This is a genomic window from Bradyrhizobium sp. WYCCWR15520, assembly GCF_056174665.1.
On sequence record NZ_JBWBWM010000020.1, the window covers coordinates 111,347 to 166,676 of the forward strand.

58 protein-coding genes (2 of these 58 cut by a window edge) are annotated in these 55,330 nt (G+C 63.1%); 35 read left to right on the top strand and 23 right to left on the bottom strand.

The annotated features are described in order from the left end of the window. From rph to AC0QUY_RS23350, 5 genes are all read left to right on the top strand, one after another. Positions 1 to 451 carry the 3' portion of a ribonuclease PH gene (gene rph, locus AC0QUY_RS23330; protein ID WP_161851016.1) on the top strand. It extends 263 nt beyond the left edge of the window, so the window shows 451 of its 714 coding nt (coding positions 264-714); its start codon lies beyond the left edge, outside the window; its stop codon occupies positions 449 to 451. A gap of 68 nt (positions 452 to 519) precedes the next feature. Beyond that, the gene (gene rdgB, locus AC0QUY_RS23335) at positions 520 to 1,155 is read left to right on the top strand and encodes an RdgB/HAM1 family non-canonical purine NTP pyrophosphatase (protein ID WP_475388555.1); all 636 of its coding nucleotides are present in this window, start codon (positions 520 to 522) and stop codon (positions 1,153 to 1,155) included. After that, complete coding sequence (gene hemW / locus AC0QUY_RS23340; RefSeq protein WP_475388556.1) at positions 1,148 to 2,317, top strand: radical SAM family heme chaperone HemW; 1,170 nt, start codon at positions 1,148 to 1,150, stop codon at positions 2,315 to 2,317. The genes rdgB and hemW overlap by 8 nt, the downstream gene beginning before the upstream one ends. A gap of 235 nt (positions 2,318 to 2,552) precedes the next feature. Further along, complete coding sequence (locus tag AC0QUY_RS23345) at positions 2,553 to 3,662, top strand: aminotransferase class I/II-fold pyridoxal phosphate-dependent enzyme (protein ID WP_475388557.1); 1,110 nt, start codon at positions 2,553 to 2,555, stop codon at positions 3,660 to 3,662. Continuing rightward, positions 3,659 to 4,504, top strand: coding sequence for a hypothetical protein (locus AC0QUY_RS23350; RefSeq protein WP_475388558.1), 846 nt, complete (start codon positions 3,659 to 3,661; stop codon positions 4,502 to 4,504). The genes AC0QUY_RS23345 and AC0QUY_RS23350 overlap by 4 nt, the downstream gene beginning before the upstream one ends. 3 nt (positions 4,505 to 4,507) lie before the next feature. On the opposite strand, the gene AC0QUY_RS23355 is transcribed toward AC0QUY_RS23350, so the two are convergent. Then, the gene (locus AC0QUY_RS23355; protein WP_161851011.1) at positions 4,508 to 5,722 is read right to left on the bottom strand and encodes a penicillin-binding protein activator; all 1,215 of its coding nucleotides are present in this window, start codon (positions 5,720 to 5,722) and stop codon (positions 4,508 to 4,510) included. Positions 5,723 to 5,926: 204 nt separating this feature from the next. Between AC0QUY_RS23355 and rsmI the strand changes: the two genes are divergently transcribed. The 13 genes from rsmI (at position 5,927) to AC0QUY_RS23420 (ending at position 17,652) form a co-directional block, all read left to right on the top strand. Further along, positions 5,927 to 6,880 (top strand): 16S rRNA (cytidine(1402)-2'-O)-methyltransferase, encoded by a 954-nt coding sequence (rsmI, locus tag AC0QUY_RS23360; RefSeq protein ID WP_475388560.1) that lies wholly within the window; start codon positions 5,927 to 5,929, stop codon positions 6,878 to 6,880. Then, positions 6,867 to 7,277 carry a YraN family protein gene (locus tag AC0QUY_RS23365; RefSeq protein WP_161851009.1) on the top strand — a complete coding sequence of 137 codons (411 nt, stop codon included), beginning with the start codon at positions 6,867 to 6,869 and terminating at the stop codon, positions 7,275 to 7,277. The genes rsmI and AC0QUY_RS23365 overlap by 14 nt, the downstream gene beginning before the upstream one ends. Before the next feature lie 90 nt (positions 7,278 to 7,367). Continuing rightward, positions 7,368 to 8,315, top strand: coding sequence for a glutathione synthase (gene gshB, locus AC0QUY_RS23370; RefSeq protein ID WP_475388561.1), 948 nt, complete (start codon positions 7,368 to 7,370; stop codon positions 8,313 to 8,315). Between the two features lie 430 nt (positions 8,316 to 8,745). Further along, positions 8,746 to 9,456 carry a hypothetical protein gene (locus tag AC0QUY_RS23375; RefSeq protein ID WP_475388562.1) on the top strand — a complete coding sequence of 237 codons (711 nt, stop codon included), beginning with the start codon at positions 8,746 to 8,748 and terminating at the stop codon, positions 9,454 to 9,456. Positions 9,457 to 9,690: 234 nt separating this feature from the next. Continuing rightward, positions 9,691 to 10,674, top strand: coding sequence for an MBL fold metallo-hydrolase (locus AC0QUY_RS23380; protein WP_475388563.1), 984 nt, complete (start codon positions 9,691 to 9,693; stop codon positions 10,672 to 10,674). A 314-nt stretch (positions 10,675 to 10,988) separates the two neighbouring features. Next, positions 10,989 to 11,171, top strand: a complete 183-nt coding sequence (locus AC0QUY_RS23385) for a hypothetical protein (protein WP_475388565.1) — start codon at positions 10,989 to 10,991, stop codon at positions 11,169 to 11,171. 157 nt (positions 11,172 to 11,328) lie between these two features. Continuing rightward, positions 11,329 to 12,867: a YifB family Mg chelatase-like AAA ATPase gene (locus AC0QUY_RS23390; protein ID WP_475388566.1), complete on the top strand. Its 1,539-nt coding sequence runs from the start codon at positions 11,329 to 11,331 to the stop codon at positions 12,865 to 12,867. Positions 12,868 to 13,233: 366 nt separating this feature from the next. Next, the gene (locus AC0QUY_RS23395) at positions 13,234 to 13,431 is read left to right on the top strand and encodes a nitrate reductase (protein WP_161850998.1); all 198 of its coding nucleotides are present in this window, start codon (positions 13,234 to 13,236) and stop codon (positions 13,429 to 13,431) included. Positions 13,432 to 13,437: 6 nt separating this feature from the next. After that, complete coding sequence (locus tag AC0QUY_RS23400) at positions 13,438 to 13,719, top strand: 4Fe-4S dicluster domain-containing protein (protein WP_475388567.1); 282 nt, start codon at positions 13,438 to 13,440, stop codon at positions 13,717 to 13,719. Then, positions 13,716 to 13,979 carry a chaperone NapD gene (locus AC0QUY_RS23405; protein WP_475388568.1) on the top strand — a complete coding sequence of 88 codons (264 nt, stop codon included), beginning with the start codon at positions 13,716 to 13,718 and terminating at the stop codon, positions 13,977 to 13,979. Before AC0QUY_RS23400 ends, AC0QUY_RS23405 begins: the two co-directional genes overlap by 4 nt. 4 nt (positions 13,980 to 13,983) lie before the next feature. Further along, entirely contained in the window at positions 13,984 to 16,479 is a 2,496-nt protein-coding gene (napA, locus tag AC0QUY_RS23410; RefSeq protein WP_475388569.1) for a periplasmic nitrate reductase subunit alpha, read from the top strand. Further along, positions 16,452 to 16,949: a nitrate reductase cytochrome c-type subunit gene (locus tag AC0QUY_RS23415; RefSeq protein WP_161850994.1), complete on the top strand. Its 498-nt coding sequence runs from the start codon at positions 16,452 to 16,454 to the stop codon at positions 16,947 to 16,949. The genes napA and AC0QUY_RS23415 overlap by 28 nt, the downstream gene beginning before the upstream one ends. A gap of 7 nt (positions 16,950 to 16,956) precedes the next feature. Next, a complete protein-coding gene (locus AC0QUY_RS23420) occupies positions 16,957 to 17,652 on the top strand; it encodes a cytochrome c3 family protein (RefSeq protein ID WP_475388570.1) in 696 nt (231 codons plus the stop codon). 113 nt (positions 17,653 to 17,765) lie between these two features. On the opposite strand, the gene AC0QUY_RS23425 is transcribed toward AC0QUY_RS23420, so the two are convergent. Then, on the bottom strand, positions 17,766 to 18,116 hold the full coding sequence (locus AC0QUY_RS23425; RefSeq protein ID WP_475388571.1) for a hypothetical protein: 351 nt from the start codon (positions 18,114 to 18,116) through the stop codon (positions 17,766 to 17,768). 519 nt (positions 18,117 to 18,635) lie between these two features. Between AC0QUY_RS23425 and AC0QUY_RS23430 the strand changes: the two genes are divergently transcribed. Next, positions 18,636 to 19,103 carry a hypothetical protein gene (locus AC0QUY_RS23430; RefSeq protein WP_475388573.1) on the top strand — a complete coding sequence of 156 codons (468 nt, stop codon included), beginning with the start codon at positions 18,636 to 18,638 and terminating at the stop codon, positions 19,101 to 19,103. 203 nt (positions 19,104 to 19,306) lie between these two features. Beyond that, the gene (locus AC0QUY_RS23435) at positions 19,307 to 21,541 is read left to right on the top strand and encodes a PAS domain-containing hybrid sensor histidine kinase/response regulator (protein WP_475388574.1); all 2,235 of its coding nucleotides are present in this window, start codon (positions 19,307 to 19,309) and stop codon (positions 21,539 to 21,541) included. 126 nt (positions 21,542 to 21,667) lie between these two features. Here the strand turns inward: AC0QUY_RS23435 and coaA are convergent, their stop codons facing one another. The 7 genes from coaA to hisB form a co-directional block, all read right to left on the bottom strand. Then, complete coding sequence (gene coaA, locus AC0QUY_RS23440) at positions 21,668 to 22,624, bottom strand: type I pantothenate kinase (protein WP_475388575.1); 957 nt, start codon at positions 22,622 to 22,624, stop codon at positions 21,668 to 21,670. Positions 22,625 to 22,639: 15 nt separating this feature from the next. Beyond that, positions 22,640 to 22,963, bottom strand: a complete 324-nt coding sequence (locus tag AC0QUY_RS23445; protein ID WP_475388576.1) for a phosphoribosyl-ATP diphosphatase — start codon at positions 22,961 to 22,963, stop codon at positions 22,640 to 22,642. 83 nt (positions 22,964 to 23,046) lie between these two features. Then, positions 23,047 to 23,823: an imidazole glycerol phosphate synthase subunit HisF gene (gene hisF / locus AC0QUY_RS23450; RefSeq protein WP_475388578.1), complete on the bottom strand. Its 777-nt coding sequence runs from the start codon at positions 23,821 to 23,823 to the stop codon at positions 23,047 to 23,049. A gap of 10 nt (positions 23,824 to 23,833) precedes the next feature. Next, positions 23,834 to 24,583 carry a 1-(5-phosphoribosyl)-5-[(5-phosphoribosylamino)methylideneamino]imidazole-4-carboxamide isomerase gene (hisA, locus tag AC0QUY_RS23455; RefSeq protein ID WP_202639215.1) on the bottom strand — a complete coding sequence of 250 codons (750 nt, stop codon included), beginning with the start codon at positions 24,581 to 24,583 and terminating at the stop codon, positions 23,834 to 23,836. Beyond that, complete coding sequence (gene hisH / locus AC0QUY_RS23460; RefSeq protein WP_161850986.1) at positions 24,571 to 25,221, bottom strand: imidazole glycerol phosphate synthase subunit HisH; 651 nt, start codon at positions 25,219 to 25,221, stop codon at positions 24,571 to 24,573. Before hisH ends, hisA begins: the two co-directional genes overlap by 13 nt. After that, positions 25,218 to 25,751, bottom strand: coding sequence for a DUF2628 domain-containing protein (locus AC0QUY_RS23465; protein WP_475388579.1), 534 nt, complete (start codon positions 25,749 to 25,751; stop codon positions 25,218 to 25,220). The genes hisH and AC0QUY_RS23465 overlap by 4 nt, the downstream gene beginning before the upstream one ends. Positions 25,752 to 25,783: 32 nt before the next feature. Then, positions 25,784 to 26,377, bottom strand: coding sequence for an imidazoleglycerol-phosphate dehydratase HisB (hisB, locus tag AC0QUY_RS23470; RefSeq protein WP_161850984.1), 594 nt, complete (start codon positions 26,375 to 26,377; stop codon positions 25,784 to 25,786). A 191-nt stretch (positions 26,378 to 26,568) separates the two neighbouring features. On the opposite strand from hisB, the gene hslV reads away from it, so the two are divergent. From hslV to AC0QUY_RS23500, 6 genes are all read left to right on the top strand, one after another. Beyond that, entirely contained in the window at positions 26,569 to 27,120 is a 552-nt protein-coding gene (gene hslV, locus AC0QUY_RS23475; protein ID WP_475388581.1) for an ATP-dependent protease subunit HslV, read from the top strand. A gap of 9 nt (positions 27,121 to 27,129) precedes the next feature. Beyond that, a complete protein-coding gene (locus AC0QUY_RS23480) occupies positions 27,130 to 27,612 on the top strand; it encodes a GNAT family N-acetyltransferase (protein ID WP_475388583.1) in 483 nt (160 codons plus the stop codon). After that, the gene (locus AC0QUY_RS23485; protein WP_475388584.1) at positions 27,605 to 28,114 is read left to right on the top strand and encodes a GNAT family N-acetyltransferase; all 510 of its coding nucleotides are present in this window, start codon (positions 27,605 to 27,607) and stop codon (positions 28,112 to 28,114) included. Before AC0QUY_RS23480 ends, AC0QUY_RS23485 begins: the two co-directional genes overlap by 8 nt. Continuing rightward, on the top strand, positions 28,111 to 28,722 hold the full coding sequence (locus AC0QUY_RS23490) for a DUF2585 domain-containing protein (RefSeq protein ID WP_475388586.1): 612 nt from the start codon (positions 28,111 to 28,113) through the stop codon (positions 28,720 to 28,722). The genes AC0QUY_RS23485 and AC0QUY_RS23490 overlap by 4 nt, the downstream gene beginning before the upstream one ends. 52 nt (positions 28,723 to 28,774) lie before the next feature. Beyond that, complete coding sequence (gene hslU, locus AC0QUY_RS23495) at positions 28,775 to 30,076, top strand: ATP-dependent protease ATPase subunit HslU (protein WP_161850980.1); 1,302 nt, start codon at positions 28,775 to 28,777, stop codon at positions 30,074 to 30,076. Between the two features lie 242 nt (positions 30,077 to 30,318). Beyond that, on the top strand, positions 30,319 to 31,443 hold the full coding sequence (locus AC0QUY_RS23500; RefSeq protein WP_475388617.1) for a hypothetical protein: 1,125 nt from the start codon (positions 30,319 to 30,321) through the stop codon (positions 31,441 to 31,443). Here AC0QUY_RS23500 and AC0QUY_RS23505 read toward each other — a convergent pair. Genes AC0QUY_RS23505 through AC0QUY_RS23515 form a run of 3 tightly spaced genes read right to left on the bottom strand, consistent with a single transcriptional unit; the run spans position 31,440 to position 34,277 of the window. Beyond that, complete coding sequence (locus tag AC0QUY_RS23505) at positions 31,440 to 32,033, bottom strand: Smr/MutS family protein (RefSeq protein ID WP_475388587.1); 594 nt, start codon at positions 32,031 to 32,033, stop codon at positions 31,440 to 31,442. The genes AC0QUY_RS23500 and AC0QUY_RS23505 overlap by 4 nt on opposite strands. Continuing rightward, positions 32,030 to 33,598: a murein transglycosylase A gene (mltA, locus tag AC0QUY_RS23510; RefSeq protein WP_475388588.1), complete on the bottom strand. Its 1,569-nt coding sequence runs from the start codon at positions 33,596 to 33,598 to the stop codon at positions 32,030 to 32,032. The genes AC0QUY_RS23505 and mltA overlap by 4 nt, the downstream gene beginning before the upstream one ends. After that, positions 33,576 to 34,277, bottom strand: a complete 702-nt coding sequence (locus tag AC0QUY_RS23515) for a Tim44/TimA family putative adaptor protein (protein ID WP_161850977.1) — start codon at positions 34,275 to 34,277, stop codon at positions 33,576 to 33,578. Before AC0QUY_RS23515 ends, mltA begins: the two co-directional genes overlap by 23 nt. Positions 34,278 to 34,702: 425 nt before the next feature. On the opposite strand from AC0QUY_RS23515, the gene secB reads away from it, so the two are divergent. Further along, complete coding sequence (gene secB / locus AC0QUY_RS23520) at positions 34,703 to 35,191, top strand: protein-export chaperone SecB (RefSeq protein WP_057862246.1); 489 nt, start codon at positions 34,703 to 34,705, stop codon at positions 35,189 to 35,191. 111 nt (positions 35,192 to 35,302) lie between these two features. On the opposite strand, the gene dnaQ is transcribed toward secB, so the two are convergent. From dnaQ to AC0QUY_RS23540, 4 genes are read right to left on the bottom strand one after another with little or no spacing between them, the layout of a single operon-like run. After that, positions 35,303 to 36,004, bottom strand: coding sequence for a DNA polymerase III subunit epsilon (gene dnaQ / locus AC0QUY_RS23525; protein ID WP_475388589.1), 702 nt, complete (start codon positions 36,002 to 36,004; stop codon positions 35,303 to 35,305). 29 nt (positions 36,005 to 36,033) lie between these two features. After that, positions 36,034 to 36,633, bottom strand: a complete 600-nt coding sequence (gene coaE, locus AC0QUY_RS23530) for a dephospho-CoA kinase (RefSeq protein WP_161850975.1) — start codon at positions 36,631 to 36,633, stop codon at positions 36,034 to 36,036. A gap of 28 nt (positions 36,634 to 36,661) precedes the next feature. After that, entirely contained in the window at positions 36,662 to 37,270 is a 609-nt protein-coding gene (locus tag AC0QUY_RS23535) for a Maf family protein (RefSeq protein WP_161850974.1), read from the bottom strand. 10 nt (positions 37,271 to 37,280) lie between these two features. After that, complete coding sequence (locus tag AC0QUY_RS23540) at positions 37,281 to 38,120, bottom strand: pyruvate, water dikinase regulatory protein (RefSeq protein WP_161850973.1); 840 nt, start codon at positions 38,118 to 38,120, stop codon at positions 37,281 to 37,283. A gap of 453 nt (positions 38,121 to 38,573) precedes the next feature. On the opposite strand from AC0QUY_RS23540, the gene hemJ reads away from it, so the two are divergent. The 7 genes from hemJ to AC0QUY_RS23575 all read left to right on the top strand — a co-directional run bounded on the left by hemJ (position 38,574) and on the right by AC0QUY_RS23575 (position 46,943). Then, a complete protein-coding gene (hemJ, locus tag AC0QUY_RS23545) occupies positions 38,574 to 39,020 on the top strand; it encodes a protoporphyrinogen oxidase HemJ (protein WP_475388590.1) in 447 nt (148 codons plus the stop codon). Between the two features lie 257 nt (positions 39,021 to 39,277). Beyond that, on the top strand, positions 39,278 to 40,543 hold the full coding sequence (gene rho, locus AC0QUY_RS23550) for a transcription termination factor Rho (RefSeq protein WP_057834504.1): 1,266 nt from the start codon (positions 39,278 to 39,280) through the stop codon (positions 40,541 to 40,543). 299 nt (positions 40,544 to 40,842) lie between these two features. After that, entirely contained in the window at positions 40,843 to 42,180 is a 1,338-nt protein-coding gene (mnmE, locus tag AC0QUY_RS23555) for a tRNA uridine-5-carboxymethylaminomethyl(34) synthesis GTPase MnmE (RefSeq protein WP_475388591.1), read from the top strand. Positions 42,181 to 42,305: 125 nt separating this feature from the next. Continuing rightward, positions 42,306 to 44,189: a tRNA uridine-5-carboxymethylaminomethyl(34) synthesis enzyme MnmG gene (gene mnmG, locus AC0QUY_RS23560; protein WP_475388592.1), complete on the top strand. Its 1,884-nt coding sequence runs from the start codon at positions 42,306 to 42,308 to the stop codon at positions 44,187 to 44,189. Positions 44,190 to 44,323: 134 nt separating this feature from the next. Further along, a complete protein-coding gene (rsmG, locus tag AC0QUY_RS23565) occupies positions 44,324 to 45,022 on the top strand; it encodes a 16S rRNA (guanine(527)-N(7))-methyltransferase RsmG (protein ID WP_475388593.1) in 699 nt (232 codons plus the stop codon). Next, entirely contained in the window at positions 45,019 to 45,867 is an 849-nt protein-coding gene (locus tag AC0QUY_RS23570; RefSeq protein WP_475388594.1) for a ParA family protein, read from the top strand. Before rsmG ends, AC0QUY_RS23570 begins: the two co-directional genes overlap by 4 nt. Positions 45,868 to 46,058: 191 nt before the next feature. Then, the gene (locus tag AC0QUY_RS23575; protein WP_475388595.1) at positions 46,059 to 46,943 is read left to right on the top strand and encodes a ParB/RepB/Spo0J family partition protein; all 885 of its coding nucleotides are present in this window, start codon (positions 46,059 to 46,061) and stop codon (positions 46,941 to 46,943) included. A gap of 140 nt (positions 46,944 to 47,083) precedes the next feature. On the opposite strand, the gene AC0QUY_RS23580 is transcribed toward AC0QUY_RS23575, so the two are convergent. From AC0QUY_RS23580 to AC0QUY_RS23600, 5 genes are all read right to left on the bottom strand, one after another. Further along, positions 47,084 to 47,440 carry an ADP-ribosylation/crystallin J1 gene (locus AC0QUY_RS23580; protein ID WP_475388596.1) on the bottom strand — a complete coding sequence of 119 codons (357 nt, stop codon included), beginning with the start codon at positions 47,438 to 47,440 and terminating at the stop codon, positions 47,084 to 47,086. A gap of 1 nt (position 47,441) precedes the next feature. Next, positions 47,442 to 48,470 carry a DNA polymerase III subunit delta gene (gene holA, locus AC0QUY_RS23585; RefSeq protein WP_475388597.1) on the bottom strand — a complete coding sequence of 343 codons (1,029 nt, stop codon included), beginning with the start codon at positions 48,468 to 48,470 and terminating at the stop codon, positions 47,442 to 47,444. Positions 48,471 to 48,476: 6 nt separating this feature from the next. Further along, positions 48,477 to 49,028, bottom strand: coding sequence for an LPS assembly lipoprotein LptE (lptE, locus tag AC0QUY_RS23590; protein ID WP_475388599.1), 552 nt, complete (start codon positions 49,026 to 49,028; stop codon positions 48,477 to 48,479). After that, on the bottom strand, positions 49,015 to 51,639 hold the full coding sequence (gene leuS, locus AC0QUY_RS23595; protein ID WP_475388600.1) for a leucine--tRNA ligase: 2,625 nt from the start codon (positions 51,637 to 51,639) through the stop codon (positions 49,015 to 49,017). The genes lptE and leuS overlap by 14 nt, the downstream gene beginning before the upstream one ends. 130 nt (positions 51,640 to 51,769) lie before the next feature. Continuing rightward, on the bottom strand, positions 51,770 to 53,461 hold the full coding sequence (locus AC0QUY_RS23600; protein ID WP_475388602.1) for a sensor domain-containing diguanylate cyclase: 1,692 nt from the start codon (positions 53,459 to 53,461) through the stop codon (positions 51,770 to 51,772). A gap of 118 nt (positions 53,462 to 53,579) precedes the next feature. Between AC0QUY_RS23600 and AC0QUY_RS23605 the strand changes: the two genes are divergently transcribed. Then, a complete protein-coding gene (locus AC0QUY_RS23605; RefSeq protein WP_475388604.1) occupies positions 53,580 to 54,257 on the top strand; it encodes a YggS family pyridoxal phosphate-dependent enzyme in 678 nt (225 codons plus the stop codon). Between the two features lie 3 nt (positions 54,258 to 54,260). Here AC0QUY_RS23605 and AC0QUY_RS23610 read toward each other — a convergent pair whose 3' ends face one another. Both AC0QUY_RS23610 and AC0QUY_RS23615 read right to left on the bottom strand, forming a co-directional pair. After that, entirely contained in the window at positions 54,261 to 55,046 is a 786-nt protein-coding gene (locus AC0QUY_RS23610) for a 2-keto-4-pentenoate hydratase (RefSeq protein WP_475388605.1), read from the bottom strand. Between the two features lie 16 nt (positions 55,047 to 55,062). Beyond that, positions 55,063 to 55,330, bottom strand: the end of a protein-coding gene (locus tag AC0QUY_RS23615) for a L,D-transpeptidase family protein (RefSeq protein WP_475388607.1). Its footprint extends 302 nt past the window's final position; 268 of the gene's 570 nt are visible here — the last part of the coding sequence; the start codon falls outside the window, past its right edge; the stop codon is at positions 55,063 to 55,065.

Sequence of the window (55,330 nt, forward strand, 5' to 3'; positions counted from 1 at the left end):
GGAAATCCAGCGGCTGATCGGGCGCTCGCTGCGCGCAGCCGTCGACCTCGAAGCGCTCGGCGAGCGCCAGATCACGGTGGACTGCGACGTGATCCAGGCCGACGGCGGCACCCGCACCGCCTCGATCACCGGCGCCTGGGTGGCGCTGGCCGACTGCATCGGCTGGATGAAGAGCCGCAACATGCTGAAAGCGAACGTTTTGCGCGACAACGTCGCCGCGATCTCCTGCGGCATCTATCAGGGCACGCCGGTGCTCGACCTCGACTATGCCGAGGATTCCGAGGCCGAGACCGACGCCAATTTCGTCATGACGGGCGATGGCCGCATCATCGAGGTGCAGGGCACCGCCGAAAAGACGCCGTTCTCGCAGGACGAGTTCCTGGCGCTGATGGAACTGGCGCGCAACGGTGTCGCCCGTCTGGTGGACCTGCAGAAGCTGGCTGTCGCGTAATTCACAAGAGGTCGTCATAACACGTGGATGGCCGGGACAAGCCCGGCCATGACGGAATACAAATATCCATGGCTCAGCACCGTCGAATCACCGGCCGGCTCGTGATCGCGACCCACAATCCCGGCAAGCTCGCCGAGATGCGGGAATTGCTGGCGCCGCATGGCGTCGAGGCGGTTGCCGCGGGCGAGCTTGGCCTGGGCGAGCCCGAGGAAACCGGCAAGACGTTCCGCGCCAACGCCGCGATCAAGGCGATCGCGGCAGCGAACGCCGCGCAATTGCCGGCGTTTGCCGATGATTCCGGCCTGGTCGTCGATGCGCTCGATGGCGCCCCTGGAATCCACTCGGCGCGCTGGGCCGGCGAAGGCAAGGATTTCATGGCGGCGATGACCCGGATCGAGCGCCTGCTGCAGGAGCGCGGCGCGACCGCGCCGGACCAGCGCAAGGCTCACTTCGTATCGGCATTGTGCGTCGCCTGGCCCGACGGCCATCTCGAGGAGGTCGAGGCACGGGTCGATGGAACTCTGGCCTGGCCGCCGCGCGGCACCGCCGGTTTCGGCTATGATCCGGCATTCCTGCCCGACGGGCATGACAGGACCTTTGGCGAGATGACCTCGATCGAAAAGCACGGCCTGCCGCCGCTCGGCCTTGGCCTGTCGCACCGGGCGCGTGCCTTCGTCAAACTGGCGGAGATCTGCCTTGGCTAGTCGCGAGCGACCACGCCTCAAAGAGGCCTTCGGCGTCTACGTGCACTGGCCGTTCTGCCTGTCGAAATGCCCGTATTGCGATTTCAACAGCCATGTCCGCCATGCACCGATCGACGAGCAGCGCTTTGCGCGCGCCTTCGCACGCGAGATCGAGACCACGGCGGAGCGCGCACCTGACAAAACCGTCACCTCGATCTTTCTCGGCGGCGGCACACCGTCACTGATGCAGCCGCAGACCGTCGGCGCGATTCTCGATGCGATCGGCAAACACTGGCGCGTCGCCGGCAATGTCGAGGTCACGCTGGAGGCCAATCCCACCAGCGTCGAGGCGACACGGTTTCGCGGCTACCGTGCAGCCGGCGTCAACCGCGTCTCGCTCGGCGTACAGGCGCTCGACGATGCCTCGCTGAAAGCGTTGGGACGGCTCCATACCGCGCGCGAGGCGCTGGACGCCGTCGCGATCGCCCGCACCGCGTTCGATCGCTACTCGTTCGACCTGATCTACGCCCGTCCCGAGCAGACGCCGCAGATGTGGACGGATGAACTGAAGCTCGCGATTTCGGAAGCCGCCGAGCATCTCTCGCTCTACCAGCTCACCATCGAGGAAGGCACGCCGTTCTTCGGCCTGCATGCCGCGGGCAAACTGAAGACGCCGGACGAGGCGCTGGCGCGCGCGCTCTACGACGTCACGCAGGACGTCTGCGCCGCGCATGGACTGCCGGCCTACGAGATTTCCAATCACGCGCGCGAAGGCGCGGAGTGCCAGCACAATCTGGTCTATTGGCGCGGCGACGAATATGCCGGCATCGGACCGGGCGCGCATGGCCGCCTCGACATCGACGGCATCAGGCACGCAACCGCGACCGAGAAGCGGCCGGAGGCCTGGCTGATGCGCGTCGAGGCCAAGGGCCACGGCGTCGTCACCGACGATGACCTGAACAGCGAAGAACGCGCCGACGAATATCTGTTGATGGGATTGCGTCTCGCCGAAGGCATCGACCCCAAACGCTATGCGACCTTGTCCGGCCGCGCGCTCGATCCGGGCCGGATCGCCATCTTGCGCGAGGAAGGCGCGATCTCCGTCGACGCCGACGGCAGGCTGCGCGTGACGAAGGACGGTTTTCCGGTGCTCGACGCGGTGGTGGCGGACCTCGCAGCGTAGCGAACAACCGTAGCCCGGATGGAGCCAACGGGTCGCGCGAATGCGCGCCCGATGACAGGCTCCGCGCAATCCGGGGACAGTATGCTCACTTGCGAGAGCGTCCCGGGTTACGCTTCGCTCCACCCGGGCTACGCAAACATTCGCAAAGGTTTGATAAGCCAACACGCGGGATCTCGCGTAGCGTACGCCCATTTGTGTTAGATCAGTTTCGCCCGCCACTTTCTGAATGACGATCGTGAACGACCGGACCATTCCCCCGCCGATCCATGATCCCGAACTCGACCGCCGCGTCAAAGACGCCGGCGCGAGCAAGACCGTTTACGCGCTCGTCACGCCCGAGACGGAAGCCGCCAAGCATTTCATCCTTGGCAATGCGACCGCCGCACCGGATGCGGCGCGCCGCCACCATCTCGAACAATTCCGCGACGCCTGGACCGGCAAACAGTTCGCCTCGCATGAAGCCTTTCTCGAACGCTGGATGGCGTGGGCATCGCCTGTCATCGCGATCGACGCGGCCGGCTTCCCCTGGCGTTATCCGACCGGCGGCGGCAGCGAGGCGTTGTTTCATGTCATCACCGCCTATGGCAACCGCGCCCGCGTCGAGCGCTTCAATCCGGAGGTGCATGTCTTTGCCGGCGAGTATGAAGGCCACAAGGCCTATGCCGAAGCCTGCGGCGTCGCCGTCGTCGAGCATCCCCGTGCCGACTGGCAGGCGGTCGGCCGTGCGTTGCCCGCAACCGCGCTGTTCTGCCTCAGCCAGCCGTCCGCCATCGACGGCAATGTGTGGCGCGAGGCAAACGACTTCCTCGCCTTGCTCGCGACCGGGGCGAAAGAGCCCCGCGTGTTGCTCGACGTCACCTATGTCGGCTCCATCGCCGAGCAACCCGCTACGCGAATTGCAGCCAACAGCCCGTCCGTGCAGGCGCTCGCCTTCAGCCTGTCGAAGCCGTTCGGGGTCTATTACGACCGCATCGGCGGCGTGCTGTGCCGCAAGGCGATGCCGAGCCTGTTCGGCAATCAATGGTTCAAGAACCTGACCTCGCTGCAGCTCGGCCAGGTGCTGCTCGATCGCCACGACGTGTTCGATCTGCCGCGGCGTTACAAATCCGTTCAGCACGAGGCCGCGGCGCGCGTCGGCCGCCGCCTCGGCCTGTCGCTGTCCGCGTGCGACGTCAACGTGCTGGCGCAGGCGGACGGCAGCGCGGCCACCGACCGCGCCCTCGCCGCCTTCCTGCGCCGGCCGACCGGCGATCCCAACGCACCGCTCAGGCTGTGCCTGACGCCGACCATGGCCGAAATGATCGGCACGGCCGGACCGATCGCGATTCCCGGAGTCGCGCCATGAAGAACGCGATCATCCTGACGGACCGTGAGGAGATTCATCGCCACGTGCACGGGCTCTGGCGCAGCGCGCCAATCCGCGCCTCGCATGCCGAGCGCGGATTCATTCACGACATCATCGAGCAATTCGCCAATCTGCCGCGGCTGTTCTGCGAGACGACCGACGACCGGCTGGAGCGCGCGCATTTCTGTTCATGGTGGGGCGTCACGATGAACCGCGCTTACGACAATCCGGCGATCGAAGATCTCTATCGTTTGCACGAGATGTTCCACGCGGCTTTCATGCCTTATTTCCCCGGCATCGGCTTCGACGCCTTTCACCGCAAGATGGAAGATAACGAGCTGAAGGCCAGCGTCTGTTCGGAGATCCGCGTTTACTTCGAGCTGCCGCATTTGCGCGAGATCGCCTTTCCGCATCCGATCTATGCCGACCGCTTCCTGTCCGATCCCGCGATGCAGACGCTCTGGCGCGCGAACAAGCCGGTCGCGATCGAAACGCTGCAGGAAGCACGGCGCGACGTGATGTTTTCAAAACCCGAGCACGAGATGGACCTGACGGAGCGCTGGATCCGGCGCTTCGCGCTGCAGAACCGGCAATGGTCGACCTGCTGGTACGATCGCTACGGCGAGATAGAGCAGCATATGTTCGCGTTTCAGATTCGATCGCTGCAAGGCGACCGCTCGGGCGCCATTGCCGAGCATGCCGCATGGATCGAGGCGCAGGCGGCGCAGGATGCGGACGATCACATCCCCTATCGCCAGGAGGCCGCGCTGTTCGCCAACATCTACTGGAGCAACCGGCGGCGCTACGAAGCCGAATTCGCGAGCGCGACGAAAACTGGCTAAAAGTTACGCCCCAAAACTCTTCGGCGAGCCGGCGACCGGCGTGCTGCCGCCGCTGGCGACCTTCATCACCGCAAGGCCACGCTCATTGGTGCCGTCGGAGCGGAATCGGAACAGCCCGTCGGTGCCGGCAAAGCCGGACGGGTTGGTCAGCGTCTCTGAGGCGAAGCGCTGGCCGCCCTGCTGCTTCGACAATGCGGCGACGAGAGCGACTGCGTCATAGGCGAGCGTTGCGGTGCGCACAGGATCGCTGCCGTATTTGGCGCGGTAGCGGCCAGCGAAAGCGCGGAAACCCGACGGATCGGGCGCGGCATAGAGCCCGCCCTGCAGCGGAGGGCTCGCATAGACCCGCGGATTGTCCCAAAGCCCGGTGCCGAGCAACTGGATGTTGCGCAAATTCGCGCCCGCTGCGGTCAAGGCATCCGCCGACGCCACGACGGATTCGCCGTCATCGGCGATGAACAACGCGTCCGCCGAGCCCAACGACTGCGCCACGGTCCGCGCCGCGCCGGCGCGATCGGCGGCATATTTCTCGAAAGCGACGATGCGCCCCTTGCGGCCGACCGCCTGCTTGAACGCTGCTTCCACCACATTGCCATAGGCATTGTCCGGCAGCAGGGCTGCAAAGGATTTCTTCCCGATGCTGGCGGAATAGTCGACGATCCGGTTGACGTCTGATTCGGGCAGGAAGCTGAGCAGATAGACGCCGCGTCCGGCGACGCTCGAATCAGTCGAGAACGCGATCACGGAAACGCCCTTCGCGCGCGTCAGTTGCGCGGTCGCCGGCACCGAGGCCGCGAACAGCGGGCCCAGGATGATTTCCGCACCCTCGCCAAGCGCCTGCTGCGTCACCTGCTGGGCGCCTTGCGGGAGACCGCCGTCATCCTTGATCAGGAGCTGGATGTTCGGATTCTGGAATTCCGCCAGCGCCATTTCGGCCGCGTTCTTCATCGATTGCGCGGCAACGCCGGCATTGCCGGCGGCCGACAGCGGCAGGATCAGGCCGACCTTGACTTGTCCGGCGCCGATCGCGACCGGCTGTTGCTGCGGGCCTGGGGGTCCCTCGGGCGCGGACGGGCCGAACGGGTTGGAAATCGGACTGTTGCCGGCGCAGGCGCCGAGCAGCGGCGCGCCAAGTATAAGACCGAGTGCGGTCCGCCGGGTCGGTCCAAACGGACGAAAATCCGGGGATCCAGGCTTGCGATTGAGAGGGCCTACCATCTTGTCTCTTCTCTTGACCGACCGCCGTCGGTCAGGACCTCCGCCCCACAACGCGAAGGTAGATTCAGCATATTGTCTGCGAATAGTTAACTAAAACAAAAGGATTACACCCCGCGCGGCGCATGGCCGTTGCCGGAAACATCGACTTGCCCTGGCCCCACCGCGATGTGGCGCCGGGCTCGCGGGCGCTCTAGAATTGTCATTATGCGCGCAAAACCCAGTTCCAACTACGGCCCTGACACCGAACCGGGTTCGGCCAACAGAACATTTTTGATTGGCGGCCACATCCTGAATGCGCCGAAGCCGGTTTCCGGCCTCTATCTGGTGGCAACCCCGATCGGCAATCTCGGCGACATTACCTTGCGCGCACTAGAGACCCTGGCCGGCGTCGACATCATCGCCTGCGAGGACACCCGCATCACCCGCCGCCTGATCGAGCGCTATGCGATTTCGGCAGAGCTCAAGCCGTATCACGAGCACAACGCGGCGATGGCGCGGCCGAAGATCCTGGAGCGGCTGGCGCAGGGCGCTTCCATCGCGCTGGTATCGGATGCCGGCACGCCCCTGATTTCGGATCCCGGCTTCAAGCTGGTGCGCGAGGTCTCGGCCGCCGGCCACGCCGTCATCGCAGTACCCGGCGCATCCTCGGTGCTAACAGCGCTTTCGGTCGCAGCCCTGCCCACCGACCGGTTCTTCTTCGAGGGATTTTTGCCCGCCAAGCAGGTCTCGCGGCGGACCAGGCTCGCAGAGCTCGCCCGCGTCGACGCCACGCTGGTGATGTTCGAATCCGGCAATCGCGTGCAGGAGACGTTGGCCGACCTCTCGGAAATCATGGCGGGCCGCGACGCCGCGATCTGCCGCGAACTCACCAAACTGCACGAGGAGATTACGCGCGCGCCGATTGCAGAACTGGCGAAGGCCGCCGATACGCTGGAAACCCGTGGCGAGTTCGTGCTCATCGTCGGCCCGCCGCGCAAGGACGCCGACGTCATGACCCAGCATGACCTCGACGATCTCCTGCGCGCCTCGCTGGCGCGCGAAAGCGTCAAGGACAGCGTGGCGCATGCGGTCGAGCTTTCGGGACGGCCACGCCGCGAGGTCTATGCCCGCGCACTCGAACTCGCAAAAGAAGTCAGGGGTGACGATGGCGAAGACTGACGGTATTCCGCCCGACGCGGCCGCCAAGCTTGCCGCGCCCGAGCGCGTCGCTGCCTTCCGCACCGGACTATCAGCCGAAAGCCGCGCCGCGGCCTTTCTGATGGCCAAGGGCTACCGTATCCTCGCCAAGCGCTTCCGCACCCCCTATGGCGAGATCGACCTGGTGGCGAAGAAGCGCAATCTGGTCGCTTTCATCGAGGTCAAGGCACGAGCCACCCTCGACGACGCCGCCTATGCGGTCACCCCACGCCAGCAGGCGCGCATCATCAATGCCGCCCAGGCCTGGCTGATGGCGCATCCCGAGCATGCCGAATTCGAGCTACGATTTGACGCCGTCCTGATTGCGCCGCGCCGTCTGCCACGCCATCTGTTAGCGGCATTCGACGCCAGCACTTAAAACTCTTATCTTGGACGCGTTTTCTTGACGCGAACCGGTACCCACTTCGCTTGAAAACGCTATGACCCTCCAGAGACCCGGACCTTCCCTATGAAACTGAATGTCGCCGTCCAGATGGATCCCATCGCGCGTATCAACATCCGCGGCGATTCGACCTTTGCGCTGCTGCTGGAGGCGCAAAAGCGCGGCCACAGCCTCTCCTACTACACCCCCGACAAGCTTTCGCTGCGCGGCGAGGAGCTGGTGGCGCCGGTGCAACGGCTGACCGTCCGCGATGAGATCGGCGACCACTTTACGCTGGGCGAGCCCAAGCGCGAGTCGCTCGAGGCTTTCGACGTCATCCTGTTGCGGCAGGACCCGCCCTTCGACCTCGCCTACATCACCTCGACCCATTTCCTCGAGCGCATCCACCCGAAGACGCTGGTGGTGAACAATCCGGCCTCGGTGCGCAACGCGCCGGAAAAACTGTTCGTGATGAATTTTCCGCAGTTGATGCCGCCGACGCTGATCTCGCGCGACCTCGACGAGATCAACTCGTTCCGCGACCAGCACGGCGCCGTGGTCATGAAGCCGCTGCACGGTCATGGGGGAGCTGCCGTTTTCCGCGTGATGCCGCAGGACATGAATTTCGGCTCGCTGTTCGACATGTTCTCGGTGACCTTCCGCGAGCCCTGGGTGATCCAGCGCTTCCTTCCCGAGGTGAAGCACGGCGACAAGCGCATCATCCTGGTCGACGGCGAGTTTGCCGGCGCGGTCAACCGCGTCCCCGCGCCCGATGACCTCCGCTCCAACATGGTCCGCGGCGGCGCCGCGCAGGCGACCGAACTCTCGCCGCGCGAGCGGGAAATCTGCGACACGCTGGGACCGGCTTTGCGCGAACGCGGATTGCTGTTCGTCGGCATCGACGTGATCGACGGCAACCTCACCGAAATCAACGTGACGTCGCCGACCGGCATCCGCGCGATCCAACGGCTCAACGGCCCTGACGTCGCCGGCAAGATCTGGGACACCATCGAGAAGAAGCGCGCCGGGAAATAATTTTCAACTCGCGCCCTATCGACCAACCATTTTCGCCGCGCCCGTTTCGCGACCTGTCCCATCAGGAACTTGAACGGCCGGACGAAATGGCGTGCCGGCTGAATGGAACCGGCGGAGAGAGTCGTGGCGCCGCACTGCTGCGCCGTCGGCAACGGCCCGCGAGATTCCAGGACGTCTATCGCCATGTGATCCAGTACTCTATCATCATACGGCCATTCTTTGGACAAGACTGCACGGAGCGTCGGCGCATGGTCGACCGGCTACCTGCGGATGACATTGGGCGGAAAGGGAAACGCCAATGAACTCCACACCTACTCCGAAAGTAACCGATGCCCCAATCGCGGGCGCCGATGAACGGCTCGCGCATGCTCACGAACAGATCAAGCGCGCGGATGAACAGCTGACGCGGTTGACTGAGCAGCTTGCAAGAATGGAGCGCGATGACGCGCATCCGCCTTCGGCCCAACCCGCCGCGCAATCACCGCCTGCGCCATCACCGGAAAAAAGGCCGGCGCTCCGGACGCTCGTTGCCTTGCCCGTGGCAGCGTGCATTGTTGCCGCTGCCCTGGTTTGGCAATCGTCCTATGGCGGTGGGGACAAGCAGGTTGCCGCCCGTTCAGCGCCGCAGCTCGTTTCAACGCCCGCATTGCCGCCGGAAAATCCGCCGCTTGCCGCCGAGCCCGCTCCATCCACCGTTCAAGTGGCCGCGGCGGAGCCAGCAGCATCATCACAAGCATCGCCACCGCAAGCAGCACCGCCACAGGAAGCACCTCCGCAAGCACCAACCCTGGCTCAGGCCGCACCGCCGCAAGACGCCTCGCTGCCAACCACCGCGGCGCCTTCCGACCAGACACAGCTGCTGCAAACGATCGTGCGCAACCTCGCGAACCTGGAGCGAAACATCGAACAGCTCAAGGCGAACCAGCAACAAATCACCAGTGACAATTCAAAGGCCATTGGAGAGCTGAAGGCGAGCCAGGAAGAGATGAAACGCGCGCTCGCGAAGGTTTCCGAGCAAAGCCCGCCCAGGGCGTCACCGCCTGCGGCAAAGCCGGCCCCGACCTTCCGCAAGCCGGAGCGGTCGCCGCAAGCGAGATCGCGGCCTCGATACCCCAGGGAGTGGATCTACGACGATTGGTAGTCGTCGACGCGGTGATCATCCGAAAATCCCGTCCTGCAACGGCGGCGCGAAAATCCGGGATGCCATCGGGAAGAAGCGCGGCGTTGCATAACGCCGTGCCACCCGCATTTTCACATCCCTGTTGTGCCGTCTCCTCCCACTTGCCAATTACGGGAAGCGGGCGCAGCCTGTAGCGACGGATGAATCCGTCCGGGCACATGCTGCAATTCAATAAAGTCAGTGGGAGGAAGATGCATGACGACGAATCTTTCGCGACGGTCTTTGCTTGCGCTCAGCGCAGGACTCGGAATGGGTTTCGGCGCCTCAACCATGCTCGGCGGCAGTGCACTGGCCAAGGCGCCCAAGCTCGCCACGCAGACCCCCTACTGGCACCGCTTCAATCTCGGCGACGCCGAGGTCACCGTGGTCTCTGACGGCCCGCTGCCGCTCGGCGATCCCTCCGGTACGTTTACCGGCGTGCCGAAGGAAGAAGTGAAGAAGATGCTCTCCGACAACTTCCTCAACCCGGACAATGTCGTGCTGGAGCAGAACTCGCCGGTCGTGAACACCGGCGACAAGCTGATCCTGTTCGATACCGGCATGGGCACCTCGAAGGCGTTCGGGCCGACCACCGGCCAGCAACAGAAGAACCTCGCGGCGGCCGGCATCAAGGCCAGCGATATCGACGCCGTGGTGTGCTCGCACGCCCATATCGACCACATCGGAGGCCTTGTCGGCGCCGACGACAAGCCGCTGTTCCCGAATGCGCAGGTCTACATCGCCCAGAGCGATTTCGATTTCTGGACCGACGAAGGCAAGCTCGGCAGTCCCTTGAAGGATTTTATCCTCCACGCCCGCAAGAACCTGATGCCGGTGCGCGACCGCATCGTGTTCATCAAGGACAATCAAGAATTTCTGCCCGGCGTCACCGCGCTGTCAGCGCCCGGCCACACCGTCGGCCACACCATCTACATGGTGAGCTCAAAGGGCAAATCCTTCTGCTTCCTCGGCGACCTTTCCCATCACGCCGTGCTGCTGCTGGAGAAGCCGCGGATGGAGTTCTCCTACGATAGCGATCCGAAGCAGGCAGCGAACTCGCGGGTGAAGATGCTGGACATGCTCGCCGCCCAGAAGATCCCTGTCATGTCCTATCACTTCGCCTGGCCGGGCTTCGGCCACGTCGCTAAGAACGGCGACGGTTTTAGATATTATCCCGAGCCGATGAACATGCAGCTCTAAGACGCCCGATCCGGGGCTGGCCGATCACCAGCCCCGGATTGTCAAGCTACTGCCACAAGCGCACAGCTTCGTAGACCGAGTCGATCGAAAAAGACGCGCCTTAGGAACCATCGCGATCCGCCGAAATTGGTTTCCTCTTAAGCGAAGAAGCCGGCAGCGGAACTTCCGGCCTCGGCGGCAGGGACGCCAACAACGACCGGGGCAAGATGCCCGAGAGCAACATAAGCGTCAGGCCGCAGGGCCAATCGGCTTTCAAGCCGAACCAATGAGGCCCGCGTCTCGGCCGCTTGGCAGCCAGTTTGGAGGCCCGGCACATGACCAAAGACATGATAGCGATCAGCGCGGGAATGCTCGTCGTTGGCCTGGCCGTATGGAGCCTGCGCGACACCCCGCCCCATCCGAGCCCTGAGAAGACGCAGGCGGTGCGCATTCTCGCCGACGATCCGGCGCTGAAGCATGTTTCCGAGAGCAGCCCATACATGAGAACGGAGCGCTGAGGACGGCAGATGCCGGCCGGAATGTGTCCACGCCCCGAGGTTGTGCCGGTCTGACAGGCAGACGGCGCAGACAGGATCGTTTGCGTCTATGTTCCCCCAATGTTCTTGACTTGCCCTCCGGTTCCCCGCTACCTTCGATTGCGTCACGAGGGGCGAGATGGTCGCGCGGGTATCTACTGTAGCCTTTGAAGGGATCGAGGCCCGCGCGGTCGACGTGCAGGTGCAGGTCGCGCCCGGCCTACCGGCGTTTGCGATCGTCGGCCTGCCGGACAAGGCGGTGTCGGAAGCGCGGGAGCGGGTCCGCTCAGCGCTGATCGCCTCGGGTCTGGCGCTCCCTGCCCGCCGGATCACGGTCAACCTCGCACCGGCCGACGTGCCGAAGGAAGGCAGCCATTACGATCTGCCGATCGCGCTCGGCCTGATGGCTGCGATCGGCGCGATCCCGCCGGATGCGCTCAACGGCTTTACCGTGCTCGGCGAGCTCGGACTCGATGGATCGATCGCGTCGGTCGCAGGCGTGCTGCCGGCTGCGATCGGGGCGAACGCGCGCGAGGAAGGGCTGATCTGTCCCGCCGCGTGCGGCTCGGAAGCGGCCTGGGCGAGCCCGGATATCCAGATCATCGCGGCCAAATCGCTGATCCAGATCGCCAACCATTTTAAGGGCACGCAGGTGCTGTCGCGTCCGCAGCCGCGCGTGCATGAGCAGGAAGCAACCCATCTCGACCTGCGCGATATCAAAGGCCAGGAAAGTGCAAAGCGTGCGCTGGAGATTGCCGCAGCCGGCGGACATCATTTGCTGATGATCGGCTCGCCCGGCGCCGGCAAGTCGATGCTGGCGGCGCGACTGCCCTCGATCCTGCCGCCGCTGTCGCCGTCCGAACTGTTGGAAGTCTCGATGATCGCCTCCGTCGCCGGCGAAATCCGCGACGGCGCATTGACGGCGCGGCGGCCGTTCCGCGCACCGCATCATTCCGCCAGCATGGCCGCACTGACCGGCGGCGGCCTGCGCGCCAGGCCCGGCGAGATTTCGCTGGCGCATCAGGGCGTGCTGTTTCTCGACGAATTGCCGGAGTTCGATCCGCGCGTGCTCGATTCCTTGCGACAGCCGCTGGAGAACGGCGAGGTCTCGGTGTCCCGTGCCAATCACCGCGTCACCTATCCCGCGCGCTTCATGCTGGTCGCGGCGATGAACCCTTGCCGCTGCGGCCAGGCCTATGACCCCGGTTATTCCTGCAGACGCGCGCCCATCGAGCGCTGCACGTCTGATTACCAGATGCGCATCTCCGGCCCGCTGATGGACCGCATCGACCTACGTATCGAAGTGCCGGCGGTGACCGCCGCCGACCTGATCCTGCCGCCGCCATCCGAAGGCTCGGCCGAAGTCGCTGCCCGCGTCGCCGCCGCCCGGAACATCCAGCTCGCACGCTACGCAACGGCCGGCATGCCGCAGATCCGCACCAATGCCGAAGCGCCGGCCTCGCTATTGGAAACGATCGCACAGCCGGATGCGCAGGGCCAGAAACTGCTGCGCGACGCCGCCGACACCATGAAGCTCACCGCGCGCGGCTATCACCGCGTGCTCCGCGTCGCGCGCACGCTCGCCGATCTCGATGGCGCGGAGAAAATCGGACGGCTGCATCTGGCCGAAGCGCTGTCCTACCGCGCGCTGGCCGAGGATTTAAGGCGCGCGGCATAGTGCATGATCCTGATACGAAGGGCCGCGTTCGCGCAAAAGCGTGAAGCGGTTTTCCGCGGGACAAACCCGACGCGTTTGCTCGGAGATCATGCCCAAGCTCAGTTGAGTCGCAGCAGCTCTTCCGGCGCAACGCGCCGAAAGATCATCAAATAATCCAAGCGTTTGTTCTTCATTATTTGATCCAGATCAATGAAGGATTTCCCGCGCGCAGCTACCCTATCGCTGCGGTGACGCATCCTGCAGCGGCGCGGGAACTCGTCGCGCGCTCCGTCTGACGGCGATGGCAATTGGCAAAGTAGCCGGCATGGGCGGGGAACGCGCGGCCGGCTGAGTAATTACTCGATTCCAAAGGCGGCAGGTCGTTACATGCCCGATACGTCAACTCAACTTGATGCGCAGCCGAAGAAGGTACACGGGGCAAGTCGACGTGCGGAATTCCTGGTGTTCGCCATCATCGCCGCCTTCATCTGGCCGGTGGTCGCCGTTGGCGTGGTCGGTGGCTATGGCTTTCTGGTGTGGATGTCCCAGTTGATCCTGGGGCCGCCCGGTCCTCCGGGAGCATGAAACGCCATGCAAACCCAGGGCCCCTCGCGCCGCGCTCTGTTTCGCGGTCAATTCCTCACCAAACCGGTCGCCGTCATCGGTGACGCATGCCTCGCCGAAGCCGGCATCGTGTGCCGTTCCTGCGGCGATGTCTGTCCTGCTTCCGCGATCAGCTTCCGCCCTCGAACAGGATTGCCGCCTCAGGCCATCGTCAACGAAGCTGCCTGCACCGGATGCGGTGAATGCATCGCTGCCTGCCCAGGCGCCACGATCGTGCTGGGCGCCGCGCGTGGCGGAGACGCCGCATGACAGACGAAGTCACCATTCACATTTCGAGCGCGGTCGTATCCGTGCTGCCCAAACACCGGGACGAGGTATTGCAGGCGCTCGCTGCGCTGCCGGACGTCGAGATCCATCAGCGCGACGCCAGAAAGATCATCATCGTGATGGAGGCGGCCGAGAGCGGAATCCTCGGTGGCCGCCTTGCCGAAATCGCATGCTGGCAGGGAGTCTTGTCGGCCAACATGGTGTTCGAGCAGGTCGAAAGATCAGCCGATATCGGAGACTAGGATCATGTCACTCTCGCGACGCGAACTGTTGAAGGCGCAGGCCGCCGCCGTCGCCGCCGCGGCCGCCGGCATCACCGTTCCTGCGGCCGCGCAGCCAGTGGCGGGCGGCATCGGATCGCTGGAGATCAAATGGTCGAAGGCGCCGTGCCGCTTCTGCGGCACCGGCTGCGGGGTGATGGTCGGCGTCAAGGCCGGCAAGGTCGTCGCCACCCACGGCGATACGCTCGCCGAGGTCAATCGCGGGCTGAACTGCATCAAGGGATATTTCCTCTCCAAGATCATGTATGGCGGCGACCGCCTGACCACGCCGCTGTTGCGCAAGAAGGGCGGCGTCTTCGACAAGAACGGCGAGCTGACGCCGGTTTCGTGGGACGAGGCCTTCGACGTGATGGCCGCCCGCGCCAAGGCGGTGCTGAAGGAGAAGGGCCCGACGGCGCTCGGCATGTTCGGTTCGGGCCAATGGACAGTCTACGAAGGCTACGCCGCCACCAAGCTGATGCGGGCCGGCTTCCGCTCCAACAACCTCGATCCGAATGCGCGCCATTGCATGGCCTCCGCAGCGGTCGCCTTCATGCGCACCTTCGGCATGGATGAGCCGATGGGCTGCTATGACGATTTCGAAGCCGCCGACGCCTTCGTGCTGTGGGGCTCGAACATGGCCGAGATGCATCCGATCCTGTGGACGCGTCTCACCGACCGCCGGCTGAGCCAGCCGCATGTGAAAGTGGCGGTGCTCTCGACCTTCACCAACCGCAGCTCCGATCTCGCCGACATCCCGATCGTGTTCAAGCCCGGTACTGATCTGGCGATCCTGAACTACATCGCCAACCACATCATCACGACGGGGCGGGTCAACCAGGATTTCGTCAAGAACCACACCACGTTCGTCAAAGGCACGGTCGACATCGGATACGGCCTGCGCGCCGACCATCCGCTGGAAGTCAAGGCCAAGGGCGCAGCAAATGCAGGCGCGACGCAGCCGATCGATTTCGACGCCTACGCCGCCTTCGTGAAGGACTACACGCTCGAGAAAGTATCCGAGCTCACCGGCGTCGAGCGCGGCTTCCTGCAGGAGCTCGCCGAGCTCTATGCCGATCCCAAGCGCAAGGTGATGTCGCTGTGGACGATGGGCTTCAACCAGCATGTCCGCGGCGTCTGGGCGAACCAGCTTCTCTACAATCTGCACCTTTTGACAGGAAAGATCTCCGAGCCCGGCAATTCGCCGTTCTCGCTGACCGGGCAACCCTCCGCCTGCGGCACGGCGCGCGAGGTCGGCACTTTCGCGCACCGTCTGCCCGCCGACATGGTCGTCACCAACCCGGAGCACCGCAAGCACGCGGAAGAAATCTGGCGCATCCCGCACGGCATCATTCCGGAGAAGCCAGGCTACCACGCCGTCGAGCAGGACCGCATGCTCCATGACGGCAAGCTGAACTTCTACTGGGTTCAGGTGAACAACAACATGCAGGCCGCGCCGAACAATTCGCGCGAGACCTATCCCGGCTACCGCAATCCGGACAATTTCATCGTGGTCTCGGATGCCTACCCGACCGTCACCGCGATGGCCGCCGATCTCGTGCTGCCGGCGGCGATGTGGGTGGAGAAGGAGGGCGCGTACGGCAACGCCGAGCGCCGCACCCATGTGTGGCGGCAGCTCGTCAATGCGCCGGGCGAAGCGCGCTCCGATCTCTGGCAGATGATGGAATTCTCAAAACGCTTCACCACCGACGAGGTATGGCCGGCGCAGATCCTCGACGCCAATCCGAACTATCGTGGCAAGACATTGTTCGACGTTCTCTTCCGCAACGGCAATGTCGACAAGTTCCCGACGACCGAAATCCCCGCCGAGTACGAGAACCGCGAAGCGAAGGCGTTCGGCTTCTACGTGCAGAAGGGACTATTCGAGGAATACGCCCAGTTCGGCCGCGGGCACGGCCACGATGTCGCTGATTTCGACACCCTTCACGAGGTGCGGGGACTGCGATGGCCTGTTGTCAACGGCAAGGAGACCAAGTGGCGCTATCGCGAAGGCCTTGATCCCTATGTGAAGCCGGGCAAGGGCGTCGAGTTCTACGGCAACAAGGACGGCAAGGCGAGGATCATCGCGGTACCGTACGAGCCGCCGGCGGAATCTCCGGACAAGGAGTTCGATATCTGGCTCGTCACCGGCCGCGTGCTCGAACATTGGCACTCCGGCTCCATGACCATGCGGGTGCCGGAGCTCTACAAGGCGTATCCCGGCGCCAGGGTCTACATGCATGCCGAAGACGCCCGCGCCCGAGGCATCAATGAGGGCGCGGAAGTCCGGGTGATTTCCCGGCGCGGCGAAATCAGGAGCCGGATCGACACCAAGGGCCGCAACCGGATGCCGCGCGGCGTGGTCTTCGTACCCTGGTTCGACGCCAGCCAGCTCATCAACAAGGTGACGCTGGACGCCACCGATCCCATTTCCAAGCAGACGGACTTCAAGAAATGCGCGGTCAAGATCATCCCGGCCTGAAGAGACTTCGAACGCCGCTCGCAGGCGCGCTGCTTGGCGGCATGCTGGTGTTCGTCTGCGGCGCGATCTACGCGCAGAATGCGCCGCAGGTCGTGCCGCGCGTCACCGGCGCCGCTTCGCCCATGGGCGACGTGCCGGCGCCTGCCCTGGCGCGGCCCGTCATCGATGACAAGCGGTTGATGCGCAACTATCCGGAGCAGCCGCCGATCATTCCGCACTCGATCGACAATTATCAGCTCACGCTCAAGACCAATCGCTGCCTCGACTGTCACCGGCGGCAATTCACCGAAGGCTCGGGTGCGCCGATGATCAGCGTCACCCACTTCATGGACCGCAACGGGCAGGTGCTCGCCGATGTCACCCCGCGGCGCTACTTCTGCACCGCCTGCCATGTCCAGCAAACGGACGCACAGCCGCTGGTCCCGAGCACGTTCAAGGACATGCTGCTCGTCGAACCCGAGAAAAAGTGAGTGGGCGATGAAGCGGCTCAAGGAACTGCTGATCTGGTTCTGGCGCATAGCCAGCCGGCCCAGCACGCATCTCAGCCTAGGATTTCTCGCCCTCGGCGGCTTCGTCTGCGGCGTGCTGTTCTGGGGCGCCTTCAATACTGCGCTCGAAGTCACCAACACCGAGAAGTTCTGCACTTCCTGCCATGAAATGCGCAGCAACGTGTTCGAGGAGCTGCAGCACACGCCGCACTTCTCGAACCGTTCGGGCGTCCGCGCCAGTTGCCCCGACTGTCACGTTCCGCACGACTGGACCGACAAGATCGCCCGCAAGATGCAGGCTTCCAAGGAGGTCTGGGGCAAGATCTTCGGCGTGATCGACACCAGGCAGAAGTTTCTGGATCACCGGCTCGAGCTCGCCAAGCACGAATGGGCGCGGCTGAAAGCCAATGATTCCCTGGAATGCCGCAACTGCCACTCCGCGGTCGCGATGGATTTCACCAAGCAGACGCGGCGGGCCGCGGAGATCCATGGCAAATTTCTCATCACCGGCGAGAAGACCTGTATCGACTGCCACAAGGGCATCGCGCACGAATTGCCTGATATGACCGGCATCGAGCCGGGCTGGCGGGCGCCGCCGGAGTTGAGGGAGCGCCAGAGTTTTCGTCAGGATCCGCGCTCCGAACTGGCACGCTACCTGGCGGGCGCCGCAGCCGAGCGGCCCTAGAGCATGATCCGGAAAAGTGTGTAGCGGTTTTCCGAAAAGATCATGCTCAAACAAAAAGATAAAGCGGGATGACGATTCGCAGAAAAGTCATCACGCTTTAGCGCGGGATGCGGTTATGGCGCGTCGCAGAACACGTCGATCTTCTGTTTCACGTTATCGGAAGGATACTGCTGCTTGTCACTGCCGCCGCAGCTGATGAGAACGAAGAATCCCTTGTTGCATCCCCAGCGCTCCATGTCTTCGGCCCCGAACAACTCACCTGGCCCGACGCTGCACTCCGTCTTGCCCTCGCACATGCGCTTCACATGCGATAGGAATTTCGGCCCAATGGTCAGATCGGGTGGAGCCTTGGCGCAGGCCATCCTCGCCTCGAGCACTTGCTTCATCTTCTTGGCGGACGCGGAATCTGCGGTGGAGATTGCCGCGCTGACAATCATGACGACGAGCCCCAACAATTTTCGCATGACGCAACCCTTCCTCGGTCAGTCCAACACGCACCGTTGGCAAACTTGCTTGCGTCGTGTCCGTGAACCGCAAGCTGATTTGCCTCGCGTACAAGGGCAATTTTATGCAGCAAGTGCGGCAAACTGATACGCACTCACTTGTCATCACCCGCGAAAGCGGGTGACCCAGTATCCCAGAGATGCCAGTGATTGAATCGAGAAGCCGCAGCGTACTGGCGACGAGCTCACGTAATTCTTCCCGAGCGAAGCGACGAAGCAATCCATCGATCCGCGGGCGGAGAGCTGGATTGCTTCGCTGCGCTCGCAATGACGCTGAAAGGCCGCAGCGTACCGGATGCCCTGCCGATGCGGAAACGACGGCCATCCATGAGGCGGCCGTGCATCCCCTCCTCCCACTCGCGATCAGGATGCTGCCGCCGATGAAAACAACCGGCATCAACTTGGCGGTAACTAATTTCTTTCACACTCTGCCAACCATAAGCCCCATGTCGTGGGCTCATGGCGAGCGAGTAGCGTGTCATGTTGCGTTTGAAAGTCCTGGTCTCCGTGGTTCCGCTGGCGATTGTCGCCCTGTTCGCGCGGAGCGAGTTTGTGGGCGGTTCGCGGCCCTGCATCGAAATCGCGGGCACTTCCGTCCAGATCGCCCCCCTCTCCTGGGAGGCGCACCACCACGTCAGCTTCACCAACGATCCGTCCCGCGCGACGGTTCGGGTCCAGATCTCCGACAGCCCGGAAGCGGCCGACTTCACCGTGATCGACGACATCGATACGGCCGAGGCAGGTGCCTGCGAGAGCAATACGCCGCCGCGACTGGTCGCGATTTCCCGAAAACCCTCCGGCTCCGATCCCGTGATCTATCTCTCCCGGGACGGGCCGGCCGATTACCGCATTTTCGTGTCCTCGAAGAGCTTTTCGCTGCTCGATGCCGCTGCCCTGATCGTCGGCGCCCGCGGCGAGCGCCACCGCATCCAGGCGGCGTCGCTCTAGGTTTGGAGCACGGTCTTCTCGGAAAACCGGTTTCCACTCTTCCTGACCATGCTCGGTTAACGTTTCATTCACCCTGTTCTCATCGCGGCCGTTACGCGTTGAGCACCTCAAGCACTTTGCAACGTCGGCGACGCATCGTCTGTCTAAGGCATACGGCGCAGCGGGCCGGTTCAGTTCAAGCAGCAAGCTCAGGGTCATTGGCGATGGGGCTGACATTCCGGATCAAACTTCGCTTTCGCCGTTTCGGCCGCCGCCATCCCTGGCTCACCTTCGCGCTTCGGTCGTTGATGATCTTCTCGATCGTGTTCGGCGTCGCCTATGGCTTCATCGCCGGAAGCAAGACGGAAAATTCCGGCTATGACCCGCACGCTTTTGCGATCGGCGTCGCCTTCCTGTTCGCTCTCGCCTGCGTCGCGCTCGCGGCCTTGAGCTTCCGGCTGCGGCTGCTACGCAAGAGAATGCGCAAGATCGCGCTTCATAATGAAGCGCTCGCCGACCGGAATTGGGAACTGCAGGAAGCCGAGCAGCGCGCCCGTCGCCTGTTCGAGGCACAGGGTGACCTGATTGTGCTGCGCGATGCGGAAGGCCGCATCACCTACGCCAACGACGCCTATTGCGAGCTCGCGCAGATGCCGCGCGACGCGCTGATCGGCAGCCGCTTCGCACTTCGCGTTCTCGAACAGGGCGACACCGCGTTGGAGCCGAACGGCACCCGCGTTCACGACCAACAAATCGAGGGCCCGCTCGGCCCGCGCTGGATCGCATGGCGCGAGGGTCTGGTCCGCAACGACGCCGGAGAGCGCGCGGAAATGCAGAGCGTCGGCCGCGACGTCACCGACCGCACCGAGAGCGAACGTGCGCTGACCGATGCCCGCGACCAGGCCGATGCCGCGAGCCGCGCCAAGTCGCGTTTCCTTGCCATGGCAAGCCACGAGATCCGCACGCCGCTCAACGGCATCATCGGCATGAGCGGCCTGTTGATGGATACGCCGCTGACCCCGGAACAGACGACCTATGTCAAGGCGGTGAAGACCTCCGGCGACGCGCTGCTGTCGCTGATCGAAGAGCTGCTGGACTATTCCAAGATCGAGGCCGGCAAGATCGATCTCGACCATCGTCCGTTCGCGCTGTCGGGCCTGATCGAGGACATCACCGAATTGCTGGCGCCGCGCGCGGAGGCCAAGAAAATCGAGATGGCCGCCTATGTTGACGAGCGGCTGCCGAGCGTGGTGGTCGGCGACGCGGCGCGGCTGCGTCAGGTGCTGCTCAATCTCGCCGGCAATGCCATCAAGTTCACCTCGACCGGCGGCGTCGCCCTGATCGTCGAACCCGGCATCTGGCCCAATGAAATCAGTTTCCTGGTGCGCGACACCGGCATCGGCATCGAGCCCGAGGCGCGCGAGCGGATCTTCCGCGAGTTCGAACAGGCCGACGACAAGATCGCCCGCAGCTATGGCGGCACTGGCCTTGGTCTCAGCATCTCCGACCGCATCGTCAAGCGCATGGGCGGCCGCATCGCGCTGGAAAGCCAGCCGGGCGCCGGTTCGACATTCGAAGTCTCGATTCCTCTTGTCGCTGCGGCTGGCGAACAAACCTCATTCGCCGCGCCGGATCTCTCCGGCCAGTCGATCATGCTGGTATCGCCGCAGAACATCGAGGCCTCGCTGGCCGCGCGGCGGCTACAGCGCTGGGGCGGTCAGACCTGCATGGTGTCGGATACCGATGTCGCGGAGGCCCTGTTGCCCGAGCGCGCCTGGCACGCCGTGCTGATCGACCACGCGCTGGGGTTGGCCGATATGCAGCGACTTAGCGAAGCTGCACGCCTTCACGCCACGCAGCGCATCGTGATGTTCACGCCGGCGACACGGCACGAATTGCAACCGTCCACGATCTCCGCCTTCACCGGCTATCTGGTCAAGCCACTGCGCGCCGCCTCGCTCGCCGCACGGCTGATGGCAGCACCGGAAGTGACCTCGCCGAGCCTGGAGCCGACCATCGATCCGATCGATCAGCCGGCCGCCTCCTCGGCCAAGGGCCTGTCGATCCTCGTTGCCGAGGACAATCAGATCAACGCGCTATTGATCCGCTCACTGCTCGGCCGGCTCGGCCATCACGCCATGATCACCACCAATGGTGCCGAGGCGCTGGAGTCCTGGCTGGCGGCGAAATCGGCGGGCACCCCCTATGATCTCGTGCTGATGGACATCCAGATGCCGCAGCTCGACGGCATCGAGACCACCAAGCGGATTCGCACGCTTGAGGCCGGCGAGCCGGCAAGCCGGACACCGATTCTCGCGCTCACCGCCAACACGCTGGTGGAAGACCGCTACGCCTGCTTCGAGGCCGGCATGGATGGATTCCTGATCAAGCCGCTCGACCGCGAAAAGCTCGCCGAGGCGCTCCTTGGCCTGATCACGTCCCGTCACATCGCGGCGTGAGGTGATAGCGAAGGATTTGTAGGGTGGGCAAAGCGACGCGTGCCCACCGTTTCAATTAGCGATCAGGAAAGATGGTGGGCACGGCGCAAACGCGCCTTTGCCCAACCTACGAAACCGGCGCGTAGGTCACAGCCGCCGCAGCGAGACCGTCTCGACCAGATGATCGGCGCGCTTTTTCAGGATCAGCGTCGCGCGCGGACGGGTCGGCAAAATATTGTCCTCGAGATTGGCGAGGTTGGTGCGCTCCCAGATCGCGATCGCGGTCGCAGTCGCCTCCTCGTCCGAGAGCACGGCGTAGCGATGGAAGTACGATTTGGGATCGGTGAACGCGGTGTCCCTGAGCGCGAGGAAGCGCCGCACATACCATTCGCGCAGCACCGGCTCCTCGGCGTCGATATAGACCGAGAAATCGAAGAAGTCGGACACCACGGGCACCGCCTTGCCGTCGCGCGGCAGCCGGCCGGTCTGCAGCACGTTGACGCCCTCGACGATCAGGATGTCCGGCGTATCAACCTCGATCCACTGGTTCGGAACGATGTCATAGACCAGATGCGAATAGACCGGTGCGCGCACCGGCCGGCGGCCGGACTTGATATCGCTGAGGAACGACAGCAGCATCGGCAGATCATAGCTCTCGGGAAAGCCCTTTTTCTGCATCAGGCCCTGCCGCTCGAGCGCGGCATTGGGAAACAGGAAACCGTCGGTCGTCACCAGGTCGACCTTGGGCCGCGGCGACCAGCGTGCCAGGAGCGCCTGCAGCACGCGCGCGGTGGTCGACTTGCCGACCGCGACCGAGCCTGCGACGCCGATGATGTAGGGCACCTTGCGATCACGGATGTCGAGGAACTGACGCTGCGCCCGATAGAGCCGATCGGTGGCGTCGACATAGATCGACAACAGGCGCGACAGCGGCAGGTAGATGTCCTCGACCTCCTGCATGTCGAGGCGGTCGTGCATCGAACGCAGCCGCTCGAACTCGCCCGGCTCCAGCGTCATCGGCGTGTCGTCGCGCAGCCGCGCCCACTGCTCGCGCGTGAAGATGCGGTAAGGGTTGTACTGCTGGTCGGGAGCCCGAATATCCATCAGCTGTCCTCTCGGTCAGTCGCGCTTGCGCGACGCCTTCTCCTCAAGCCCGGACATCGACGTCCGCTGCGCCAGCGCGGCTTCGACCTCCTCGAACGTCACGCCGCGCGCCTTCAAAAGCACCAACAGGTGAAATACGAGATCGGCGCTTTCGGCGATCAGGTGGCCGCGATCGTTCTCGATCGCCGCGATCACGGTCTCAACCGCCTCCTCGCCCAGCTTCTTGGCGCAGTGCTCCGCACCCTTGTCGAGCAATTTGCGGGTGTAGGACGCCTCTCCTCCCGATGCGGCCCGTGCATCGATGGTGGCGGCCAGATCGTGGATCGTGAAACGCGACATCAACCGAACTCAACACTCGCGCCCGGCCGAAGGCCGCGGCACCGTCCCGAACAGGGACTTAGCACTTTTGTGACAGGGAGTCGTCAGGGATCGAGCCGCATCGGCAGGCCAGCGCGGACCATGTGCTCCTTGGCTTGGCGTATGGTAAATTCGCCGAAGTGGAATATCGAGGCGGCCAGCACCGCGGTGGCGTGGCCCTCGCGGATGCCGTCGACGAGATGGTCGAGATTGCCGACGCCGCCGGAGGCGATGACCGGTACGGGGACACTGTCGGCGATGGCCTGCGTCAGCGGCAGGTCGAACCCCTGCCGCGTGCCGTCCCGGTCCATTGAGGTCAGAAGGATTTCGCCAGCGCCGAGCGACACCACTTCCTGCGCGTATTCGATGGCATCGATCCCGGTGGAGTTGCGGCCGCCATGGGTGAATATCTCCCAGCGGTCCGAACCGCCGGCGCGCTTGACCCGCTTGGCGTCGATCGCGACCACGATGCACTGTTCACCGAATTTTTCGGCCGCCTGCTTGACGAATTCGCGGTTGGAGACGGCGGCCGAGTTGATCGAGACCTTGTCGGCGCCGGAGCGCAAGAGCGTCTTGATATCCTCGATGGTCCGCACCCCGCCGCCGACCGTCAGCGGCATGAAGCAGGCCTCCGCCGTGCGCCGCACGACGTCCAGCATGGTGCCGCGGTTTTCGTGGGTGGCGGTGATGTCGAGGAAGCACAATTCGTCGGCGCCTGCGGCGTCATATGCAATCGCCGCTTCGACAGGATCGCCGGCATCGCGCAGGTCGACGAAATTGACGCCCTTGACCACGCGACCGTCCTTGACGTCGAGACAGGGAATGACGCGGACCTTGAACATGGCGAACCTCCTAGGCCGCGGCGCGCGCGTTGCGGATCAGCGTCAGGGCTGCAGCAGGATCGAGCCGTCCGTCATAAAGCGCGCGGCCCGCAATGGCGCCGGCGAGCTTTTTGGCGCGTGGCTCCAAGAGCGCCTTGACGTCCTCAATGGATGCAAAACCGCCGGAGGCGATGACGGGGATCGAGATGCGCTCGGCCAGCGCGATCGTGGCATCGAGGTTGAGGCCCTTCAACAGCCCGTCGCGGGCGATGTCGGTGAAGATGATCGCGGCGACGCCAGCGTCCTCAAACCGTTGCGCGATTTCGAGCGCGGTCACTTGCGAGGTTTCGGCCCAGCCTTCGACCGCGACCTTGCCGTCACGTGCGTCGAGTCCCACGGCGACGCGGCCCGGGAATTTTTTCGCGGCGCTCTTCACCAGTTCCGGATCGCGCACCGCGGCCGTGCCGATGATGACGCGCGCGATACCCTTGTCGAGCCAGGCTTCCACGGTCTTGAGATCGCGAATGCCGCCGCCGAGCTGCACCGGCATGGTAACCGCCTTCAGCATCGCCTCGACGGCGAGCGCATTCATCGGCTTGCCGGCAAAGGCGCCGTCGAGATCGACGACATGGAGATATTCGAATCCCTGTTCGGCGAAGGAACGCGCCTGTGCTGCGGGATCGAGGTTGAACACGGTGGCGCGCGCCATGTCGCCCTGCTCGAGGCGCACGCACTGGCCGTTTTTCAGGTCGACGGCGGGAAAGAGAATCACGGCTTCCACTTCAGGAAATTCGAGATCAGGGCCAATCCAAATCGCTGGCTCTTCTCGGGGTGAAACTGCGTGCCGATGGCGGTGTCCTTGCCGACCATCGCCGTCACCGGCCCGCCATAGTCGGCGCGCGCCAGCACGTCCGCCTCGTTCGAAGCGTTGAGATGGAACGAATGCACAAAATAGGCATGGCGGCCCTTCGGCCCGAGCGGCAGGCGTTCCAGCACCGGATGCTCGCGGACCATGTCGAGCGTATTCCAGCCCATGTGCGGGATTTTCAGGTTTTCCTCGCGCGGCGAAATCTTCTCGACGTCACCCGCGATCCAGTTGAAGCCGTCGGTCGTGACATGCTCCTTGCCGCGGGTTGCCATCAACTGCATGCCGACGCAGATGCCGAAGAACGGCCGCGCCTTGACGCGCACCGCTTCCGTCATCGCTTCCAGCATGCCGTCCACGGCGTCGAGGCCGCGGCGGCAATCGGCAAAGGCGCCGACACCGGGCAGCACAATACGGTCGGCGCGAAACACCGCGTCCGGATCGCGCGTCACCATGACCTTCTGCGGCTCTTCCATGCTCCGCGCGGCGCGTTCAAACGCCTTTGCCGCCGAGTGAAGATTGCCCGAGCCGTAATCGACGATCGCAACGGTCATCGCGGCCCTCCCGGCTCCGGGAACAGGCCGATGATCCCGCCCTGCGGCAGTGGCGGCGGCGGTTTGGAGAACGACTGGCCGGGGACGTTGCGGGTCGGCGGCGGTGCGCCACGATCGACCGCGTATTGGTCATTGGTGAAGCCCCGCTGCTTCGCAGCCCAGCGCTCGAAGAAGCGGCGCTCGGCCGCTTCCTGGTCGTCGGCGACCACGATGTCTAGCTGGCGCCATTTGCGCCGAGATAGTGTCCAGCGCCGCAAGCTGGCCGCTTCGAGCCCCATCAGAATGGCTAACAGGACGTCAACGATGAAGATCGTACCGCGGGTGGCGCCAAGCGCCGCCATTCCGAACTGGATCGCAATAACCAGAACGATCCAGCCGATCAATGCCAGCCAAAGGCGATGCCAAAGCAGCCAGATCACGCTCGCGACTGCAGCCCAGAAATGGAAGCCGTCACGAACGAAGACGAATTTATCGGCCGCCGCCAGGTCGGCGCCGTCACCCACGGGGGCATGCACTGTATAAACCCGCATCGTAGCTCTCCGCCGCGAGACGCGAACGATAATCAGCCGCCGAGCTGACCCTTGGTGGAAGGCACTTCGCCTGCGTTGCGCGGATCGATCGCGACTGCGGCACGGAGCGCCCTTGCCAGACCCTTGAAACAGGATTCGGCGATATGATGGCTATTCTCGCCATATAAGGTCTCGACGTGCAAAGTCACGCCGGCGTTGATGGTGAAGGCGTTGAACCATTCGCGCACCAGCTCGGTGTCGAACTGGCCGACCTTGTCGCGCGGAAAATCGACCTTGAACACCAAGACCGGCCGGCCCGAAATGTCGATCACGACGCGCGACAGCGTCTCGTCCATCGGCATGTGGACCGAGGCATAGCGGGTGATGCCGGCCATGGTGCCGAGCGCCTGCTTCACGGCCTGCCCAAGTGCGATGCCGACGTCCTCGGTGGTGTGGTGGTGGTCGACGTGGAGGTCGCCATCGGCCTTGACGGTGATGTCGATGCGGGAATGCCGGGCCAGGAGATCGAGCATATGATCGAAAAAGCCGATCCCGGTCGAAACCTTGGACACGCCTGATCCGTCGAGGTTCACCGCGACCTCGATGTCGGTTTCCTTGGTCTTGCGCTTGATGGACGCTGTGCGCATGAAAACTGCTTCCCTTGGGCCGCTCGGGGCCGAAAACGCGGCCCTTTTAACAGGCGGATGTCACCTTCGCTACTGCGGGATGACGCTCGGCGGGCCGAAGTTCGGCCTATGGTGACCGGAATCCCGGCCCAAATGCCGTGATTGTAACCCTCCCCGCCAGCCCCTAAATCTGACGAGAACGAGGACAATCCATGCAAGCATCAGAGAACAACCTGCCGATCTGGCACGGCACGACGATTTTGACGGTCCGCAAGGGCGGCAAGGTGGTAATCGGCGGCGACGGCCAGGTCTCGATCGGCCAGACCGTCATCAAGGCCAACGCCAAAAAGGTCCGCAAAATCGGCAAGGGCGACGTGATCGGCGGCTTTGCCGGGGCCACCGCCGATGCCTTCACCCTGTTCGAGCGGCTGGAAAGCAAGCTGGAGCAGTATCCGGGGCAATTGACCCGCGCGGCGGTCGAACTTGCCAAGGACTGGCGGACCGACCGCTATCTGCGCCGGCTGGAGGCCATGATGATCGTTGCCGACAGGGACGTCTCGCTGGTCCTGACCGGCACCGGCGACGTGCTGGAGCCGGAAGCGGGCGTGATGGCGATCGGCTCCGGCGGCAATTACGCACTGGCCGCCGCCCGCGCCCTGGTCGAAACCGACAAGGATGCCGAGACCATCGTGCGTCGCGCGCTCGATATCGCGGCCGACATCTGCGTCTATACCAACCGGAACGTCACGATCGAAACGCTGTAGGACGCGCCCATGGCATCGGAATATGCCTTCCGCCCGATGACGGCGGCTGACCTCCCGCTGATCCAGCGCTGGCTGGCGCAACCGCATGTCGCCGAATGGTGGCATGATCCTGAGGCGTTTGAGTTCGTCAGCGGCGATCTCGACCATCCCGACGTAGCCCAGTTCATTGTGACGCTGGACGATCGTCCTCTCGGTTATCTGCAATGCTACCAGATCGGCGAATGGCACGACGGCCTTGGACCGCAGCCCACCGGCACAAGGGGAATCGACCAGTTTATCGGCGAAGCCGATAAGCTTGCGCTCGGCCATGGATCGGCTTTCATCCGCTCTTTCATTGAACGGCTGATGAGGAAAGGCGTACCGCGGATCGTGATTGATCCGAGCCCGACCAATTCGCGTGCGATCAGGGCCTATGAGAAGGCCGGCTGCCGTCGCGTGCGCGAAGTAGACACGCCCGATGGCCCGGCGCTGCTGATGGTGCGCGATGCGTGATACAAGGCAGGCGATGCCGGATGATCCCTATCAGTTTCGTTCGATGACATCGGCCGATCTGCCGCTGGTCCGGCGCTGGCTGGCAGAGCCGCACGTGGTGCAATGGTGGGGCGATCCGGCCGAGCAATATGACCTGGTCAGTGGCGACTTGAACGAACCCGCGATGGACCAGTTCATCGTTTCGGCAGGCAGCAGCGATTTCGCCTATCTGCAATGCTACGACCTGACCGCGTGGAATTCAGGGTTTGGCGAACATCCGCGCGGCACCCGCGGCATCGACCAGTTCATCGGCGAGCCTGATATGATCGAACGCGGCCATGGTTCGGCGTTCATTCGCGCCTTCGTCGACGAGCGCCTGCGGAATGGTGCGCCGCGCATTGTCACCGATCCCGATCCGGCGAATACCCGGGCCGTTCGTGCCTATGAGAAGGCGGGGTTTGAAAAAGCTGGTATGGTCGACACACCTGATGGGCCCGCTCTACTGATGGTGCGCAACGCATGACCTCTACCAGCAGCATCGAAAAAGCTTCGGCTACCCGCGCACTTTCGGCCTGGCATTGGTTCGCAATCGCCGCCGGCATTATCGCACTTCAGGCCGCCATCCTGTACGGGATGGGCCGGCTGCCGATCTGCGCCTGCGGCTATGTCAAACTCTGGCACGGCGTGGTGCTGAGCTCAGAGAATTCGCAGCACATCGCCGACTGGTACACGCTGTCGCACGTCCTGCACGGTTTCCTGTTCTACGGCGCCGCCTTCGTCGCGTTCCCGCGCCTTGCCTGGCAGGGCCGCCTGATCCTCGCGATGCTGGTCGAGGGCGGCTGGGAACTGGTCGAGAATTCCGACTGGATCATCAACCGCTACCGCGCCGGCACGATCTCGCTGGATTATTTCGGCGACACCATCGTCAATTCGGTCGCCGATATGCTTGCGATGATCGGCGGCTTCCTGATGGCGAAAAGGCTTCCGGTGGCCATCACCGTGGCGATGGCGCTGCTGTTCGAGCTCGTGTTGGCGCTGCACATTCGCGACAATCTGACGCTCAACATCATCATGCTGATTCATCCCTTCGAGGCGATTAAGCTATGGCAAGGTGGGCCGCCGATCATCTGATCTGCCTCACCTGCGGCTTGTTCTCGCAACATTGGACGCCTACCTAGGACACATGACCGACTTTTCTCCCCGTGAAATCGTCTCCGAACTCGACCGCTTCATTGTCGGTCAGGCCGACGCCAAGCGCGCCGTCTCGATCGCGTTGCGCAACCGCTGGCGGCGGCTGCAGCTCACCGGCAACTTGCGCGAAGAGGTGCTGCCGAAGAACATCCTGATGATCGGGCCGACCGGCGTAGGCAAGACCGAGATCGCGCGGCGGCTGGCGAAGCTTGCCAACGCTCCCTTCATTAAGGTCGAAGCCACCAAGTTCACCGAAGTCGGTTATGTCGGCCGCGATGTCGAGCAGATCATCCGCGATCTCGTCGAGGTCGCAATCGTCCAGATGCGCGAGCGCAAGCGCAAGGACGTACAGGCCCGCGCGCAGCAGGCCGCCGAAGAGCGCGTGCTGGATGCACTGGTCGGACCGGCGTCGAGCCCGGCGACGCGCGATTCCTTCCGCAGGAAGCTGCGCGCCGGCGAGCTCAACGACAAGGAAATCGAGATCGAGACGCAGTCGTCCGGCGGCATGCCGATGTTCGAAATCCCGGGCATGCCCGGCGCGCAGATGGGCGCGATTTCGATCGGCGACATTTTTGGCAAACTCGGCGGACGAACCAAGACCCGCCGCCTGACGGTCGAAAACTCGCACGAAATCCTCGTCAACGAGGAATCCGACAAGCTGCTGGACAGCGATCAGCTGGTACTGGAAGCGATCAGCGCGGTCGAAAACAACGGGATCGTGTTCCTGGACGAGATCGACAAGATCTGCGTGCGCGATGGCCGTACTGGCGGCGACGTTTCGCGCGAAGGCGTGCAGCGCGACCTGCTGCCGCTGATCGAAGGCACCACGGTCACGACCAAGCACGGCGCAGTGAAGACCGACCACGTCCTGTTCATCGCGTCCGGCGCGTTCCATATTGCAAAGCCCTCGGACCTGTTGCCGGAATTGCAGGGGCGCCTGCCGATCCGCGTCGAGCTGGAAGCGCTGACGCGCGACGACATGCGCCGGATCCTGACCGAGCCGGAGGCGTCGCTGATCAAGCAATATGTCGCGCTGATGCAGACCGAAGGCGTCACCCTCGACATCACCGGCGACGCCGTCGACGCGCTGGCAGACATTGCGGTTGCCGTCAATTCGACAGTCGAGAACATCGGCGCGCGGCGGCTGCAGACGGTGATGGAGCGCGTGCTCGACGAGATTTCCTTTGCCGCGCCGGACCGTCATGGTGAGACCATCAAGGTCGACGCCGATTACGTGCAGAAGCACATCGGCGACCTCGCCAAGAACGCTGATTTGAGCCGGTTTATTTTGTAGTAACTTCGTAGCCCGGATGCAGCCAACGGGTCGCGCGAACGCGCGCCCGATGACAGGCTCCGCGAAATCCGGGATCGGTGAATCCGCTGGCGGCAAGGCCCCGGATTGCGCTGCGCTCCATCCGGGCTACGCGCCCAAATCTCCATTGTGCGTTTTCGCTGGGGCCGCTATCCCGTCTGTTACGCCGGCCTGTGGTTATGGGTCCCGGCTCGCGCTATCGCTTGACCGGGACGACGATGAATCTGGATTTGCGGGTGTGGGAAAACCCCTGGCGGTTGATGCTGGCCGTCAATGCCGCCGTGCTGATCGGGGTCTTCTGGCACAAGATCACGCTGCCGCCCTATGTTCCCTATATCCATCTATTGGTCGATTACCATTTCGGCTTCACCAAGCGCGCGCTGATCGGCGCGGTCATCTCGTTGTTTGCGGCCAAGGTGCCGGTGTGGCTGGTGTTCGCGCTGGGCGGCGCGGCGTGGCTGATCACGGCAGGACTGTTCGTGCAGCTATTCCGGCGAACGTTCGGCTTCGACGAGAAGCATTTGCCGCTGTTCGTGTTCATGGCGGGCTCGCCGTTCTTCCTGAAGAACTTCATGCACACGCTCGGGCATTTCGATATTTATGGATGCCTGTTCGCGATCTGCCTGCTGCTGTTTCCGGCGCGGTCGCTGGCCTATGTGCTGCTCGCGGCGGTGTTCTCGGCGACGCTCGTTCTGATCCACCACATCCATCTCCTGATGTATGTCCCGACGATCGCCGCCATTGTGGTGTTGCTTCATTATCTCGTGCAGGGCGTGAGCCGGCAGAATGCCACCGTTGGCCTCGCATCGCTCGCTGCCATAGGCCTGCTCTTCATCGCCGCGCAATTCTACGGCACGATGGCGGTGCCGGAGGCGGAATTCGTCTCCTATCTGCAAAGCCGGATGGCGAACCCATCGCAAACCAAATTGCTGAGCTTTAGCTATATCTGGTATCAGCCGCTGTCGAAGGAGGTCTTTGATACCTGGCAGCGGCTGCCGCACAACCTTCTTGGCATTCCGGTATTTGCGCTCCTGATCTGGCTGCACACGCCGCTCTGGCGATATTTCTTAAATCTGATCGCGACGTTATCAATGGAAGCACATCGCCGCATCGTCGCTGCTGCAATCGTTGTCGTCAGTCTCGGCTATCTCGTCATGTTCGCGATGATATTCGATTATTCCAGGTGGATTTCGAATTGGACCGTTTGCATGTTCCTGATCCTGTATGCGGTGAAAGCGCTGCCGGCTTCAAAGGACACGCCGCCGATATCAGCGGACGATCGTAAGACCGTGGTGTTCGGCTGGATCGTTACGCTGATCCCTCGCGTCGGAATCGTGCGTCCGTTTTAAACTCGCGCCCGTCGCACCCGAACGTACAAGGCGCCCTCGCCGCCATGGCCGATATGGGCTTCCTCGAAGCCGACCACCAGCGAGCGGAATTCCGGCAGGCCGAGCCATTGCGGCACCTGGCGGCGCAACACGCCGCGTTCGGATTCCGCGCCCATCTTGCCCTTGCCGGTTATGATCAGGACGAACGTCAGCCCGTCATGATGGGCGCGTTGCAGGAAGCCGAACAGCGCGCGATGCGCCCGCGTCTGCGTCATGCCGTGCAGGTCGAGCCTTGCATCGATCTCCTTGCGGCCACGTGACAGGTGCGATCGTTCGCGGCGGCCGATCGGCGCCAGCGGCGGTGGCTCCGGCCTTGAAGGCAGAACGATTCGCGCCGGCGCGGCATGCTTTGGCCTAGCGGCCAGTTTGGGCGCGATCTTGGTATTGGCTTCGGTTGAAGCAACCGACGGCTTCGCGACGCGGTGGCGCTTGCGCAGCGGCTTGACCTGCTTGGCGACGCTCTCCCACAGCGCGCGCTCCTCGTCGCTCAGGCCGCGCTTGCGTCGTGGTGGCTCCAATTCGGGTATCAAGCTGGAAGAACGGCGTTTCATCGACGGTGGCGATATCGGCGCAGGTGACGCGGCTGCGGTGAAACTGCTTCAACTTTCGGTCGCGGCTCGGGAAGCGGGACCGGTGTTGCCACTGCGGCCTGGACGGCCGGCGCTTGCGAAGTCCCGGCTGCGGGCGGTGCCGCCGCCGGGGCCGCAGGCTTGGCGTTAGTCGCGGCGGTAACGTCCGGCGGCTTCGCAGGATTCTTCAACGGATCGGTTTGCGGGAACAGCCTTGCGATCTGCTCCGATGGCCGCGCGTCGGGCAGCGGCATCTTGCGGCCGCGCGCGCCGGGATCGAGGCTCTTCGGCACCAGCATCACGAAGCGCGCATTGTGACGGAGGCGGCCGGCAACCTTGCCGGCATCGAGACCGGCGCCAAAATAAAGGTCGGCGCGCGCGGGACCGACGATGGCGGAGCCGGTGTCCTGAGCGATCATCAGCCGGCGGAACGGCGTCTTCGACAGCTCCGATTCGATCGGCAACTCGCCTTCGATGAAGAACGGCGTGCCATAGACATGCAGCGCCTTGTCGACCGCAATCGACCGGCCCGGCGTCAGCGGCACGCCCTGTGCGCCGACCGCCTCGTCCTTGTCGGAAAGCTGCACCTCGCGGAAAAAGACGTAGGACTTGTTCTGGCGCCGCAGCTCGTCGGCCTCGTTGGGATTCTGCTCCATCCACTCCCGGATCTTCTGCATCGACATCTGATCCTTGGGGATGATGTTGCGCTCGATCAGGATGCGGCCGACCGCCGTATAGGGAAAGCCATTATGGGCATCGTAATTGATACGAAGGGTGGAGCCGTCGTCGAGGCTGACCCGCGCCGAACCCTGGATCTGCGAGAACAGCAGGTCGGTCTGTTCCTTCAGAAAACAAATTTCGAGGCCGCGGCCGGCAATCGCACCGTCCTCGATCTCGGCGCGATCGTAGTAAGGCACGAGCTTGCGGCGACCGATCTTGCGGAACACCTGGCCCTTGTTGGGCAGACCGACCGAGCCCTGCGTGGTGCCGCGGACGAACAGGTTCGACGGCCGGCGGTATACCGGCACTTTGTAGACCTCGTTCTCGGTCCGCGAGCCGTCGACGATGGGTTCGTAATAACCGGTGACAAAACCCTCGCCTTCGCCAAGCCGCGAAATGCGCACGGGAAGAAAGTGCTCCTCGAAGAACGCCCGCGCCCTCGCGCCATCAGATAGTTCGAGACCTTTGGCGGTACGGCAGGGATCGCGCAGCGAGGTGCCGAGCGCCTTCGGATCGGCAGGCGGTTTTTGTTGCGCCGCTATCGGCCTGCAGCTGACCCTAAATGCCTTGTAAGCGGCAAGATGATCATCCGCGCTCCAGCCCGCGATCTCGGACCAGGCGACGGGCGCATACTGGCCGCCGCTGATCTGAAACGGCAGTTCAAGCTCCGGATATGGCAGATGCCGGACGGGCGGCGGCGAAGGCTTTTGCGAACGCGCATGACGCGCGGTTGCGGCATCCACCGGAGCAAGCGACCACGCCAAAGCGACCACGCCAAACGCGAGCCTCGCAAGGCTCGGCGACTTAGCCCGCGCTTCCGGTGCCAACCAGCTTCCAGTTCGGATCGCGAGAGCTCGTGTCGCGGGCGAATGTCCAGACATCGGTGATATCGGCGACCTTATCGGGGTTGCCATCGACGATGGCGCCGGTCTTGTCGCGAGTGACCGAGATCATCTGCGACACGAAGCGAACGGTCAGCTGCGCCGCGCGGTCGCGGGCTTCTGCGCTCACCAGCTCGGCCTTGTCGATCGAAACAAACCGCGTTTCGGTCTTCTGCTCGTGCTTCTCGCGATCCTTGATCACGGCATCGAAGCTCTCATAGACCTCGCTGGACAGGAGATCCTTCAACGCGCGGCGGTCGCCATTGGCGAAGGCCAGCACGATCATCTCGTAGGCGCTGCGGGCGCCGGAGAGGAAGTGCTTGGGATCGAACGAGGAGTCCTGGGCGGCGATACCGTCAAGACCTGCGGCGAGCGGCGTGCCCGGCTCGGCAATGTCCTTCCAGCGATCGGCCGGCGTTACATCGGCGTTCGGCGGCATGGGCGCCTGGTCAATGACGGTGCCCGGCATCGGAACCACGTTATTATTGTCCTGCGTCCGTTGCGCGACAGTGGGCGCGGCGCGGTCATAGGGCCGCTCGCTCCCGGTGCGCTGGCCGAGGACACTGCGCAGGCGCAGGAAGATAAAGACCGCCAGCGCCAGGAAAATGATGGTGTAGATATCCACGTCGTATTCGCTTTCTGGTTCTAGCGCCGGCAACGGGCCCGGCGGTCGAGCGTTCCCTGATGAGAGATTCTCTTATGAGGTTTCCCTGGGAACGGGAGATTACATCATCGATTGAGACTGCTGCATGTAGGCATGAAACTATGCCCGGCCAATGGCGCGTTTTGGCGCGGGGTAATTGTAGCGCGTTTTGGCCGCGAGGGGAAACCCGATCGTGTCCGGAAATCACGCATATTCAATAATTTAGGATGCGTATTGAGCCTCCGGCGAGGCGGTATTAGGCATATCCGCCACATTTGGCGGCCGGGCCGCTCCGCCGCCGGGCCGTCGTCCTTGTGGAACGAGCCGGGGCTATGATAGCCACTCGCCCGGAAAACACATTCAAACGAACCCGGGCCGCGCTCGCGAGCGCTTCAGGAGAGATTTTCATGACCAATGGCAACGGCGCGCCTTCCGAGCAGGCCCCTCCCCAGCTCAATGTGCTGGCCCAATACACCAAAGACCTGTCGTTCGAGAATCCGAACGCGCCCTCTTCGCTCGCGCCGCAACAGCAGCAGCCGGCGATCAACATCCAGATCAACGTTGCGGCGAACAATCTCGCGCAAAATGAGTTCGAAGTGACGCTTTCGATCGAGGGCAAGGCTGAAAATGGCGGCAAGGTGATGTTCAGCTTCGAACTCGCCTATGCGGGCGTGTTCCGCATCGTCAACGTGCCGCAGGAACAGCTTCATCCGCTGGTCATGATCGAATGCCCGCGGCTGCTGTTCCCGTTCGCGCGCGAGATTATCGCGACTGCCGTGCGCGACGGCGGCTTCCCGCCCTTGATGCTTGATCCCGTCGATTTCGTCGGTCTGTACCGCCAGAACATGGAGCGGCAGGCTGCGGCGCAAGCCGCTTCCGGCGCGAAGCCGAGCTAAAGCAAGCGAACACAGGTCTCAGATACAAAATCTCGAAAACAACCCCATGCACAGTAGAATGGGGCCCGGCTCGCGGCCCTCGGGCCGCTTGCATCCGGGGTGCGTCCTGCCTTAGCCGGCGGCCGGCAGAAAATCGTTCCAGATTGGCTTGTCGCCCAATGTGGCGATGAAAGCGCGATGAGCCTCGCGGTCGGCGTCGGTGATTCGCGGCGTCAGCGGCACCTCGCGCTGCCGGCGCGGCGTTTCGCCAAATCCGTTGCTGACAGTGACGCGGGTTTCCGACGCCAGGATCAGTTGCGACTGCCGCGCCCCGATCAGGTCGATATAGACCTCGGCCAGAAGTTCAGCGTCCAGCAACGCGCCGTGCTTGGTGCGGCGTGAATTGTCGATCGAATAGCGCGAGCAGAGATCGTCCAGCCGGTTCGATACGCCCGGATGCTTGCGTCGCGCCAGCAGCAGCGTATCGACCAGTCGTTCTCGCAGGATCGGCTGCCGCTTGATGCGGTCGAGCTCGGCATTAATGAAGCTGACGTCGAACGAGGCGTTGTGAATCACCAGCGGCGCGTCGCCGATGAAATCCAGGAACTCCTCGACCACTTCGTGGAATAGCGGCTTGCTGGCGAGGAACTCGGTGGACAGGCCGTGCACGTTAAATGCTTCGGCCGGCATGTCGCGCTCGGGATTGATGTAGCGGTGAAACGTCTGCCCGGTCGGCATGCGGTTGAAGATTTCGATGCAGCCGATCTCGACCAGCCGGTCGCCGCGCAGCGGGTCGAGGCCTGTGGTTTCGGTATCGAGAACAATTTCGCGCATGGATTTTGGGACCGCAGCTCTACGGCGAATCAAGTTCGCCGTTGCGGCATCTTAACGACCGCGGCCAGAATGTCGCGGATGGCGGCCCGCACCGGCTCCAGTCCATGCGAGGTATCCACCACGAAATCCGCCCGCTTGCGCTTTTCGGCGTCGGGCAATTGCCGCGCCAGAATGGCGTCGAGTGCCTCATTGGTCATGGTGCCGCGCGCCAGGATTCGTTCGCGCTGGGTCGCCGCATCGGTGCTGACCACGACCACGGCATCGACGCGTTTCTCGCCGCCGGTTTCGAACAAGAGCGGGATATCCATCACCACGACCGGCGCGCCGGAGCGTTCGGCCTCGTCGAGGAATTTCTGGCGGGACGCGCCGAGCATCGGGTGAACGATTCCCTCGAGCTGCTTGATGGCGGCGGGGTCCTGCACCACCTTGGCGGACAATTTGGCGCGATCGACCTTGCCGCCGACCGTCGTGCCGGGAAATGCCGCTTCGATCGCCGGCGCCGCCTCGCCCTCATAGATTTTGTGAACGGCGGCGTCGGCGTCGTAAACCGGCACGCCCGCCTCGACGAACAGCTTCGCGGTGGTGGATTTTCCCATCCCGATCGAGCCGGTCAGTCCGAGAATACGCATTCAGCTCGCCGTTTCCAAAAAGGTGGTCCTAGACATTGAGCAGGCCCTCGCCGCGCAGGAATGCCAGCAACGGCAGCAGCGGCAGGCCGAGAATGGTGAAATGATCGCCCTCGATCCGCTCGAACAGATGCACGCCCAGCCCTTCGAGCTGATAGGCGCCGACGCTGGTCGTGACCGCCTCACCCGCTTGATCTAGATAATTTTCGATCTCGCTTTCGCTCAAACGCCGCATCGTCATTTTGGCAACGCTGACATCGCAAAATCCTATCTTGCCGTCGCGGGCAACCGCAACGGCAGAGTGCAGTTCATGCGTGTGGCCGGCAAGCAGGCGCAATTGATCCGCCGCCTGTGCGCGCCCCGCCGGCTTGCTGAACAGCCGGCTTCCCAAAGCCAGGGTCTGATCGGCGCCGACGACATGGCGGCCGGGATTCTTTGATGACACGAACTGCGCCTTTTCGCGCGCCAGCAGACCCGCAATCTCGCCAGGCGATGAAAGGCCGGAATTGGTCTGCAGCGCGCGCTCGTCGATATCGGCGGGAACGGCCTTGAAGGGAATGCCGGCGTTGGCGAGCAGAGTTTGCCGTGCGCGGCTCTGCGAAGCGAGAATCAGCAGATCTTTTTCGCGCCAGATGGTCATCGTATCAGCTTCATTCCGGCAGCCGCTGCCGCTGTCGGTCGGTGAACAGCTTTAGCACTGCGGCGGCAGTCTCCTCGATCGAGCGTCGCGTGACATCCAGCTGCGCCCAACTAAATCTGGCACTCAGCTTACGCGCGTAGGCGACTTCGTCGGCCACAGACTGACGATCGATGTAATCATCGTTGGGCGTATCCGCACCCATGCTCAGCAATCGGTTTTGCCTCACCTGGATCAACCGCTCGGGCGTGGCGTGCAGACTGACGACCAGTGGCTTTTTCAATGTCTCCAGCTGGTGCGGCAGCGGAATGCCCGGCACCAGTGGCACATTCGCAGTACGGACACCGCGGTTAGCAAGATAGATCGAGGTCGGCGTCTTCGAGGTGCGGGATACGCCGACCAAAACGACATCGGCTTCCTCCAGGCCTTCGACGTGCTGTCCGTCGTCATGCATCATGGTGTAGTTCAAGGCATCGATGCGCTTGAAATATTCCGCGTTCAGAACGTGCTGGGCACCCACCCTGCCCGTCGTTGCCGCGCCGAGATAAGCCTCGAACAATTGCATCACCGGCCCAATGATAGAGAGGCTCGGGATATTGATGTCCCTGCACTTGGCCTCCAGCCGGCCGACCAGATCCTTTTCCAGCAGCGTAAAGAGCACGATGCCCGGCGCCTCCTCGATCTCGTCGAGCACGCGGTCGAGCTGCTTCTGACTGCGCACCAGGGGATAGACATGTTCGACCGCGGTCACGTTGGCGTATTGCGCAGCCACCGCGCGCGCCACCGTAATGAGCGTCTCGCCGGTCGAGTCGGAGACCAGATGAAGATGAAAATAATTGCCGGTCGTGGGCACCAGAACCCCTGTGTAATCCTGTGAATCCTGTGGAGCTTAACCGCGTTATCAGACCCCGCGTCGCCGCCTCAGGGATAACCCTTACCTTTCTTCACAGGGCCACACGAGAGGACAAGTCCGCCAGCTCATCGCCATGATAGTGGGAAGGTGTGGATTTGTCTCTTCATAAGCTGGCCACGAAACGGCACAAGCAATTGATGTGCGTGGCGTTATCAGGATGATGCAATGTCCGGCCGAAATTGGGGACGGTTGTGAACAAGCCTCGCAAACATGCGGGATCGTTTTGCGTGAGTCATAATCACCGTCACTTAGACTCAAACCTAAGATTCTAAAATTATTAGTTTAGAGAAGCGGAGCTTTGCGGATATGTCTTGCGTCCCACGTTGGCAGCGCTTCTTCGCAACGCCGGGATGATCGGAACGTTCCAGAGACGAACAAGGCCTGGCGACTGCAATGTACGAGTTCACCATCCTCACGGCATATCCCTGGATCAAGGCGCTGCATGTGATTGCCGTCATCTCGTGGATGGCCGGCATGCTCTATCTGCCGCGGCTGTTCGTCTATCATTGCGAGGCCGAGGTCGGATCGAAGCAGTCCGAGACCTTCAAGGTGATGGAAAGGCGATTGCTGAAGGCGATCATCAATCCCGCGATGATCATCACCTGGCTGGCCGGGCTCTATCTGGCCTGGAGCGGGGATTGGTACACATCCGGCTGGTTTCACGCCAAACTGACGCTGGTGCTCATCCTGTCGGGCGTCCACGGGTTTTTTGTCCGCTGGGTTAAGGATTTCGCCGCCGACCGGAATACCAGAAGCCAGAAATTCTATCGTATTATCAATGAGGTACCGACCGTCCTGATGATCTTCGTCGTCATCCTGGTTATCGTGAAGCCGTTCTAGGACGCGTTTTCGCTGATACGGCCGTTTCTCATCTGCTTGCGAAGCGGCGGCCGATTTTCTATATTATCGAAATCCCACCCCACGCAGGCGGATGTGGCTGCGTTCCGGCTCCTTCATTGGACCGGCCGCCGCATCAGGTTTGAAGCCTCACCGGCGCTTTCCTTGCTTAGACCTGCGGACCTTCCATTTTTCGTGTCCGCTTTTTTCTAAAGCCACCTCGCACCCCTTCTCAAAAGACACTCCACAGGACCACCCCAATGCGGGAAATGAAACTCCAAGACCTCAAATCGAAAACGCCGGCCGAGCTTGTAACGTTCGCCGAAGAGAGCGGGGTCGAAAATGCCAGCACCATGCGCAAGCAGGAGCTGATGTTCGCCATTCTCAAGCAGCTCGCGATTCAGGAAATCGACATTATCGGCGAAGGCGTCGTCGAGGTTCTCTCCGACGGCTTCGGCTTTCTGCGTTCGCCCGACGCCAACTACCTGCCCGGCCCCGACGACATCTACGTTTCGCCGTCGCAGATCCGCCGCTTCGGTCTTCGCACCGGCGACACCATCGAAGGCCACATCCGCAGCCCGAAGGAAGGCGAACGCTATTTCGCGCTGCTCAAGGTCAACACGCTCAATTTCGAAGATCCGGAAAAGTCCAAGCACAAGGTCAATTTCGACAATCTGACGCCGCTGTTTCCGGACCAGCGCTTCCGCCTCGAACTCGAAGACCCCACGCGAAAAGACCTTTCTGCAAGGGTGATCGACATCGTCGCGCCCATCGGCAAGGGCCAGCGCGCGCTGATCGTGGCGCCGCCGCGCACCGGCAAGACGGTGCTGATGCAGAACATCGCACACTCCATCACCGCCAATCATCCTGAGTGCTATCTGATCGTGCTCCTGATCGACGAGCGTCCGGAAGAAGTCACGGACATGCAGCGCTCGGTGAAAGGCGAGGTGGTGTCGTCGACCTTCGACGAACCCGCCGTACGTCACGTCCAAGTCGCCGAGATGGTGATCGAGAAAGCCAAGCGTCTCGTCGAGCATGGCCGCGACGTCGTGATCCTCTTGGACTCGATCACGCGTCTGGGCCGAGCCTACAACACCGTGGTGCCGTCATCTGGCAAGGTGCTGACCGGCGGTGTCGACGCCAATGCGCTGCAACGGCCGAAACGATTCTTCGGCGCCGCGCGCAACATCGAGGAGGGCGGTTCGCTGACGATCATCGCGACCGCACTGGTCGATACCGGCAGCCGCATGGACGAAGTCATCTTCGAAGAATTCAAGGGCACCGGTAACTCCGAACTGATCCTCGACCGCAAGGTCTCGGACAAGCGGACCTTCCCGGCGATCGACATTTCGCGCTCCGGCACCCGCAAGGAAGAGCTGATCACCGATCCGCAGCTCCTGAAGAAGATGTACGTGCTGCGCCGGATCCTCAATCCGATGGGCACGATGGACGCGATCGACTTCCTGCTCGACAAGCTCCGCAACACCAAGAACAACTCGGAGTTCTTCGATTCCATGAATACCTGAGCCGTCAAACCGGGCTTGGGGGAGGGCGCCTCGCACCAGTGGGGCGCCCTTTTTCATGCTGCGCGTGCCGCTGCGGTGCGAATGCAGCATGCGAAAACTGGTCTTAGCGATTGGTTAACCATATAAGGTATTGAATTTTATTCCTATTTATTGCTGTGGGATGTTCGGGGAGGGCGCCTCTCCGGATTTTGCAGCATTTTTTGCGGAGTCTTTTCACGGCAGAGCAGCGGCATGGCCTGCGCGGTCAGGCCTCGAACTGAATCGCGTTGCCTTTTCAAAACCTCCCGCGCAAATAGGCCATGCATCCGCGAGACCAGACGATTTTTGCGCTGTCATCGGGCCGGCCACCGAGTGCGATCGCGTTGGTGCGCGTCTCGGGTTCGCAGGCCGGAAAGGTCGTGACGGCCCTGGCCGGCAAATTGCCGCCACCGCGAATGGCCACCCGCGCCCTGCTTCGGGGTGTCGGCCAGCGGCCGATCGACGACGCCGTGGTACTTTGGTTTCCAGGTCCGGCCAGTGCGACCGGCGAAGACGTTGCCGAATTTCACGTCCACGGCGGACGCGCGGTGCTGGCGGCTTTGTTCGCGGCGCTGTCCGCGTTCGAGGATGTTCGCATCGCCGAGCCCGGAGAATTTACGCGGCGCGCGTTCGAGAACGGCAAGCTTGATCTCACCGAAGCCGAAGGCCTCGACGATCTCATTCACGCCGATACCGATCGGCAGCGGCGCCAGGCATTGCGTCAATTGAAGGGGCTGCTTGGCGACCGGGCGCGCGATTGGCGCGCGCGGATCATCGAGGCGTCTGCCTTGGTCGAGGCCGGGATCGATTTCTCGGATGAGGGCGATGTGCCGGCAGAGTTGATCGCGCCGGCCCTGGCAAAGGTCGAAGCGCTGCTGGCCGAGATCGAGGAAGTGCTGGCGGGGCAGGGGCGGAGTGAGCGGCTTCGCGATGGCCTCGTCGTCGCGATCGCCGGCCCGCCGAACGTCGGTAAGTCGACGCTGATGAATCAGCTCGCGCGCCGTGAGGTCGCGATCGTCTCTCCGCATGCCGGCACTACCCGCGACATCATCGAGGTGCAGCTCGACCTCGACGGCTATCCGGTAACCGTGATCGACACTGCCGGCATTCGCGAGACCGACGACCCGGTGGAGCAGGAGGGCGTTCGTCGCGCCCGAGCTCGTGCGGCAGACGCGGATCTCGTGCTGTGGCTTTCCGACTCTCCGCAAGCGGCGATCGATCACGACGGGAGCGCACCGATCTGGAAGGTGCGAAACAAAATCGATCTCGCGGAGGCGGGTCGGCCATTGGCCGAGGCCGGGAAACCGAGCCAGCCAAGTTTCCAGATTTCGGCGAGCCGCGGCGACGGCCTACCGGAGCTGATTAATGCCCTGGTCGAGTTCGCCCAAAGCTACTTTGGCGGCAGCGAGGCTGGCGTGATCGGCCGTACCCGACAGCGGAAGTTATTGGAAGATGTGGTCGCCGCGTTGCGCCGCTGTCTCGCCGTGGTCGGGAAGGGTGAAGAACTTGCGGCGGAAGAACTGCGCTCAGCCTCCCATTCGTTGGGCAGACTATTAGGCCGCGTGGACGTCGAGGACATCCTGGACGTCATCTTCCGGGAGTTCTGTGTAGGTAAGTAAGACTTCCTTATCCATAAATGTTTCACGTGAAACAGAGGGGCGGGCCAGCCGCTGGTGTTTCACGTGAAACAAAGATTCCTCAAAACCACTTCCGGGTTTTCCAACTCCGCGATAGAAGTCCCGGCATGATTTCCGAAGCAGACTCCTTCGACGTCATCGTCATCGGTGGCGGCCATGCCGGCTGCGAGGCCGCGAGCGCGGCTGCGCGGATGGGCGCGAAGACGGCTTTGGTGACCCATCGGTTTGCGACCATCGGAGCGATGTCCTGCAATCCCGCTATCGGCGGGCTCGGCAAGGGCCATCTGGTCCGTGAAGTCGACGCGCTGGATGGTCTGATGGGTCGCGTGGCCGATGCCGGAGGCATCCAGTTTCGGATGTTGAACCGCCGCAAGGGTCCGGCGGTCCGCGGACCGCGCGCCCAGGCGGACCGCAAGCTTTACGCCGCCGCCATGCAGACCGCGGTCCGGGAGACGGCGAACCTCAGCGTGATTGAAGGCGAGGCGGATGAGCTGATCGTTTCGAATGGCCAGGTGAGGGGCGTACGGCTGGGGTACGGGCGTGAGCTTGCGGCCGCTGCGGTCGTTATCACGACAGGCACCTTCCTCCGGGGGCTCATCCATCTCGGCGAAAAGAACTGGCCCGCCGGCCGTGTCGGGGAGGCGCCGGCGATGGGGCTTTCGGCGTCCTTTGAGCGTGTCGGGTTTACACTGGGGCGGTTGAAGACCGGCACCCCGCCGCGGCTCGATGGCAAGACCATCGACTGGTCCGCGGTGGAGATGCAGCCCGGCGACGACCCGCCGGAGCCGTTCTCGGTCATGACCGACCGGATCACGACGCCGCAGATCCAGTGCGGGATCACGCGGACGACCCCGGCGACCCATGAGGTAATCCGCGTCAACGTACATCGCTCGCCAATGTATTCCGGCCAGATCAAGAGCAGCGGCCCGCGTTATTGTCCGTCGATCGAGGACAAGATCGTCCGCTTTGGCGATCGCGACGGGCACCAGATCTTTTTGGAGCCGGAAGGGCTCGACGACTCCACCGTCTATCCCAACGGCATCTCGACCTCGCTGCCGGAAGAGGTGCAGCTCGCAATCCTCGCGACCATTCCCGGCCTCGAGAGGGTGAAGATGGTCCGGCCGGGCTACGCCATCGAATACGACCATGTCGATCCGCGGGAGCTTGAGCCGACCCTGCAGACCAAGCGTCTGCCCGGTCTCTTCTTGGCTGGGCAGATCAACGGCACGACAGGATACGAAGAGGCGGCGGCTCAGGGGATCGTAGCCGGTCTGAACGCTGCGTTGATGGCGGGCGGCACTGATCCGATCGTGTTCGATCGCGCTGACGGGTATCTCGGGGTGATGATCGATGACCTCGTGACCCGCGGGATCACTGAGCCGTACCGGATGTTCACCTCGCGGGCCGAGTACCGTCTGACGCTTCGAGCCGACAACGCCGATCAGCGTCTGACGGACAAGGGTATCGCTCTGGGCTGCGTAGGGCAGGCGCGTTCGCAACGGCATCGCGAGAAGATGGCTGCGTTGGAGGCCGCCAAGGCGTTGGCCAAGTCGCTGGCCATCACTCCCAACGAAGCGGCCAAGCACGGCCTTGCGCTCAACCGCGACGGCCATCGCCGATCGGCATTCGAGCTGCTGGCCTATCCGGAAGTCGAGTGGACGACCCTGCGCGGTATCTGGCCCGAGCTCTCCGCTATCGATCCGTCGATCGCCGTGCATCTCGAGATCGACGCCAAATACGATGTCTATCTCAAGCGCCAGACCGCCGACGTCGATGCCTTCCGACGCGACGAAGGTTTGATCCTGACCGGGATCGACTATGCCGATGTGCCCGGACTTTCGAATGAGGCCCGGTCAAAGCTTCAGGCGGCCCAGCCACGGACCGTGGGGCAGGCGGGTCGGCTTGATGGTTTGACGCCGGCGGCGCTTGGAATTCTGGCGGCCTATCTACGGCGCGAGGCGCGGCGGAAGAGCGCGAAGGCGACAGCTTAAGAATCTGTTTCACGTGAAACGTTGATGTAGGATGGGTGGAGCGAAGCGATACCCAATCGCTGCTGATGCCCGACAGATGGGTATCGCTTTCGCTCCACCCATCCTACGATCCAAACCCACCTGAGACCCGTTCAATGGCGAAAGCCGCTGCCGAGATCCCCTCGCCGATCCTGGCCTCCGACAAAGCAGCCGCACTGGCCCTCACGCCCGTTTCAAGTGAAACGGAGGCCCGGCTCGAACGCTACGTCGCCCTCCTTCTTGAGTGGCAGATCAAAACGAATCTCGTGGCGCCCTCCACGCTTCCGCATCTCTGGACACGGCACATTTCCGACTCGCTGCAACTCCTCGACCTGGCACCATCAAAAAAAATCTGGGTCGATTTCGGCAGCGGCGGCGGATTTCCCGGCGTGGTGCTCGCCTGTGCATTGGTGGAAACGCCAGGCGCAAATGTGCATCTGGTCGAGAGGAACGCCAAAAAGGCCGCCTTCCTGCGCGAGGCAATTCGCGTAACTTCCGCGTCTGCAATCGTGCATTTGGCGGGAATCGGGGATATTGTGGATAGAATTGGAAGTCGCGTTGATTGCGTCACTGCGCGGGCGCTGGCTCCATTACATCAACTTGTCGGCTTCGCGGAGCCGTTTGTGAGCGATGGCGCGAAAGCGCTGTTTCTCAAAGGCCAAGATGTAGAGGCTGAATTGACCGAAGCCACTAAATATTGGAATATTCAACCGCGACTCCATTCCAGCCGCACGGGCGGGCACGGCTGGATCGTCGAACTCGATCGGATCGAGCGGCGCAACCCCTCCGCGATCACACATGGCGATCGGGCATGAGCGAATTAGATCAGTTATATCAAGAAGATAGAGACCAAACTCCACCGCCCCATCCACGCATCCTGTCGCTCGCGAATCAGAAGGGCGGCGTCGGCAAGACCACCACGGCGATCAATCTGGGCACCGCGCTCGCGGCAATTGGCGAGCGCGTCCTGATCGTCGATCTCGATCCGCAGGGCAACGCCTCTACCGGTCTCGGCATCGATCGGCGCAACCGCAACTGCTCGACCTATGACGTGCTGATCGGCGAAGCGCCGCTGCGCGATGCGGTCGTTGCCACCGCGGTGCCGAGGCTGCACATCGCGTCCTCGACCATGGATCTGTCGGGCCTCGAGCTCGAACTCGGCACGACGCCCGGCCGCGCGTTCCGCCTGCGCGATGCGATCGCAGCGCTGAACAAGAACGCCGCGCCCGACACCGATTACACCTATGTGCTGATCGATTGCCCGCCCTCGCTCAATCTCCTCACCGTCAATGCGATGGCGGCGTCGGATGCGATCCTGGTGCCGCTGCAATGCGAGTTCTTCGCGCTCGAAGGTCTGTCGCAACTGCTGCAGACGGTGGAGCAGGTGCGCTCGACCCTCAATCCGAACCTGTCGATCCACGGCATCGTGCTGACCATGTTCGACTCCCGCAACAACCTGTCGAACCAGGTGGTCGCCGACGTCAGGCAGTTCATGGGCGGGAAGGTCTACGACACCATGATCCCGCGCAACGTGCGCATCTCCGAGGCGCCGTCCTACGGCAAGCCGGTGCTGGTCTACGATCTCAAATGCGTCGGCAGCGAAGCCTATCTAAAGCTTGCGACGGAAGTGATCCAGCGCGAGCGCGAGCTGAGGCATTAGAGGGAAATGTCGGATGGGTTGAGCGCAGCGATACCCATCAAGTCGCGTGGTAAAGATGATGGGTTTCGCTACGCTCAACCCATCCTACGCGCTGCCGCGAGAGTCGGTGGGCACGCTTTGCTTTTGCCCACCCAACGATCACCGAATTCAGTTCCGGAGTAGCTTAAGTGAATCCTAGGGAGTTGGCGGCGATGGCCGACGAAACGCGTTCGCGACTGGGTCGTGGTCTCGCAAGTCTGATCGGGGACGTCGGCGGTGAGGCCGCGCATGTCGAACGCCCGCGCAACCAGCGCAAGGTGCCGATCGAATTTTTGAAACCGAATCCGCGTAACCCGCGCCGGACCTTTTCCGATGCCGAGCTCGGCGAGCTTGCGGCCTCCGTCAAGCAGCACGGCGTGATTCAGCCCATCGTGGTGCGGCCGGTGAAAGGCACGCAGGACCGCTACGAGATCATCGCCGGCGAACGACGCTGGCGCGCGGCGCAACTCGCCAGCCTGCACGAAGTGCCGATCGTCCCCATCGAAGTCAGCGACAGCGACGCACTCGAGATCATGATCATCGAGAACGTGCAGCGCGAAGACCTCAATGCGATGGAAGAGGCGCAGGGCTATCACGCGCTGGCCGACGAATTCAAACGCAGCCAGGAAGACATCGCCAAGGAAGTCGGCAAGAGCCGCAGCCACGTCGCCAACATGATGCGGCTGACGAAATTGCCGGCGGAGGTGCAGGCCCTTATTGCGAACGGCGAATTGTCGGCCGGTCACGCCCGCGCGCTGATCGGCGTGCCCGATCCGCTGGCCGCAGCCAAGCGCATCGTCGCGGAAGGTCTCAACGTCCGCCAGACCGAAGCGCTGGCGCATGAAGAGGGTGTGCCGGAGCGCAAGCCGCAGAAGGCGAGGGGCGGCGGCAGCAAGACAAAAGATCCCGACACGATCGCGCTGGAGAAGCGCGTCAGCGATGCGCTCGGCCTCACCGTGACCGTCAACCACCGCGACCCCGGCGGCAGCGTCCAGATCAGCTATCGCAATCTCGAACAGTTGGATGAGGTGATGCGACGGCTGGAGAAGGGGAATTGATAAGTCTCTCCGCGTCATTGCCTGCGACAAACGCGAAGCGTTTGCGCAAGGGAGCGATAGCGACGAAGCAATCCATTCCTCCACTTGTGGCGCGATGGATTGCTTCGCTTCGCTCGCAATGACGGTCGGAGAGCGCGGCGTCAGCGAAACTCGGCGACGACTTCGATCTCACCCACGATGGCCGCATTGAAAGCGGCCATTTCCTCGGCAGGAATCCAGTACTCCAAATGAGCCAAGCCACCAGCCTTTTGGACACTGTAGTTTTCCAGGAAACTCCGTCTGACTTGAAAACGAGTGACATAGCCAGAGCCGCTGGCCGGCACGTTCCAGTCACGGGCAATCTTCACCGCGTATTCTTCTGAGAGCACCGGATAGAAGATGGGCTGATCGGGAAGTCGCGGCGGAAACGCGCGCATTCCGCTGTTGCGAATCAATTCCAGCTCCTTCGGTCCAACCGGACGCCAAAGGGTTACGGCGTCCTCCGCCCCATCCGACATCTCACCCCCGTCGTTTCGCATTGGCCGCAATCGATAGCAGTGTGCGCAGCCCGATGGCTGACGCCAGCGAGGCCTGTTTGCGCATGTCGAGCGCCGCGGTCCCAAGCTGATCGATGATGCCGGCGAGCCGGGCGGGGCTGAAATTACGCAGCGCGATTTCGACGGCGCCCTTGCGCGAAAAGTGCAGGCGCGGATAGCCGCTTTCGAGCAAGGTCGAGACCGGCGTTCCTTCCGCGACCGCGAGCGCCGATTTGTGCAGCCAGGCCGCCTGGCGCTGCGCGGCGGAAATGATCACGCCGGGATAGGTGCCGGCGACCATGGCCTTGGCAAATTCGCCTTCGACCAGGTCCGGCTTGCCGGCAAAGGCGCCGTCCACGATCGGGTCGAGTTTCAGCTCGGAGGCGTCGGACACGACGGTCATGACATCGTCGAGCGCGATCTCGCCCTTGCCGTGGGAATAGAGCGCGAGCTTGCGCAGTTCGTTGCGCGAGGCCTGGCGGTCGCCGCCGAGCAGCGACATCAGCACGGCGCGCGCATCGGCGGCAATGCGCAAATTGGACGTCCGCAATTCCTCGTCGATCAGTCTCGACAGATCGCGCTCGGTGTCGGGATAGCAGGCGATGGCGACTGCGGTCTTGGCGCGCTCGCAGGCCTTGCGCAGCGGCGATTCCGGCCGGAGCTCACCGGCCTCGATCACGATGCGGCAATCCTTCACTGGCGAATCGGCCAGCGTATCGACGCCGCTGGCAAAACTGCGGGAGCCGGCGCGCACGCGGATCGCCCGTCGGCCGCCGAACATCGGGATCGTCATGGCTTCATCGACCAGCCGCGACGGCTCGGCCGCCAGCTCGTCGCCGTCGAGCCGCACCAGCGAAAAGGGATCGTTGGGATCGTCGACCGCCGACGCAATCAACGCATCGGCGCGCTCGCGCACCAGACCGGCGTCCGGACCGTAAAGCAGGATGATGGGACGGCCGGCATCAGGCCGGGCGAGAAAAGTGTCGATGTCTTTTCCGCGGAGCGCGACCAATGGCGGTCAGGTGCCGGCGTAGAAGAACGACGCCAGCCGGGTCTGGATGTTTTCCGCAATTTCGTTGGCGGCGCGATCCTCGGCATCGCGGAAGGCGCGGGCGCGGGCGAAGCGCTGCAGATTGCCCGGAATGTCGTAAGACACGCGGGAGAAGGTCGTGCCGGTCATGACCGACTTGTTGGTGGCAAGGTCGATCAGATTGTACTGCGCGTCGATGCCGTAATTTTCGCTCGACGGCAGCGCGGTGTTGGGATCGATCATCAGCGAGGAGCGCGAGCTGGTGAAGCGCAGCACCAGGCGGTGGGTCGGCGGCATGCCGGTGGCGTTGCCGTAGAGCTTGAACGCCAGCGCGTTACGTATCTCCACCTGGATTCGGGCTTCCCGCGACGCGTTGGGCTTGTCGACCGGTGGGACTTCCACGCCCATCAGCTTTTCGCGCAAGCCGGGCTTGCCGTCGGTACGTTCGGCATACATTGGCTGGAAGCAGCCGGCCGTGAGCGCCGCCAGAGCGGCGACGGCGATGAGCCGAACGGCGATCCGGGTCTTAGCCAACGACATTCACGATCCTCATGGGAACTACGATTACCTTGCGGACAGCCTTGCCGCCGAGAGCGACTTTTACCGCATCGAGCGCCAAAACGGCAGCCTCAATTTCCGGATTTTGGGCGACCCGTGGCACGGTAACATCACCCCGCTTCTTGCCGTTGACCTGGACCACCAGCGTCACGGTGTCTTCAACCAGCAAATCGCGTTCGATTTGGGGCCAGTTGGCCTCTGAAATCAGCCCCTGCTGGCCCAGAACCTGCCAGCACTCTTCAGCCAGATGGGGCATCATGGGCGCAATGAGCTGAACCAGGATGGTCGCGGCTTCCCGAACCGCCCAGGCGGTATCGGCCGCCGGCTTGCCGCCCTTCCCCAGCACCTCCGCCAGCGCATTGGCGAATTCCCGGACATGGGCCAGGCAGACGTTGAAGTGCAGCCGCTCGATGCCTGACGAGACCTTGTCGAGCGCGCCGTGGGCCGCCTTGCGCAGCGCCAGCGCCTCGGGGCCGAACGTGGCCGGCCGGTCGGCAGCTGCCGATTTGGCGATTTCGGCCGATTCGTTCACCAGCCGCCACAGCCGCTGCACGAAGCGTGAGGCGCCCTGCACGCGCTCGTCGCTCCAGATCACGTCGCGGTCGGGCGGGGAGTCCGACAGCATGAACCAGCGCGCGACGTCGGCGCCATAGGTCGCGATGATGTCATCGGGGTCGACGGTGTTCTTCTTCGACTTCGACATCTTCTCGATGGCGCCGATCGAAACTTCCTCGCCGCCCTCGATCATCGTTGCGCGCCGTTCGCCGCCGATGACCTCGACCTTCACCTCGGCCGGCGTGACATAGGTGCCGTCGGCCTTCTGATAGGTCTCGTGCACCACCATGCCTTGCGTGAACATGCCGGCGAACGGCTCGTCCATGTTGATATGGCCGGTCGCCTTCATCGCGCGGGTGAAGAACCGGCTGTAGAGCAGATGCAGGATCGCGTGCTCGACGCCGCCGATATACTGGTCGACCGGCATCATCCGGTCGGCGACTGCAGGCGTGGTCGGCGCTTTCTCGTTCCAGGGATCGGTAAAGCGCGCAAAATACCAGGACGAATCCACGAAGGTGTCCATGGTGTCGGTTTCGCGGCTAGCCTTGCCGCCGCATTTCGGGCAGGTGACGTGCTTCCAGGTCGGATGATGGTCGAGCGCGTTGCCGGGCTTGTCGAAGGTTGCGTCCTCCGGCAGCGTCACCGGCAACTGGTCGTCCGGCACCGGCACCACATCGCATTTCGGGCAATGGATGACAGGGATCGGGCAGCCCCAATAGCGCTGGCGCGAGATGCCCCAGTCGCGCAGGCGGAAATTGATCTGGCGCTCGCCGACCGGCTCATTGCCCCGTATCTCCGATTCCAGCCGTTTTGCAATCTCTTCCTTGGCCTCGTCGATGGTCATGCCATCGAGGAAACGGGAATTGATCATGCGGCCATCGCCATCATAGGCGGTGTCGGTGATCACGAAGCTTTTTGGGTCCTGACCCTCGGGACAGACCACCGGCGTGACGCCGAGATTATATTTATTGACGAAGTCGAGGTCGCGCTGGTCGTGGCCCGGGCAGCCGAAGATGGCGCCGGTGCCGTATTCCATCAGCACGAAATTCGCGACGTAAACCGGCAGCTTCCAGTTCGGATCGAACGGGTGAACCGCCTTGATGCCGGTGTCAAAACCCTGTTTCTCGGCGGTGTCGATGATTTCCTGCGCGGTGCCGATCTTCTTGATGTCAGCGATGAACTCGGCGAGCTTTGGATTCTTCGCCGCCGCGGCTATCGCCAGCGGATGGTCGGCCGAGATCGCCATGAATTTTGCGCCGAACAGCGTGTCCGGCCGCGTCGTGAATATCTTCAGCTCGGTTTCGCCCGCCGGCGTCGTTGCAGCATCCAGCGCGAAGCGGATCAGCAGGCCTTCGGAGCGGCCGATCCAGTTGCGCTGCATCAGCCGCACCTTGTCGGGCCAGCGGTCCAGCCCGTCGAGTGCGTCCAGCAGCTCCTGCGAGTACTTCGTGATCTTGAAGACCCACTGGCTCATCTCGCGCTGTTCGACGATCGCGCCCGAGCGCCAGCCGCGGCCGTCGATCACCTGCTCGTTGGCGAGCACGGTCATGTCGACCGGATCCCAGTTGAGCTTGCGCTTCTCGCGTTCGGCCAGGCCGGCGCGCAGCATGTCCAGAAACATCTTCTGCTGATGCTTGTAATAGTTGGGGTCGCAGGTCGCGAATTCTCTGCTCCAGTCGAGCGACAGCCCGATCGACCGCAACTGCTTCTTCATCGCGGCGATGTTGTCGTAGGTCCACGCCTTTGGCGCGACCTTGCGCTCGATTGCGGCGTTCTCCGCCGGCAGGCCAAAAGCGTCCCAGCCCATCGGGTGCAGCACGTTGAAACCCCTGGCGCGCATGAACCGCGCCAGCACGTCGCCCAGCGTATAGTTCCGGACATGGCCGATATGGATGCGCCCGGACGGGTAGGGGAACATCTCGAGCACGTAGTATTTCGGCCGCGGGTCATCGTTTTTCGACGCAAAGATCGCCTTTTCGTCCCACTGGCGCTGCCAGCGAGGCTCGGAATCACGGGCGTTGTAACGTTCGGAGGTCATGGAATTGCAGGGCTTTTTGTGGATTCGGGTCCCGTCCAGAGGACGGCGGACTAGGCCACAAAAGCGGCTGCGGGGTCAACGGGTTGGGACGGCAGGAACAGTCATTTGGCCGGTGACGCGGAGCGTCGGCTCACCCCGCCATCGCGATCCCGGCCTCGTCGACCAGCTTGGCAAAGCCGTGCTCGACCACGGTGTTGCGGCCGCGGTGCTTGGCGGCGTAGAGGGCGGCGTCCGCGGCTTCGATCAGGTCGCCGGGGGTTTGGGTGTCGCTCGGAAGCGTAGCGGCGACGCCGACGCTGACAGTGACCATCCCGTAGCTGGAGGTGATGTGGGGCAGGGCGAGGCCCTGAACGGTCGCGCGCACGGTTTCGCCGATCTCGAGCGCCTTCTGCGCGCTGGTGTTCGGCAGCAACAGGCAGAATTCCTCGCCGCCATAGCGGCCGGCAAAGCCCATGGTGTCGGCAGCGATGCCCGCCAGCGTTGCGCCGATCCGGGCCAGGCAGGCGTCGCCTTCGGGGTGGCCATAGGTGTCGTTGTAGAGCTTGAAGTGATCGACATCGATCATTAGCAGCGACAGCTCGCTATGATGTTGCTGTGCCTTCAACCATTCGAAATCGAGCCGGCTCTGGAAGCCGCGGCGGTTGGCAAGGCCCGAGAGCATGTCGATCGAGGCCATCACGGTGAGCCGGTCGTTGGTGGCGACCAGTTCGCGCTCGCGCTGGCTGAGCTGGGCCGCCATTGCGTTGAAGGCGCGGGCCAGCGGCATGAATTCCGACGGCAGGCGGCTGCGCGTGACGCGGGCTGTCCAGTCGCCCTCGCCGAATCGCCTGGCCATGCCGGTCATGACTTCGATCGGATTGATGATGAGCTTCTGGGCGCCGATCAGCGCGCCGAGCAGCACGAACAGGCAGACGAATCCGAGTTGCAGATAGGCGGTGCGGATCTCGCGATTGATCACCGCCGTCACCTTGGCCTCGTCGACGCTGACGATCAGGCGCGATTGCGTCCCGGGAATGCGCGCGAAACTGATCGCGCGCTTGGAGCCGTCGGTCGCGGTAAAGGAAAGCGAGCCGGTGTCGGAGTTGGAGCTGAGCGCCTTGTAGGTGATTGCCGACAACAGTGGCACGTTGTCGAGCGGCTGGCCGATCATGCTGGCCTGGTCCGGCGGTGCCGCCAGCACCACGCCGGTGCTGTCGATCAACAAAGCTGATATGCCCGGCCGTCCGCTGAAATTGGCCATGATCTTCGACAGCCAGTCCAGATTGATGCCGGCGACCGCAACCGATTCTTCTTCCGGATTGATCGCGGCGACCGGATAGGCCGCCATCATGATCGGGCGGTTGTTGGTCCTGCCGAACAGATAGTCGCTGAAGACGAAATCGCGCGTCTCCTGCGCCTTCCTGAAATAGTCGCGATCGCCGATGTTGAGGCCGACCTGAATGTTCAGCGTCGAGCACTGCACCACACCTTCCTTGCTCACGAGCATGATGCCGCGGATCCAGGGCAGGTTGGCGGGCAGGCTGGCGCGCAAGATTTCGCAACTGCGCCCGATGCCGCTGGAGGCGCGGATATAGGCGGCCGATTTCAGCATGGTCTCGACGGAGGAGATCACTTCGCGCTGGGTCTGGGCGCTGTGCTGGGTGATGTTGGCGTATTCTTCCGAAGCCGTCGTGATCTGTTTGGCGCGGGTGTCTTCGAGCGAGCGGACGCGCTCCAGCATCAAGGGCGCCACCAGCAGCACGGCCAGCATCGCAAGCCGCGCCCGGATTCCGAGCAGCTTCTTGAGCTTGACCCGCTTGCGGTTGAAAGTAACGCCAGACATCCTGCCCCCCCGCACCACAGGGTAGAGCGAAGGGTTCAAAAAGCCTTTCCCGAACTTGGTAAAATTCGAGGAAATGCCGTAAAATCTCCTCGCCGAAATACGACACGATGCGAGAGAGATGACGACGCCACTAACCAAGTCTTTACCAATTGGTCTGGCTCAAGTGGAGCAGGACATCGCGCGCGCGTGCAAGGAAGCGCGCCGCGAGCGTGCATCGGTGACGCTGATCGCGGTGTCGAAGACGTTTGATGCCGCAGCGATTTCGCCGGTTATCGATGCCGGGCAGCGCGTGTTCGGCGAAAATCGCGTGCAGGAAGCCAAGGCGAAATGGCCGGCGCTAGTGTCGTCCCATCCCGGGATTGCGTTGCATCTGATCGGGCCGCTGCAATCCAACAAGGCGAAGGAAGCCGTGGCGCTGTTCGACGCCATCCATTCGGTCGACCGTCCCAGCATTTGCGAAGCGCTGGTCAAGGAAATCAATTCGCAGAACAAACGGCCGGAATTGTTCGTTCAGATCAACACTGGCGAGGAGCCGCAAAAGGCCGGCATCGCGCCCGGCGATGCCGATGCCTTCCTCGCGAGCTGCCGCGACAAATATGGTCTGGTCATTTCCGGCCTGATGTGCATCCCGCCGGTCAACGACGCGCCGGCGCCACATTTTGCGCTGACGGCCAAGATCGCCGCGCGCAATGGCCTGAAAAATCTGTCGATGGGCATGAGCGCCGATTTCGCGGTCGCGATCCAGATGGGCGCAACGCATGTGCGGGTGGGCTCGGCGATTTTCGGGGCCCGGTGAGGCCTATTCAAATCCTACCGACACCTTCCCAAGCGCGCCGAAATCGACTGCGAAAAAATCGCCCGATTGAATCGGCAGCGGCGGATGGCAGGTGCCTGTCGTGACGATTCGCCCTGCCTTCAGCGTCACGCCAAGCTGGCGCAGTTCGTTTGCAAGCCAGGTCAGCGCAATCCGCGGATCGCCCAGCACGTTCTTGCCGTGGCCGACGAATTTTTCGCCGCGCATCGTCATGACCGGCCGTTCCTCGACGAGGTCCATCGAGCGCCAGTCGGCCGTTGCGGCAGGGCCCAGCACGAACAGATGCGCACAGGCGTTGTCGGCGATGAGCTGCGCTTCGCCGGCGCCGGCGAAATCGGCAAAGCGCGAATCGGGAATCTCGATGGCCGGATGCAGCGTGTCGACGGCATCGAGCACCTGCTGAACCGTATAGGGTGTCGGTTGCGCCGGCAGATCGACGCGCATGCGAAAGGCGAATTCGGGTTCAGCGACGCGCATTTCATTGCCTGCCATCGAAGCCGTTCCGCCATCGGGAATGACTGTCTCGGCCAGAATGCGCCCGGCCATTGGCCCCTCGACATTGATGTGCTTTTGCCCGGCTTCGCTGGTGGCCGCGATCTTCCAGCCGAACAGGCTCTCGGACGAGTACTTTTCGATTGTCGCCTGAATAGCGTAGGCCTCAATCCGGTCGCGCGGCCGTAGCGAGGCGTCGAGGCCGGATAATTTGGTGCCGGCGCGCCAGTGGTCGTGCAGCGTCTTTGACGCGGCTTCTATTGCGTTCCTGTCGAGCATCGCGTGTGATTCCCCATCAGCCGATCATGATTCTCGTTTGCGGGCCCATGCGCCGTAACAGCCGCAGCATGGCGGATTTTGTCATTGAGACGCATCCGGCTGTCGGCGAGAAATTGGTCCGCGCCAGATGCAGGAACACGGCGCTGCCGCGACCGGCAATGCGCGGCGCGCTGTTGTGATCGATCTCGACGATGAAGTCGTAGAGATGGTCCTCACGCGTCAGCCGGTCGCCAGGCTGATTCCGGACCAGGCGGATCGGCTGGTTGTAATGGCGGTCGCCCGGG

Excerpts from the sequence above, each read along its gene's own strand:
- AC0QUY_RS23610 (WP_475388605.1), bottom strand. The coding sequence starts at position 55,046 with ATGCTCGACAGGAACGCAATAGAAGCCGCGTCAAAGACGCTGCACGAC.
- hslV (WP_475388581.1), top strand. The coding sequence starts at position 26,569 with ATGCAAGCATCAGAGAACAACCTGCCGATCTGGCACGGCACGACGATT.
- napA (WP_475388569.1), top strand. The coding sequence starts at position 13,984 with ATGTCACTCTCGCGACGCGAACTGTTGAAGGCGCAGGCCGCCGCCGTC.
- AC0QUY_RS23425 (WP_475388571.1), bottom strand. The coding sequence starts at position 18,116 with ATGCGAAAATTGTTGGGGCTCGTCGTCATGATTGTCAGCGCGGCAATC.
- rdgB (WP_475388555.1), top strand. The coding sequence starts at position 520 with ATGGCTCAGCACCGTCGAATCACCGGCCGGCTCGTGATCGCGACCCAC.
- AC0QUY_RS23390 (WP_475388566.1), top strand. The coding sequence starts at position 11,329 with ATGGTCGCGCGGGTATCTACTGTAGCCTTTGAAGGGATCGAGGCCCGC.
- AC0QUY_RS23415 (WP_161850994.1), top strand. The coding sequence starts at position 16,452 with ATGCGCGGTCAAGATCATCCCGGCCTGAAGAGACTTCGAACGCCGCTC.
- rho (WP_057834504.1), top strand. The coding sequence starts at position 39,278 with ATGCGGGAAATGAAACTCCAAGACCTCAAATCGAAAACGCCGGCCGAG.
- rsmI (WP_475388560.1), top strand. The coding sequence starts at position 5,927 with ATGCGCGCAAAACCCAGTTCCAACTACGGCCCTGACACCGAACCGGGT.
- AC0QUY_RS23405 (WP_475388568.1), top strand. The coding sequence starts at position 13,716 with ATGACAGACGAAGTCACCATTCACATTTCGAGCGCGGTCGTATCCGTG.
- AC0QUY_RS23485 (WP_475388584.1), top strand. The coding sequence starts at position 27,605 with ATGCGTGATACAAGGCAGGCGATGCCGGATGATCCCTATCAGTTTCGT.
- hisB (WP_161850984.1), bottom strand. The coding sequence starts at position 26,377 with ATGCGCACAGCGTCCATCAAGCGCAAGACCAAGGAAACCGACATCGAG.
- AC0QUY_RS23420 (WP_475388570.1), top strand. The coding sequence starts at position 16,957 with ATGAAGCGGCTCAAGGAACTGCTGATCTGGTTCTGGCGCATAGCCAGC.
- leuS (WP_475388600.1), bottom strand. The coding sequence starts at position 51,639 with ATGACCTCCGAACGTTACAACGCCCGTGATTCCGAGCCTCGCTGGCAG.
- hemJ (WP_475388590.1), top strand. The coding sequence starts at position 38,574 with ATGTACGAGTTCACCATCCTCACGGCATATCCCTGGATCAAGGCGCTG.
- AC0QUY_RS23575 (WP_475388595.1), top strand. The coding sequence starts at position 46,059 with ATGGCCGACGAAACGCGTTCGCGACTGGGTCGTGGTCTCGCAAGTCTG.
- rsmG (WP_475388593.1), top strand. The coding sequence starts at position 44,324 with ATGGCGAAAGCCGCTGCCGAGATCCCCTCGCCGATCCTGGCCTCCGAC.
- AC0QUY_RS23505 (WP_475388587.1), bottom strand. The coding sequence starts at position 32,033 with ATGAAACGCCGTTCTTCCAGCTTGATACCCGAATTGGAGCCACCACGA.
- coaE (WP_161850975.1), bottom strand. The coding sequence starts at position 36,633 with ATGCGTATTCTCGGACTGACCGGCTCGATCGGGATGGGAAAATCCACC.
- AC0QUY_RS23395 (WP_161850998.1), top strand. The coding sequence starts at position 13,234 with ATGCCCGATACGTCAACTCAACTTGATGCGCAGCCGAAGAAGGTACAC.
- AC0QUY_RS23465 (WP_475388579.1), bottom strand. The coding sequence starts at position 25,751 with ATGCGGGTTTATACAGTGCATGCCCCCGTGGGTGACGGCGCCGACCTG.
- AC0QUY_RS23385 (WP_475388565.1), top strand. The coding sequence starts at position 10,989 with ATGACCAAAGACATGATAGCGATCAGCGCGGGAATGCTCGTCGTTGGC.
- hisH (WP_161850986.1), bottom strand. The coding sequence starts at position 25,221 with ATGACCGTTGCGATCGTCGATTACGGCTCGGGCAATCTTCACTCGGCG.
- coaA (WP_475388575.1), bottom strand. The coding sequence starts at position 22,624 with ATGGATATTCGGGCTCCCGACCAGCAGTACAACCCTTACCGCATCTTC.
- AC0QUY_RS23445 (WP_475388576.1), bottom strand. The coding sequence starts at position 22,963 with ATGTCGCGTTTCACGATCCACGATCTGGCCGCCACCATCGATGCACGG.
- dnaQ (WP_475388589.1), bottom strand. The coding sequence starts at position 36,004 with ATGCGCGAAATTGTTCTCGATACCGAAACCACAGGCCTCGACCCGCTG.
- AC0QUY_RS23365 (WP_161851009.1), top strand. The coding sequence starts at position 6,867 with ATGGCGAAGACTGACGGTATTCCGCCCGACGCGGCCGCCAAGCTTGCC.
- lptE (WP_475388599.1), bottom strand. The coding sequence starts at position 49,028 with ATGTCGTTGGCTAAGACCCGGATCGCCGTTCGGCTCATCGCCGTCGCC.
- AC0QUY_RS23605 (WP_475388604.1), top strand. The coding sequence starts at position 53,580 with ATGACGACGCCACTAACCAAGTCTTTACCAATTGGTCTGGCTCAAGTG.
- hslU (WP_161850980.1), top strand. The coding sequence starts at position 28,775 with ATGACCGACTTTTCTCCCCGTGAAATCGTCTCCGAACTCGACCGCTTC.
- AC0QUY_RS23580 (WP_475388596.1), bottom strand. The coding sequence starts at position 47,440 with ATGTCGGATGGGGCGGAGGACGCCGTAACCCTTTGGCGTCCGGTTGGA.
- mnmG (WP_475388592.1), top strand. The coding sequence starts at position 42,306 with ATGATTTCCGAAGCAGACTCCTTCGACGTCATCGTCATCGGTGGCGGC.
- AC0QUY_RS23600 (WP_475388602.1), bottom strand. The coding sequence starts at position 53,461 with ATGTCTGGCGTTACTTTCAACCGCAAGCGGGTCAAGCTCAAGAAGCTG.
- AC0QUY_RS23375 (WP_475388562.1), top strand. The coding sequence starts at position 8,746 with ATGGAGCGCGATGACGCGCATCCGCCTTCGGCCCAACCCGCCGCGCAA.
- secB (WP_057862246.1), top strand. The coding sequence starts at position 34,703 with ATGACCAATGGCAACGGCGCGCCTTCCGAGCAGGCCCCTCCCCAGCTC.
- hisF (WP_475388578.1), bottom strand. The coding sequence starts at position 23,823 with ATGTTCAAGGTCCGCGTCATTCCCTGTCTCGACGTCAAGGACGGTCGC.
- AC0QUY_RS23435 (WP_475388574.1), top strand. The coding sequence starts at position 19,307 with ATGGGGCTGACATTCCGGATCAAACTTCGCTTTCGCCGTTTCGGCCGC.
- AC0QUY_RS23380 (WP_475388563.1), top strand. The coding sequence starts at position 9,691 with ATGACGACGAATCTTTCGCGACGGTCTTTGCTTGCGCTCAGCGCAGGA.
- AC0QUY_RS23355 (WP_161851011.1), bottom strand. The coding sequence starts at position 5,722 with ATGGTAGGCCCTCTCAATCGCAAGCCTGGATCCCCGGATTTTCGTCCG.
- AC0QUY_RS23535 (WP_161850974.1), bottom strand. The coding sequence starts at position 37,270 with ATGACCATCTGGCGCGAAAAAGATCTGCTGATTCTCGCTTCGCAGAGC.
- AC0QUY_RS23490 (WP_475388586.1), top strand. The coding sequence starts at position 28,111 with ATGACCTCTACCAGCAGCATCGAAAAAGCTTCGGCTACCCGCGCACTT.
- mnmE (WP_475388591.1), top strand. The coding sequence starts at position 40,843 with ATGCATCCGCGAGACCAGACGATTTTTGCGCTGTCATCGGGCCGGCCA.
- AC0QUY_RS23570 (WP_475388594.1), top strand. The coding sequence starts at position 45,019 with ATGAGCGAATTAGATCAGTTATATCAAGAAGATAGAGACCAAACTCCA.
- AC0QUY_RS23480 (WP_475388583.1), top strand. The coding sequence starts at position 27,130 with ATGGCATCGGAATATGCCTTCCGCCCGATGACGGCGGCTGACCTCCCG.
- AC0QUY_RS23400 (WP_475388567.1), top strand. The coding sequence starts at position 13,438 with ATGCAAACCCAGGGCCCCTCGCGCCGCGCTCTGTTTCGCGGTCAATTC.
- AC0QUY_RS23430 (WP_475388573.1), top strand. The coding sequence starts at position 18,636 with ATGTTGCGTTTGAAAGTCCTGGTCTCCGTGGTTCCGCTGGCGATTGTC.
- gshB (WP_475388561.1), top strand. The coding sequence starts at position 7,368 with ATGAAACTGAATGTCGCCGTCCAGATGGATCCCATCGCGCGTATCAAC.
- AC0QUY_RS23350 (WP_475388558.1), top strand. The coding sequence starts at position 3,659 with ATGAAGAACGCGATCATCCTGACGGACCGTGAGGAGATTCATCGCCAC.